At 38.0% G+C, this 57,671-nt stretch carries 59 protein-coding genes and 1 CRISPR repeat array (2 of these 60 running past the window's edge); of the genes, 51 read left to right on the top strand and 8 right to left on the bottom strand.

From position 1 onward, the window contains the following. The 24 genes from Q4534_RS06410 to Q4534_RS06525 all read left to right on the top strand — a co-directional run. On the top strand, positions 1–1,388 hold the 3' portion of the coding sequence (locus Q4534_RS06410) for a relaxase/mobilization nuclease domain-containing protein (protein ID WP_303612334.1). Its footprint begins 115 nt before the window's first position; 1,388 of the gene's 1,503 nt are visible here — the last part of the coding sequence; its start codon lies off the left edge, out of view; the stop codon is at positions 1,386–1,388. A gap of 12 nt (positions 1,389–1,400) precedes the next feature. After that, positions 1,401–2,045, top strand: coding sequence for a ParA family protein (locus Q4534_RS06415; protein WP_303612335.1), 645 nt, complete (start codon positions 1,401–1,403; stop codon positions 2,043–2,045). Between the two features lie 8 nt (positions 2,046–2,053). After that, positions 2,054–2,374 (top strand): hypothetical protein, encoded by a 321-nt coding sequence (locus Q4534_RS06420; protein WP_303612336.1) that lies wholly within the window; start codon positions 2,054–2,056, stop codon positions 2,372–2,374. Between the two features lies 1 nt (position 2,375). Next, entirely contained in the window at positions 2,376–2,723 is a 348-nt protein-coding gene (locus Q4534_RS06425; protein WP_303612337.1) for a hypothetical protein, read from the top strand. Position 2,724: 1 nt separating this feature from the next. Beyond that, positions 2,725–3,045, top strand: a complete 321-nt coding sequence (locus Q4534_RS06430) for a DUF4134 family protein (RefSeq protein WP_303612338.1) — start codon at positions 2,725–2,727, stop codon at positions 3,043–3,045. A gap of 54 nt (positions 3,046–3,099) precedes the next feature. After that, entirely contained in the window at positions 3,100–3,405 is a 306-nt protein-coding gene (locus Q4534_RS06435; protein ID WP_303612339.1) for a DUF4134 domain-containing protein, read from the top strand. Between the two features lie 44 nt (positions 3,406–3,449). Continuing rightward, positions 3,450–3,680, top strand: a complete 231-nt coding sequence (locus tag Q4534_RS06440; protein WP_303612340.1) for a DUF4133 domain-containing protein — start codon at positions 3,450–3,452, stop codon at positions 3,678–3,680. 7 nt (positions 3,681–3,687) lie between these two features. Next, positions 3,688–6,186 carry a TraG family conjugative transposon ATPase gene (locus tag Q4534_RS06445; RefSeq protein ID WP_303612341.1) on the top strand — a complete coding sequence of 833 codons (2,499 nt, stop codon included), beginning with the start codon at positions 3,688–3,690 and terminating at the stop codon, positions 6,184–6,186. 11 nt (positions 6,187–6,197) lie between these two features. After that, positions 6,198–6,857 carry a hypothetical protein gene (locus tag Q4534_RS06450; RefSeq protein WP_303612342.1) on the top strand — a complete coding sequence of 220 codons (660 nt, stop codon included), beginning with the start codon at positions 6,198–6,200 and terminating at the stop codon, positions 6,855–6,857. 3 nt (positions 6,858–6,860) lie between these two features. After that, positions 6,861–7,508, top strand: a complete 648-nt coding sequence (locus Q4534_RS06455) for a hypothetical protein (RefSeq protein ID WP_303612343.1) — start codon at positions 6,861–6,863, stop codon at positions 7,506–7,508. After that, positions 7,505–8,164 (top strand): hypothetical protein, encoded by a 660-nt coding sequence (locus tag Q4534_RS06460; RefSeq protein ID WP_303612344.1) that lies wholly within the window; start codon positions 7,505–7,507, stop codon positions 8,162–8,164. Before Q4534_RS06455 ends, Q4534_RS06460 begins: the two co-directional genes overlap by 4 nt. Beyond that, complete coding sequence (locus Q4534_RS06465; protein WP_303612345.1) at positions 8,161–8,961, top strand: hypothetical protein; 801 nt, start codon at positions 8,161–8,163, stop codon at positions 8,959–8,961. Before Q4534_RS06460 ends, Q4534_RS06465 begins: the two co-directional genes overlap by 4 nt. Continuing rightward, on the top strand, positions 8,958–10,130 hold the full coding sequence (locus Q4534_RS06470) for a plasmid transfer protein (RefSeq protein ID WP_303612346.1): 1,173 nt from the start codon (positions 8,958–8,960) through the stop codon (positions 10,128–10,130). The genes Q4534_RS06465 and Q4534_RS06470 overlap by 4 nt, the downstream gene beginning before the upstream one ends. An 11-nt stretch (positions 10,131–10,141) precedes the next feature. Beyond that, a complete protein-coding gene (gene traK / locus Q4534_RS06475; RefSeq protein WP_303612347.1) occupies positions 10,142–10,753 on the top strand; it encodes a conjugative transposon protein TraK in 612 nt (203 codons plus the stop codon). Then, positions 10,731–11,171, top strand: coding sequence for a hypothetical protein (locus tag Q4534_RS06480; protein ID WP_303612348.1), 441 nt, complete (start codon positions 10,731–10,733; stop codon positions 11,169–11,171). Before traK ends, Q4534_RS06480 begins: the two co-directional genes overlap by 23 nt. Beyond that, a complete protein-coding gene (locus tag Q4534_RS06485) occupies positions 11,161–12,357 on the top strand; it encodes a conjugative transposon protein TraM (protein WP_303612349.1) in 1,197 nt (398 codons plus the stop codon). The genes Q4534_RS06480 and Q4534_RS06485 overlap by 11 nt, the downstream gene beginning before the upstream one ends. Positions 12,358–12,370: 13 nt before the next feature. After that, a complete protein-coding gene (gene traN, locus Q4534_RS06490; protein ID WP_303612350.1) occupies positions 12,371–13,213 on the top strand; it encodes a conjugative transposon protein TraN in 843 nt (280 codons plus the stop codon). 266 nt (positions 13,214–13,479) lie between these two features. Further along, positions 13,480–15,462, top strand: coding sequence for a type IV secretion system DNA-binding domain-containing protein (locus Q4534_RS06495; RefSeq protein ID WP_303612351.1), 1,983 nt, complete (start codon positions 13,480–13,482; stop codon positions 15,460–15,462). Positions 15,463–15,492: 30 nt separating this feature from the next. Beyond that, complete coding sequence (locus Q4534_RS06500; protein ID WP_303612352.1) at positions 15,493–15,672, top strand: hypothetical protein; 180 nt, start codon at positions 15,493–15,495, stop codon at positions 15,670–15,672. Next, positions 15,662–16,711: an ArdC family protein gene (locus Q4534_RS06505; RefSeq protein WP_303612353.1), complete on the top strand. Its 1,050-nt coding sequence runs from the start codon at positions 15,662–15,664 to the stop codon at positions 16,709–16,711. Before Q4534_RS06500 ends, Q4534_RS06505 begins: the two co-directional genes overlap by 11 nt. Continuing rightward, positions 16,708–17,622, top strand: a complete 915-nt coding sequence (locus Q4534_RS06510; protein ID WP_157466773.1) for a DUF4099 domain-containing protein — start codon at positions 16,708–16,710, stop codon at positions 17,620–17,622. The genes Q4534_RS06505 and Q4534_RS06510 overlap by 4 nt, the downstream gene beginning before the upstream one ends. After that, positions 17,597–18,247: a hypothetical protein gene (locus Q4534_RS06515; protein ID WP_014021300.1), complete on the top strand. Its 651-nt coding sequence runs from the start codon at positions 17,597–17,599 to the stop codon at positions 18,245–18,247. The genes Q4534_RS06510 and Q4534_RS06515 overlap by 26 nt, the downstream gene beginning before the upstream one ends. 113 nt (positions 18,248–18,360) lie before the next feature. Beyond that, positions 18,361–18,852, top strand: coding sequence for a hypothetical protein (locus Q4534_RS06520; protein ID WP_303612354.1), 492 nt, complete (start codon positions 18,361–18,363; stop codon positions 18,850–18,852). Positions 18,853–19,003: 151 nt separating this feature from the next. Next, a complete protein-coding gene (locus tag Q4534_RS06525; protein ID WP_303612355.1) occupies positions 19,004–19,243 on the top strand; it encodes a DUF2513 domain-containing protein in 240 nt (79 codons plus the stop codon). A gap of 267 nt (positions 19,244–19,510) precedes the next feature. On the opposite strand, the gene Q4534_RS06530 is transcribed toward Q4534_RS06525, so the two are convergent. Continuing rightward, positions 19,511–19,642 carry a hypothetical protein gene (locus Q4534_RS06530; RefSeq protein WP_303612356.1) on the bottom strand — a complete coding sequence of 44 codons (132 nt, stop codon included), beginning with the start codon at positions 19,640–19,642 and terminating at the stop codon, positions 19,511–19,513. Positions 19,643–19,689: 47 nt separating this feature from the next. Here Q4534_RS06530 and Q4534_RS06535 point away from each other — a divergent pair, with 47 nt between their 5' ends. Further along, a complete protein-coding gene (locus Q4534_RS06535) occupies positions 19,690–20,343 on the top strand; it encodes a RadC family protein (RefSeq protein ID WP_303612357.1) in 654 nt (217 codons plus the stop codon). 79 nt (positions 20,344–20,422) lie between these two features. Here Q4534_RS06535 and Q4534_RS06540 read toward each other — a convergent pair whose 3' ends face one another. Next, the gene (locus tag Q4534_RS06540; RefSeq protein WP_303612358.1) at positions 20,423–20,749 is read right to left on the bottom strand and encodes a hypothetical protein; all 327 of its coding nucleotides are present in this window, start codon (positions 20,747–20,749) and stop codon (positions 20,423–20,425) included. A gap of 237 nt (positions 20,750–20,986) precedes the next feature. Between Q4534_RS06540 and Q4534_RS06545 the strand changes: the two genes are divergently transcribed. The 13 genes from Q4534_RS06545 to Q4534_RS06605 all read left to right on the top strand — a co-directional run bounded on the left by Q4534_RS06545 (position 20,987) and on the right by Q4534_RS06605 (position 42,278). Next, positions 20,987–21,214, top strand: coding sequence for a helix-turn-helix transcriptional regulator (locus Q4534_RS06545; protein ID WP_303612359.1), 228 nt, complete (start codon positions 20,987–20,989; stop codon positions 21,212–21,214). A gap of 222 nt (positions 21,215–21,436) precedes the next feature. Continuing rightward, positions 21,437–22,846, top strand: coding sequence for a TM1802 family CRISPR-associated protein (locus Q4534_RS06550; protein WP_303612360.1), 1,410 nt, complete (start codon positions 21,437–21,439; stop codon positions 22,844–22,846). Positions 22,847–22,857: 11 nt separating this feature from the next. Continuing rightward, complete coding sequence (locus Q4534_RS06555; protein ID WP_303612361.1) at positions 22,858–23,277, top strand: TM1802 family CRISPR-associated protein; 420 nt, start codon at positions 22,858–22,860, stop codon at positions 23,275–23,277. A gap of 22 nt (positions 23,278–23,299) precedes the next feature. Then, complete coding sequence (cas7b, locus tag Q4534_RS06560; RefSeq protein WP_303612362.1) at positions 23,300–24,217, top strand: type I-B CRISPR-associated protein Cas7/Csh2; 918 nt, start codon at positions 23,300–23,302, stop codon at positions 24,215–24,217. After that, on the top strand, positions 24,207–24,968 hold the full coding sequence (cas5b, locus tag Q4534_RS06565) for a type I-B CRISPR-associated protein Cas5b (RefSeq protein ID WP_303612363.1): 762 nt from the start codon (positions 24,207–24,209) through the stop codon (positions 24,966–24,968). Before cas7b ends, cas5b begins: the two co-directional genes overlap by 11 nt. Further along, positions 24,965–27,370 (top strand): CRISPR-associated helicase Cas3', encoded by a 2,406-nt coding sequence (gene cas3 / locus Q4534_RS06570; RefSeq protein WP_303612364.1) that lies wholly within the window; start codon positions 24,965–24,967, stop codon positions 27,368–27,370. The genes cas5b and cas3 overlap by 4 nt, the downstream gene beginning before the upstream one ends. A 27-nt stretch (positions 27,371–27,397) precedes the next feature. Then, complete coding sequence (locus Q4534_RS06575) at positions 27,398–28,084, top strand: CRISPR-associated endonuclease Cas6 (protein WP_303612365.1); 687 nt, start codon at positions 27,398–27,400, stop codon at positions 28,082–28,084. A 3-nt stretch (positions 28,085–28,087) separates the two neighbouring features. After that, positions 28,088–29,095, top strand: coding sequence for a CRISPR-associated endonuclease Cas1 (gene cas1 / locus Q4534_RS06580; RefSeq protein WP_303612366.1), 1,008 nt, complete (start codon positions 28,088–28,090; stop codon positions 29,093–29,095). 6 nt (positions 29,096–29,101) lie between these two features. Then, the gene (gene cas2 / locus Q4534_RS06585; protein WP_303612367.1) at positions 29,102–29,392 is read left to right on the top strand and encodes a CRISPR-associated endonuclease Cas2; all 291 of its coding nucleotides are present in this window, start codon (positions 29,102–29,104) and stop codon (positions 29,390–29,392) included. Beyond that, complete coding sequence (cas4, locus tag Q4534_RS06590) at positions 29,392–29,967, top strand: CRISPR-associated protein Cas4 (RefSeq protein ID WP_303612368.1); 576 nt, start codon at positions 29,392–29,394, stop codon at positions 29,965–29,967. Before cas2 ends, cas4 begins: the two co-directional genes overlap by 1 nt. 189 nt (positions 29,968–30,156) lie before the next feature. Then, positions 30,157–39,738: a CRISPR direct-repeat array (repeat unit 37 nt; unit sequence CTTCAAATACCATATCCACCTCAAATAGGATTGAAAC). A gap of 723 nt (positions 39,739–40,461) precedes the next feature. After that, the gene (locus tag Q4534_RS06595) at positions 40,462–41,130 is read left to right on the top strand and encodes an SOS response-associated peptidase (RefSeq protein ID WP_303612369.1); all 669 of its coding nucleotides are present in this window, start codon (positions 40,462–40,464) and stop codon (positions 41,128–41,130) included. Positions 41,131–41,544: 414 nt separating this feature from the next. Continuing rightward, complete coding sequence (locus tag Q4534_RS06600; protein WP_303612370.1) at positions 41,545–41,802, top strand: hypothetical protein; 258 nt, start codon at positions 41,545–41,547, stop codon at positions 41,800–41,802. 236 nt (positions 41,803–42,038) lie between these two features. Then, positions 42,039–42,278: a hypothetical protein gene (locus Q4534_RS06605; RefSeq protein WP_303612371.1), complete on the top strand. Its 240-nt coding sequence runs from the start codon at positions 42,039–42,041 to the stop codon at positions 42,276–42,278. An 88-nt stretch (positions 42,279–42,366) separates the two neighbouring features. Here Q4534_RS06605 and Q4534_RS06610 read toward each other — a convergent pair whose 3' ends face one another. From Q4534_RS06610 to Q4534_RS06620, 3 genes are all read right to left on the bottom strand, one after another. Further along, positions 42,367–42,594 carry a hypothetical protein gene (locus Q4534_RS06610; protein WP_303612372.1) on the bottom strand — a complete coding sequence of 76 codons (228 nt, stop codon included), beginning with the start codon at positions 42,592–42,594 and terminating at the stop codon, positions 42,367–42,369. A gap of 195 nt (positions 42,595–42,789) precedes the next feature. Beyond that, complete coding sequence (locus Q4534_RS06615) at positions 42,790–43,665, bottom strand: hypothetical protein (protein WP_303612373.1); 876 nt, start codon at positions 43,663–43,665, stop codon at positions 42,790–42,792. 17 nt (positions 43,666–43,682) lie between these two features. Further along, entirely contained in the window at positions 43,683–45,005 is a 1,323-nt protein-coding gene (locus Q4534_RS06620; RefSeq protein WP_303612374.1) for a site-specific integrase, read from the bottom strand. A gap of 681 nt (positions 45,006–45,686) precedes the next feature. Here Q4534_RS06620 and Q4534_RS06625 point away from each other — a divergent pair. From Q4534_RS06625 to Q4534_RS06645, 5 genes are all read left to right on the top strand, one after another. Then, positions 45,687–46,007 carry a helix-turn-helix domain-containing protein gene (locus tag Q4534_RS06625; RefSeq protein ID WP_303612375.1) on the top strand — a complete coding sequence of 107 codons (321 nt, stop codon included), beginning with the start codon at positions 45,687–45,689 and terminating at the stop codon, positions 46,005–46,007. Between the two features lie 84 nt (positions 46,008–46,091). Then, positions 46,092–47,327, top strand: coding sequence for a VapE domain-containing protein (locus Q4534_RS06630; protein ID WP_303612376.1), 1,236 nt, complete (start codon positions 46,092–46,094; stop codon positions 47,325–47,327). A gap of 209 nt (positions 47,328–47,536) precedes the next feature. Next, positions 47,537–48,412 carry a toprim domain-containing protein gene (locus tag Q4534_RS06635; RefSeq protein ID WP_303612377.1) on the top strand — a complete coding sequence of 292 codons (876 nt, stop codon included), beginning with the start codon at positions 47,537–47,539 and terminating at the stop codon, positions 48,410–48,412. Between the two features lie 596 nt (positions 48,413–49,008). Beyond that, positions 49,009–49,572, top strand: a complete 564-nt coding sequence (locus Q4534_RS06640; protein ID WP_303612378.1) for a GNAT family N-acetyltransferase — start codon at positions 49,009–49,011, stop codon at positions 49,570–49,572. Between the two features lie 6 nt (positions 49,573–49,578). After that, positions 49,579–50,499: a helix-turn-helix transcriptional regulator gene (locus tag Q4534_RS06645; protein WP_303612379.1), complete on the top strand. Its 921-nt coding sequence runs from the start codon at positions 49,579–49,581 to the stop codon at positions 50,497–50,499. Positions 50,500–50,727: 228 nt separating this feature from the next. Here Q4534_RS06645 and Q4534_RS06650 read toward each other — a convergent pair whose 3' ends face one another. Together Q4534_RS06650 and Q4534_RS06655 are read right to left on the bottom strand one after the other, a co-directional pair. Next, a complete protein-coding gene (locus tag Q4534_RS06650; RefSeq protein WP_303612380.1) occupies positions 50,728–51,321 on the bottom strand; it encodes an Imm26 family immunity protein in 594 nt (197 codons plus the stop codon). After that, the gene (locus Q4534_RS06655) at positions 51,272–51,751 is read right to left on the bottom strand and encodes a hypothetical protein (protein WP_303612381.1); all 480 of its coding nucleotides are present in this window, start codon (positions 51,749–51,751) and stop codon (positions 51,272–51,274) included. Before Q4534_RS06655 ends, Q4534_RS06650 begins: the two co-directional genes overlap by 50 nt. Positions 51,752–52,419: 668 nt before the next feature. Between Q4534_RS06655 and Q4534_RS06660 the strand changes: the two genes are divergently transcribed. From Q4534_RS06660 to Q4534_RS06680, 5 genes are all read left to right on the top strand, one after another. Beyond that, positions 52,420–53,043: a hypothetical protein gene (locus Q4534_RS06660; RefSeq protein WP_303612382.1), complete on the top strand. Its 624-nt coding sequence runs from the start codon at positions 52,420–52,422 to the stop codon at positions 53,041–53,043. A gap of 95 nt (positions 53,044–53,138) precedes the next feature. Further along, positions 53,139–53,402, top strand: coding sequence for a hypothetical protein (locus Q4534_RS06665; protein WP_303612383.1), 264 nt, complete (start codon positions 53,139–53,141; stop codon positions 53,400–53,402). A 97-nt stretch (positions 53,403–53,499) separates the two neighbouring features. Further along, entirely contained in the window at positions 53,500–53,772 is a 273-nt protein-coding gene (locus Q4534_RS06670; RefSeq protein ID WP_303612384.1) for a hypothetical protein, read from the top strand. Beyond that, a complete protein-coding gene (locus Q4534_RS06675) occupies positions 53,772–54,971 on the top strand; it encodes an RHS repeat domain-containing protein (RefSeq protein WP_303612385.1) in 1,200 nt (399 codons plus the stop codon). Before Q4534_RS06670 ends, Q4534_RS06675 begins: the two co-directional genes overlap by 1 nt. Positions 54,972–55,019: 48 nt before the next feature. Then, complete coding sequence (locus Q4534_RS06680) at positions 55,020–55,343, top strand: hypothetical protein (RefSeq protein ID WP_303612386.1); 324 nt, start codon at positions 55,020–55,022, stop codon at positions 55,341–55,343. Positions 55,344–55,698: 355 nt separating this feature from the next. Here the strand turns inward: Q4534_RS06680 and Q4534_RS06685 are convergent, their stop codons facing one another. Continuing rightward, positions 55,699–55,887: an ATP-binding protein gene (locus Q4534_RS06685; RefSeq protein ID WP_303612387.1), complete on the bottom strand. Its 189-nt coding sequence runs from the start codon at positions 55,885–55,887 to the stop codon at positions 55,699–55,701. Between the two features lie 164 nt (positions 55,888–56,051). Here Q4534_RS06685 and Q4534_RS06690 point away from each other — a divergent pair, with 164 nt between their 5' ends. The 3 genes from Q4534_RS06690 to Q4534_RS06700 all read left to right on the top strand — a co-directional run. Further along, on the top strand, positions 56,052–56,432 hold the full coding sequence (locus tag Q4534_RS06690; protein WP_303612388.1) for a plasmid mobilization protein: 381 nt from the start codon (positions 56,052–56,054) through the stop codon (positions 56,430–56,432). After that, positions 56,432–56,800, top strand: coding sequence for a relaxase/mobilization nuclease domain-containing protein (locus Q4534_RS06695; protein WP_303612389.1), 369 nt, complete (start codon positions 56,432–56,434; stop codon positions 56,798–56,800). The genes Q4534_RS06690 and Q4534_RS06695 overlap by 1 nt, the downstream gene beginning before the upstream one ends. A gap of 826 nt (positions 56,801–57,626) precedes the next feature. Beyond that, positions 57,627–57,671, top strand: partial view of a hypothetical protein gene (locus Q4534_RS06700; RefSeq protein WP_303612390.1) — the 5' portion only. Its footprint extends 240 nt past the window's final position; 45 of the gene's 285 nt are visible here — the first part of the coding sequence; its start codon is at positions 57,627–57,629; its stop codon lies off the right edge, out of view.

Here is a 57,671-nt window from a genome sequence, read left to right on the forward strand (position 1 = left end):
AATCGGCCCAAAAAGTAAGCCCTGCTGAAATGAAAACCTTTCTAAAAGCCCATTCTAATCGAAATACCAGGGTACAAAACAAACAATTTCATGCCATGATTTCTTGCAAGGAACGGGAATACAACAAGAAGGAACTTACCAAAATGGCAGAGAAGTGGCTGGAAAAAATGGGCTACGGCAATAATCCTTACTTGGTCGTATTTCATGGAGATACTAAAAACAACCATGTCCATATGGTCTCTTCCAGAATCGGCAAGGACGGCAAAAAGATTAACGACAGTATGGAAAGGATCAGGGCACAAAAATGCATGCTGGAGATCATGGAAAGGAATCCTGGGCTGGAATGCAGGAAGATTATTGATCAGTTAAAATCATTTTCATTTTCCACCCTCAATCAGGCCAAGTTATACCTGGAAACTCGGGGATACAACCTTCAGGAAAGAGAAGATAAATTGTTCCTGTATAAATTTGGACTGCTACAAGTCGAACTTTCCCTAAAGGAAATAAAGCAAAAGACCAATGCCTATACCATTGACAAGGCAAGAAAAAAGCAGCTCCATGCCTTGTTTGAAAAGTACAGGAAGGTTTACTGCAGCAAACCTGTTCCAATATTTGAACCGCTGAAAGGCAATCGCCTTGGTAAACCAAAGGGTTACAGGTCAGAAATGGCCGACTTTCTCAAGGAAAAATTTGGGATAGAAATGTTGTTTCATGGCAGGGATGGCAAGAATCCTTATGGCTATACGGTTATCGACCATAGCAGGAGAATCATCTTTAAGGGAGGTGAAATCTATCCGCTTAAAAACCTGAATCAGGAAGAAACCAGGGATAAGGTTAAAGTAATCAATTTCCTTTTTCCATCAGATATTCCTGCGTATAAAAGCATTATAGGAGCTTCAGATACCCTTTTCCGAATCAAACGTTTTCCGGAAAATACGGCTTACCGGTTGAAATTACTATCTGTTTTAGAAGATTACCCCAACCTCCAAACGGGCCTTGAGGAATTCAAATTACACCTACTGGTAAACGAAAAGCGCTTGTTTTTACTGGACCCTCAGGAGCGGTTTTTTATTCGGCTGGAAGCCATTCTGAAAAATATTGAATACAACAGATTTGCCAGACTTTGGGAAGTCCCTCTCCGAAATGGGACAGTACAAGCAGCTTATATCGAATCAGGTTCTGAATCAAGATTGCAATTACGAATACAAGCAGACAACAAAAAAACTTTACCCTTCACTTCGGATAATGAATATGCTGAACCAGACAGGGAAACAGTGGCCCCACTTTCCACTTTTAACCTGGACATCCATCAGGATGTGGACGATGAGGCAATGCATGGAAGGAGAAGGAACAAAGATAAAGACAACAAAAAGAGAAGCATCAGATAAAAACCAATGCATATGATAATTCTATTCGCAAACCAAAAAGGAGGAGTCGGTAAAAGTACCCTTTCGGTGCTATTTTCCAACTACCTAACCTTGGCCAAAAACAAAGCGGTTAAGGTCTATGACATGGACTTCCAACGGTCGCTTTACAACAAGGCCCAGGCTGCAGAAGTGATTGAAAACACGCCATTGTATCCCGTAGAGGCTGCCGAATTGTCTCAATTTAATGCCATACAAAAAAAGGACAACAAAAAAGAAAATCAGGTCAGCATCATTGACCTGGCGGGTAAAATGGATGATGACGAACTTGTTCCGGTATTCCAAAAATCGGACCTCATCCTATGCCCCTTCAGTTATGACGAATACTCCGTGTCCTCTACCATCGAGTTTTCCTTTGTAATCAAAAAAATTAACCCGAATGCTAAAATCATATTTATTCCCAATAGGGTGCGTAGCAGTGTGAAATACGAAACCATGAAATCGGTTCAGGACGCACTGAAAAATTTCGGGGCAGTCACCAGCAGCATTACTGAAAGGATAGATTTCCAGCGCATCACTACCTATGACATTCCTTCGAATATCATAGAGGTAATCGAACCTGTTTTTGAATCCATTTATAACGAATACATAGACCCGGCATGGCACAAGATGATTACATAAAAACACTGATGAGCAATTTCCGCCCCAATGGTCATACATCAGTGAAAAAGAACGGAAAGGAAAGAACCCTTCCTGCAAATAAACAGAATAAACCTGCTTCACTGGATAGGGATATAGACCTTTTGTTGGAGCAGGTCAGGGACCTGAAAATTGATGGTGACAAAAAGCGGCTGATCAAAATCGATGAGAAAAGTGAGGAAATTCTGAAAGTGATGTACCCGGTATTTTCCGTGGATGTAACACGATTTATCAATTTTCTTTTGACCCGCTTCTTTCAGGACCATCCGGAACTGATAGACGAGATCAGAAAATCATTTAAAAAACTCTAACATGAACTGGACTGAATTTATAAAATTTTTGGCATCTGGATACCTGCTTTATTATGGGGTACTGGTGGTGCTTGACCTACTAAAACCCCAAAAGGGAATCTTTCACAGGGGAAATGAAGACTTGCTGGAATTTCCAGAGGAAACCCAAACTACCATTATTGATGAAGAAGCATTTCAAAGTGAGGATTCCCTTAAAGCAACTGAAAGGTCAGAAGATCAGGAAAACCAGCAATGGAAACTCTATGGGGAAAATGTCAATGTATCCACAGGAGGAGTAAGCAGCATGACAGAACTGTTTAGGCTGGCACAGGATGAAATGATAGAGGTGAAGAAAAATCTTGTCTACTGAAATGAAAAGCTTGTCCCTCATACTGATGGTCACCTTAATTTTTTCTGTCGGCGGTTTGGAAGTGACAGCCCAAACACCCCCGGGCCTCTCCGAGATCAACGAAGGAAAAAACCTAATGGCCCAAAACTTTCGGGCACTCTCTCGTGCGGTGCTGATCCTGGGGGCCCTCTTTGGCCTCCTGGGCGGATTGAGGATATATAACAACTGGCAAATGGGCAGGCGAAACATCGATATCGAGGTAGCAGGATGGTTTGGGGCCTGTATATTTCTTTCGGTATTGGGAGTCTTCTTAAGTGCCCTTTACCAGGTACCCATTGCCTAAAAAAGATCAATCAATTTTAAATCATAAAAAACAATCCATTTAAATCAACTAATCATGAATAAAAACAACAAAAAAGCTATCGGAACCCTTGCATTGGTACTCATTGGCCTGGCCCAGTCAAAAGCCCAGGGAGTACAGGGGATTACAGCAGCAGAATCCTCCCTTATTGGTTATGTAGATCCTGTGGCTTCTCTTTGCCTGGTTATTGGCGCCGTAGTAGGAATCATCGGCGGCGTAAGGGTCTATATCAAATGGAATAGCGGAGATCAGGACATCAACAAAGAGCTGATGGGCTGGGGAGGATCCTGCTTGTTTATGGTATTGGTGAGCGTAGTCATTAAGGCCTTTTTCGGAGTTTGATGAGCAAGCGGTTTCCCATATACAAAGGACTCCAAAAACCCCTGATGTACAAAGGATTTCAGGGCAAATTCATCGGCTGGGGCATTTCATCCCTGGTGATGGGCCTGGTCCTGGGAGGGGTGATCGGAAGCTTTACCAATATGGTTTTCGGCGGATTGCTCACCATCAGTACCATTATAGGTGGCCTTTATTTTACCAGCCTAAAACAGAAAAAAGGCCTGCACAATAAAACACGAAATCAAGGAGTGTTTCTACACCCTACCGACCTTAAGTGAATTAATTATGCCAAAGCGCAAAAAGACAGCCTTTAAGTTACCCTATATCGGGATAGATCATAGCAATGGATACGATGTGCTATACAATGAAAAAGGTGAATTTGGGGTAGTTCTGGGAGTGAAAAACCCGGTCCTGCAGTATGCTGCTGATCCGGGAAACTATGACAACTTTCACCAACTTTACGTCAATGCGATCAAAATTCTTGGGGAAGGATACATCGTACAAAAACAGGACATTCTGAGCAGAAAAAAATTCAACCCTAATTCCACTGGAGAATACCTGCAAAGGAAATACGATGAGCATTTTAGAGGTCGGGTTTACACCTCCCATCAGACGCTTTTGGTGATTACAAGAAGAGCAAAAACCGGTTTTTACACTTACAGCCAGAAACAGATAAATGATTTCACACAATCCATAGACAAAGTAGCAGACCTCTTTGTTCGAAGCCAGTTACCTGTAAATGCGCTGAATCAAAATCAGATCAATCGGTACATCAGGCAGATTCTTTCAATGAATTTTTATGATAAAGAGCTTTGCCTGAACAATCTGCTTGCAGGAGATGAACAGCTTGAAATGGGGGATACAGCAGTCCGCTCTATCAGTTTGGTCAACACAGACACCATCGACCTGCCCCAAGTGGTGGATACCCATATGGAAAGGTCAGACAAGGAAAGTTTGAAAGGTTTTCCGATCGATAATATGGGGTTTTTGTTTTCTGTTCCGCATTTTAAAACCATTATTTACAATCAGGTGATTGAAATTGTACCTCAGACCAGCACCCAAAGGAAATTGGAACTGAAACGAAAAAGGCATTCAGGAATTCCTGATTCGGCCAACAATATGTGTGTGGAAGACATTGACCAATTATTGGAAGACATCGCAAGAAACAATCAGTTGCTGGTCAATTCTCATTTTAACATTCTGGTGTCCGGAGAAAAAGAGTTGATTCAGGGAACCTCTAATTTTATTGAGTCTTCCCTTTTACAACAGGGGATTATTCCGTCAAAAAATGCTTACAATCAACTGGAATTGTTCAGAACCGTTTTGCCCTGCAACACTACAGAACTGAAACCATACGATTTTTTCCTGACCACCTCAGATGCAGCCTTGTGCTTCTTCTTTAAGGAATCCATGAGTGAGGATGAGATCAGTAATTTTCAAATCAGGCTAACGGACCGACAGGGCATTCCGGTAAAGATTGATCCCGCAGACTTGCCCATGCAGACCAACCGGATCAATAACAGAAATAAATTTGTCTTGGGACCCTCTGGATCAGGGAAATCATTTTTTATGAATGCGCTGGTAGAACAGTACTGCATGTACAATAAAAGTGAAACACCAAGGTGGCTGATGGACGTGGTTATCGTGGATACTGGTCATTCCTATTCCGGTCTTTGTGCCTATTATGGGGGCAAATACATTACCTATTCAGAAAAGAATCCCATTACCACCAATCCATTTGCCATTACCAGGGAAGAATACAACATCGAAAAAAAGGATGCCCTGCTTACCTTGATTAGTGTACTGTGGAAGTCCGCGGAAGGTAAGATCTCCCAGGTAGAATCCGATGTAATCTCCAATACCATTTCAGCTTACTTTCAGGTGTATTTTGATGAGGTATCAAAAATTGACCGCCCTTGTTTTAATAGCTTTTATGAATTTGCACTGACATTCATTCCTGAATTGATTCAAAAGGAAAATATTCCTTTCAATATAGATGAGTTCAGGTTTGTGCTCAAGAAATTTTACAAAGGAGGGGAGTATGGTAGCCTATTGAATGAAGAGGTAGATCAGTCCTTGTTTAGAGAAGCATTTATCGTTTTTGAAATAGATTCCATCAAGGAGCACAAGGTGCTGTTCCCTATTGTCACCTTGATTATCATGGATGTATTCATTCAAAAAATGCGGTTTCGGAGCAAGCAGCGGAAAGCACTCATCATTGAAGAAGCCTGGAAAGCCATCGCCTCACCACTTATGGCCAACTATATTCTTTACCTGTACAAGACGGTCCGGAAATTCTGGGGAGAAGCCATTGTAGTGACCCAGGAGTTGGGCGACATCATAGGAAACACCGTGGTAAAAGACAGCATTGTAAACAATTCAGATACCATCATTTTGCTGGACCAGGCAAAATTCAAAGATCATTATGATGAAATAGCCTCCCTGCTTTCAATCAATGAGCATGAAAGGAAAAAGATTTTTACCATCAACCAGTTTGACAACACGGAAGGTCGGGGCAGATTCAAGGAGGTTTACATCCGAAGAGGGGCAAGCGGAGAGGTATATGGCGTAGAAGTATCCCTGCAACAGTATTTGACCTATACCACTGAAAAGCCGGAAAAGGCAGCTGTGGAAATCTATACAGATCGCTTTGGTAGCTATCAGGAGGGCTTGGATCACTTTGTAAGGGATTATGAAAATTCAAAAATGGAATTGAACCGTTTTTTCTCTCTGGTCAACCAATTGGGAATTCCTTATGCAGAAAAAAAAGAATTTACTGACTAAACAATTACAGCATGAAAACTTTGACATTTCTTTTGTTCATTTTCACCAGCGGATGGTTGGAGGCGCAAGTTTATGTTGATCCGGCTGTTTCGGGAGCGCAGGCTACCCATGCAGCCGTGATTAACAACCAACTCAACAAGACCAATGAAAGACTGACTTTAATAGAAAAAGGTCAACTGGCTGTCACTGGAAAACTTTCCGTGGTGAATACCCTACAGGAAAAGCTTTATGCGGGATTGACCGAAGTGAGTGCTATCCTTACCAACCTAGCCAATGTGAGGGAGATTGCACGAATTGCGAGTGGCATTTCCGGAGATGTCAGGGACATCATGGAGCTGGCCAAAGAAAATCCCGAATTTATTGTTTTCGCAGAGCAGAACGCCACAATGTTTCAGCAAAGAGCTACTGCATTGGCTTTGGAAGTACAGCAATTTGCACTCAAAGGAGGCAAGGAAAATCTAATGGATGCAGGGGAACGAGCAAAAATCCTCAATACTATTTTAAATGAACTACTGATCCTGAGGTCTTACTCTTATGGAATGTACCGTTCCATGCATTTTGCAAGCATGAGGGGGCTTTTCAATTCACTAAATCCTTTTCAGGGCTATATAGAAATGGACCTTGCCATAATGGATGATATCCTTAGAAAAAGAGAAACCCTTAACCGATAAGCCATGAAAGTCCTCCTGATCGTATTGGCACTTTCCTTCTCTTTCCCTGTGGCAGCACAGGTCAATATTGCCCTGCTGCATCAGTTGGTAGAAGACTCCAAAAATGAACACGAAAAGCAATCCGAAGCGAAGGCCAATCAAGCAAGAAACACCATTAATGAAGAAGTGAATAGAAACCTGATGGGCCAGGTCAAGGAAAAATATCGGGCAGTTCAGGAGCGATTTGCTAAGCTTCAGCTATTGGTGGAAGCTGTTGGTCTTGCCGTGTCGGCAAATCCACTTTTAAGAGCTATCATTGACCATCAGGAGCAAATTGTTTTTTATTGCCAAAGTGATCCTTTGGTAATTCCCCTGGCATTAGAAACAGAAAAGCTATTCGTCAAGCATTCCTATTCCCTGATGAATTACCTGATAGGCTTAATGGCTTCTATTGGGGACCTCAATAAAATGAAGGTTTCCGATAGGCGCTTGTTATTGCAGCACGTTTTGCATGAGCTGAGGTCAATCAATAGACTCTCTCTGGCTACCTCTAAAAGTTTGGAGTCCTATATCCGTCAGAAATCAGGAGGGAATCCCTATCCCGAATTCCTTTTGGAAGGCTCAGAAACAGTAGATGAAATATTGAAAAACGCTCAACTGATAAAAAAATGAAACAACTTCTGATCTTCTTTCTTTTGGCTAATTCCTTTCCGCTGTCAGCTCAAACGGTGGTATTTGACCGTGAGCATTTTTTGATTGTAAACGAAAATGCTGCCATCAGAAATGTATCAGAAATTGGCTACCAGGAAAGCCTTACGAGAATTCAGGAAAATACCGATGACATTGGCTTGAATGTGTCCAGCCTTGCACTGGTAGAAACCATGATTTACCGGTCCTTGGGCCAGGTAAATGAAGGGCTGAAGGATGCCATTCAGGTAAAACAGATAGGGAAGACGTTGCAAAGAATCTATTCTTTAAGCGATGAAACCATGACCATTGCTTCTAAGAACCCTGTTCTACTCCTTTTTGCTGAAGCCTATATTCGCCAAGCAAAGGAAAGAAGTTTTTTACTGGTATCAGAGGTTTCGGCTTTTGTTCTGGCTGAAGGCAAAAATTTACTGATTAACCTCAATGTGAGGGATCAATTGTTGGTGAAAATCCAGAATGAAATTGACCTCATTGCCAGCTACCTTCTGGCAGTGAGAAATTCCATGTATTGGGCAAATATCAATGGTGTACTAAAAAGACTTAATCCTTACCAGGCAGATATCGATCAGAACCTAAATCTAGTCAACCAAATCCTTATCCATAAACAAAGCCTTCGATGAATAAGAAAAGAAAAATTAAAATATTAATCCTTGGACTATTCTTACTTAATATGACTATAGCTATAGCACAGACACCAATTCAGGACAAAGCGGTTGTTGCACAACAGGAAAGGATGGTATTCAAGCAATGGGATGAAGACCGTTTCCTTCCCGGTCCTAAGCGCTTTCTGGGTATTCCTACGAATTCCAATTGGTTTTTAACCTGGGCCTTGCATCCCGATTATCCCGATCTGGACAGAAGACCTCTTTCTACTTCCGGGGAGCAGACCCAAAGACTTGGATTGGCCGCTGCCATGAAAATCTCCTCAGATTATTACAAACAGCAAGCTGATACGGTTAAAAATATGGCACTTCGGGAGATAAAGCGCATATCCGGTGCCTTGTCAGGATCAGACCCATTGTACTTACTCTATTACAAAAATGAGCTCGCTCCGCTTGACAATATTGAAACCCATGCTTTCCAAAACAGTGCCACAGAGGTAAAGGAATATATGCTTCAAAATGGTGCATATGACTGGTACCTGGAAAGGATGAATAGTCTTGAAGAAAGGTACGGGTTTGCAAAAACGCAAGATATGGAAAGAGGGCAACGAATGCTTATGTACCACAGGATTTTATTGGATCTGAGGAAACTCCAAAGCAACTGGGAGTACAAATTGGCCCTATCACAGAAAATGCTGGCTTTCCGGAATAGCATGATAAAAAGGCAAAACAGCAAAGGACAATTATTGGAGCAAGCAGATCAAGAGGAAGAAATCCTTTCTGGAATTTTACAAAGAAGAATCATACTGCGATGAAAAAAACTGGAACCACACACATTTTTATCCTTTTGATGCTACCCATGGCACATGGCCAGGTACCCGTTCCCCCAGAAGAGTACAAGGAAGCCATTTCCTTTCTACAGGGAAATGGTGTATATGATCGAGGAGTCATGCGTTTTTTTGAAGGAATGCGCGATTATGCCTATTCTCATTTTGGACCATTTATACAGGATGCCCAGGCCCTGGCCTGCATTTTTATGCTGATTTTCTTTTCGATTAAATCTTATGAAATGATGGTGGGGGATAAGAAAATGGAAATCATGCCACTTTTGAGACCATTTGGCTTGTTGATGCTGACCATGTGGTGGGGCATGTTCTGTAGGATAATTGCTTTTCCCACCGACCTGATTTCCGCAAAAACAGAAGCCATGTTTTCTACCCAAAACGAACGGATCAATGCCTTAAGGCTGGACCGTGCGGTGTATATTATTCAGGTGGCTGACAAAATGGTTGAATACCAGGCAACCACTGAATTGGCATCCCAACAAGCCGAGGAAGCAGACAAAGGCCTGGGTACAGTGATGGTGGATGGGGTCAAAGGCTTTTTTACCGACAATGTATATGGCCCGCTGGTACAGATGAAAATTAGGATGCAGACCAATATGCAGCTATTGGTCACCCAGTTGCTGGAATTATTGGCCATCTGGATTTTAAGAATCTGTGTCTATTTTGTTTTTTTCATTCAAATCATCTATTCAACAATTCTGGTGATTTTGGGTCCCTTTTCATTGGCCGTAAGCGTGTTGCCGGCCTTTCGGGATGCCTTTACCACATGGATTGCCCGTTTTGTAGCAGTCAATCTGTATGTGGGCATTGCCTATCTGGTTTTATACGTGTGTGGGTTGATGCAGGAATATGCGTTTCTACAGGAAATTCAGAAATATGAAGCACTGCTGGATACCTCCGGTGGAGATGAAGTTTTGTCCAAATTGGCATGGATGGCAGGAAATGGCATTCTTTCCTTTGGCTTGGTCATCGTAAGTTTTTTGGTGGGAGCAATCGCTATCACCACAGTACCCTCCATCTCCACCTGGATCATCAGTACCTCGGGTGTTACCTCAGCTTCCGCCACTATGGGAAGGACGGGTTCCACTCTTAGCAGAACGGCTTCCCGGATGTCAGTTAGAGGGATTTTAGGAAAATAAATTTCAATACCATGATCATTAAAAACATAGAATCGAAAATTAAACTAGCTACTTATTTGTCCTTAGGGAGCTTTATTACTGCCGTTATAATCTGTATTGGAGTTTCATTTTTTGCTTACAAGCAAGTGTCCAATGCAAGGCAATCCATTTATATCCTGGACAACAATATCCCCATTCTGGCCAAACAGACAAATATGCAAATGAACAGGGCTGCCGAATACAGGGCAGCAGTGGACCTGTTTCACAGCCTGTTTTTCTCGCTGACTCCGGATGACAAACACATTGAATACCAAATGAAAAAGGCCATGTACCTGGCAGATGAATCAGGTGTGCTGCAATACAACAACCTGAAAGAAAGGGGCTATTTTAATTCCATTCTCAGTTCCAGTTCGGTACTGACCCTACAGACGGATTCCATTGCCCTGGAACCCAGCAATAAATTTACTTTCTATGGCAAGCAGAAAATCGAAAGGAGAAGTGCCACAATCACCAGGTCCCTGATTACAGAAGGGTATTTGATGGATATCCCAAGATCAGAAAACAACAGCCATGGAGTTTTGATCACCAATTGGAAAACACTGGAAAACAAAGACCTAAGCCATGTTTCGAAAAACACCTTCTAAGAATAAAACGCTCTTCACAGAAATAAGAAAGGAGTTCAGTACCCTGCATGATAGGGGAAGAAAACGCATCAGTAAAATATTGGATAAGTATCCCAAACAATGCTTTTCGGGGATGGTGTTCAGCCTTCTTGTTTCTGCTTTGCTCGCTTTTTTCATCCTGCCTTTTAATGGTTCTAAACAACCGGAACCACGCCAACTTATGGAGGAGGCTAAAGTACTGGGATCCGGAGTAGCTGATGAAGTTTCTGCGCTTTTTAAAATTGGTAATGAGGCAAAGAGAATAGGGCAGCTAAAGCATGAAGTAGAAAGAATAATTGCTCAGGAAAAAATTAATGTACAAGACAGCATTTTTCTTGAAAATGCCATTTCTGAACTTGAAAAGTATCAAAAATTAAACTCAAAAGACCATGAAGATTGACTTCAAACAACCAAAATATATCTTGCCGCTGATACTGTTGCCCTTTATGCTTTTGCTGAATTCTGGCATGCAGTCTTTTTATAGCGAAGAAGAAAAGGAAGATGACAGTGGAAAAGCAGACCTGCAGGAAAGTGTAGGAAAGGTTTCTGATCAGGTTCGAAACCGGGGTATCGATGGCAAACTCGATGCATTCAGGTCCAGATACAAAAGAGCGGATGGGTACACAGCCATCAAAAACATGAGGGTTGAAGTCGAACAGGAAGATGAAATCCTTTCCCAATACAATGAAGCAGAAAAAAGGATGCTGGATTCCATTGATTTGGCTTTAAAAAACACCCTTAACCAACCTGGTCCACAAATAGAAAGTAGACCAGCGTCTGATTTGGAAGTCAAAAAGAATCCTTCTGCCCAAACCGACGAAGATGAACTTATTCTTCAGGCAATTAATCAAATGGAAAGCCAACAGGATACCAAAGAGGAGCCAAGGTATGCCGATCCCATGGACCTTTTTCGGGCTCAAATGGCCCTTGTGGATTCCATCTCAAAAGCCAATGATCCAGCACTTCAAGTTGCTGAAACCGAAATTGAAAGGGAGACCCAAGTTCCCCAAAAACCCAGGCTAAAGGTTTCCAAGACCAGCCATACAGATAAACATTTCAATACCGTAAGGAAAGTTTCCCAAAGTTCTTTCATCCAGGCAATCGTTGATCAGGAAATCCGCAAAGGTACTTTGGGGGAAAGAATCAGGATCCGCTTACTGGAAGATATTCAGATCGGTGCAAGGGAACTTCCTAAAGGGACCTACCTCTATGCTTGGATCAGTGGCTATGAGGCACAACGAGTAAAATTGACTGTCAGCAGTGTGATGGTTGGAAATGAAATTTTACCCATTGCCTTAAATATCTATGATCAAGACGGCATGGAAGGGCTGTATGTACCTGCCAGTTCCTTTAGGGAATTTTCAAAAGACCTCGGAGGCAATGTTACAGGAGGGATGAACCTTCAGATGAATCAAGGAGCCTCTTCCATGAATCAAATGTACTTGTCCGCCCTTCAAAAAGTTTTTACCTCCAGTTCCCAGGCCATGTCCAAACGGATTCGGCAAAACAAGGCCAACTTAAAATATGGCACTGTCATCTATCTTATTGATCCGGAACAATTGAACCCGGACATTCTTTCAAACTAAAACCCATAATGATATGAAAAGATTAATCATAATAATGTGCCTTTGCAACCTATTGGGCTTTGCAACAATTGCCCAGGAAAATGGTGCTAACCATTCCCATTCCAATAGAGAAAAGTTATACATCCGAGAAAACATAACCCTCCATTTTAATTCTCCCGAACCGATACAGTATGTAGATATTTCCAGCGAAGGACTGGTGGGTGATTTGCCTTTGGACAATGTTTTCCGTATTAAAATGCAGGAAATCAGTGCAGCAGACAATATGGAATCTAAGCAGAATCTTGGAGTAGTGACCATTGTCGGCCAGAAGTTCATAGCCCAATATGAAGTGCAATATGCTTCAGGCAATCAGGATTTGCCCACATTGCTAGAAATCACCCCTGAAAACATGAGTCCTTTAGGTATTGGGCTGGTACCGCTTACTCAAAATGAATTGAGAGAGTTTTCTATGGATGCCTATAAGAGAAAAGAGGATGAAACTGGCCTTTACAATTCCCAATATGGCATCACTGGCAATGTCAACCATATCCATACCCTGGATGATTACATTTTTCTGGACATTACCTACACCAATGAAACCAATCTGAAATTTGATGTTGACCAGATCAGGTTTAGAGTAGAAGACAAAAAAATAGCTAAGGCTACCAATGTACAGTCCATAGAAATGGAGCCTGTATTTACCCTTTTTGAAAAGGAAAACTTCAAACGGAAGTATCGAAACATTTATGTGTTGGAAAAATTTTCCTTTCCCAATAACAAGGTGCTTTCCATAGAACTAACCGAAAAACAATTGTCCGGAAGAAATTTGATACTTGAAATCGATTATTTCGACCTACTGAGTGCAGACACTTTATAGGAATTCCTTTAACAGTGTGATTAGTATCTATTAGAGGTCTGATCAAAAGTAGATTGTAAATGAGGAATCGCCAGATAGGGTAGAACTGCATGCCCTTCAATTCCTTAATCTACTTCCTATAAACCAGGTGCATTTTAGCTCCCTTAATACGGTTTTGGGATTTATAAAAGTGAATGAAATTGGGGACTGAAATCAGACATTGCCTATCAACAAGGCGCAACGGGCCATTGTGATGTTAGTTTATGTTATCTAAAAACCTGAAATAAATGGAACAGAAAAGACAATTGGAAAAGCTCCATGGATTGATCCAGTTTATGGTCTACAGCATGGTTTTCCTTGAAATATTTCTCTTTATCTATAGCCATAAGTTGCTGTTGGAGGAAGGAGTGGGCAGCCAGCTTGTGCCCCTTGTAGATAAATTGATGAATTTACCTATTTATCAAAATCTTCTTTACAGTAAATTGGCCATTTTATTGGTCCTCTTTTTGGCAGCCATTGGTACCCTTTCAAAAAAGGAATTGAATCTAAATCCCAAGAAGCAAATTGTATTTCCTATGATTTTAGGGTTTGGTTTTTTCTTTGGCTCACTGTTTTTCTATTCCATTGAAACCAAAGCCATAATCTTACCTTATACCAGCTGGCCTGATCTAGCCTTTGGCATTTCATCCCTGCTGGGAGCGGTATTGATCCATACCTCTTTAGACAATGTTTCCAAACTGATCAAGAGTGGACTGGGAAAAGATGAATGGAACATTGAAGGTGAGTCTTTTATGCAGGAGAAGGAAAAAATTAATACGCCCTACTCGGTCAATATACCCATGCAGTTTTATTATAAAAAGCGGATTCGGAATGGTTGGATCAATATTGTCAATCCTTTCAGAGGTACCCTGCTGATTGGAACCCCTGGAAGTGGTAAGTCATACAGTGTGGTAAATCCTTTCATCCGACAAATGATAGCCAAAGGCTATACCATGTGTCTTTATGACTTTAAATTTCCGGATTTGGGGCAGATTGCTTATCATCATTATTTATTGGCCAAACAGAATGGAAAAATCCAAAACCATAGATTTTTGGTAGTGAATATGGATCAGGTAGAGTATTCTAAGCGGATCAATCCTCTGAAACCTGAATACCTCCAAACTCTGGCGGATGCTTCAGAGACTGCAGAAGCCATTGTAGAATCCCTACAGAAAACGGAATCTTCCGGTGGTTCAGATAAATTTTTCACCCAATCCGCTGTCAATTTCTTGGCCTCAGCCATTTATTTTGTTTCAAGGCATCAAGAAGGTAAATACTCAACTTTTGCACACCTCCTTGCTTTTTTAAATAGGACTTATGAAGAAATATTTACCTGTTTATCGACATTACCGGAACTGGAATCTTTGCTGAGTCCATTTCGAAGTGCCCTGGAGAAAAGAGCCTTTGAGCAATTGGAAGGTCAGGTGGGTACTTTGAAAATCTTTATCTCCAGATTGAATACTAAAGAAACAGCTTGGGTGTTTTCCGGAGATGATTTTGATCTGAAAATTTCAGATCCCAAATCTCCGGCCATATTGGTGCTGGCCAACAGTCCATCCACCCAAAACATCAATTCCACTTGTTATTCTGTGATTGTAAACCGACTGACACGCCTGATCAATACCAAAGGCAATTTGCCTGTAGCCATTGTGGCAGATGAAGCACCAACCCTTTATATCCATCGGGTGGAGAATTTGATTTCTACCGCCAGAAGCAATAAGGTAGCTGTGTTATTGGGTTTGCAAGAACTTCCTCAGCTGAAGCAACTTCAGGGCAAGGATACCGCCACCACCATGACAGCCGTAATCGGCAATGTGTTGAGCGGATCAGTGCGGAACAAGGAAACGCTGGAATGGCTTGAACGGATGTTTGGAAAACGAAAACAACTGGGAGAAAGTGTTTCTATTGACCGTACCAAAACATCCATTTCATTGAGTGAAAAATACGATCCCCTGATCCCAGCAGGAAAAATTGCCGGTATGCAGACAGGAGAGCTGGTGGGGCTATTGGCGGCTGATGCCGGTAAATTCAATGGCAGCTATAAAACCTCCAATATTCACTGCAGGGCTAATCTTGACCCTCAGGAAATAAAACACGAGGAAAGAAATTACCGACCCATTCCGAAATGCTATGACTTTAATGGAAAAAAAGAACAAGTGTTGACCCAGAATTTTATGCGGGTCAGGGAAGAAGTAGAGAACATTATCGATTACTATACCGCATCTGTTTAAGTAAATTAAACTATATAAAATATACCTATTATGAAATCAAAAGAAGGAAAAACAATGCAGTCTTTAATGAGAAAACTGGACCGCCTTGAGTCAGAAAAGCAAGTTGAATTGACTCATGAGGAGGCCCGATTGTATCAGGTTGATTCACAGGATGAACTTCCCTTGGAAGACCACCTTGAACCCGCTAATCCTCTCGATAATGGCAGCTGAAACCAAAAAAATGCACGAAGCTGTGGCAGAGAAAATCATTGCCCTACTGAAAGAAGGAACGGCTCCCTGGCAGCTACCTTGGGAAAAATCGACAGCAGCATTTGATAAGCCGCAAAATGCAGTCACCGATAAAGCCTATAGAGGTTTAAACGCTTTATACCTTCAACTTTTTTCTCCCTTTGAAGATCCCCGATGGGCTACCTTCAAACAAGCCCAGTCTCAGGGTTGGCAGGTACAAAAGGGAGCAAAAGGAATGGCCATCAACTTTGTCAAAACCCATCAGTATTATCCAAAAAAAGATGAGCAGGGCAAACAGGTATTGGATGAAAACGGGAAGCCTGTCAAGGTACGTAGGACATTGAATCCTCCCTTGGTTACCAAAGCCTGGGTTTTTAACGCCGAACAGATCAAGGGGGTCCCACCGATAGCAAAAAGCCAGAAGATTAGTCAATGGGAAAAACTGAACAGGGTAGAAGGTCTGGTAAAAAACACCGGTGCCAGCATTGCACATGTCCATGGAAATAGCGCCTATTATTCCCCTCTGGGGGATAATATTAGAATGCCCGAAAAGACACAGTTTAAATCTTCCGACAGGTATTATGCCACGCTTCTACATGAGCTGGGTCATTGGACAGGGCATAAGAACCGGTTGGATCGGAGTATTATGAACAGTTTTGGTACACAAGAATACGCTAGAGAGGAACTAAGAGCTGAAATCGCCAGTATGATGTTGGGATCCGAGCTGCAGATTGGTCATGATCCTGGACAACACTTGGCCTATGTGGACAGCTGGATTAAAATCCTTACCGAGAAACCCTTTGAAATCCATCAGGCAGCTTCAGATTCCCAAAAGATCATGGATTACCTGATGACCTTCGATAGAAAAAAAGAATTGAAGCAGGTTGCTTCGAAAAGCTCCACATCGGATGCTGAGCCTGTCGAAGTACCCGATGTGGAGCGGATACCAGAATTGTCCCACCAACCGGAAGTTAAATATCAAAAACAAGAAATGGAAACCACTTTAAAATTTGGAAGATGATGAAGGAAAAAACATTACCTATGAATGACCTGAAAATATTTGGGATTTATAAAGATGGAAAATTTACCATTCCTAAAGAACAGGTACAAGCGTTGCAGGAAGGTAAAATGACGGATGTAGTAGCGCTGAAAAACCTAAAAGGAAAAGATATACAAATAGACAACCTTCCAGCCAGGCTCTCCATAGTAAGAGGAGATGATGGAAATCCTTCTTTAAGAATAGATCCGGTGTACAAGTCCCCCAATTCTCATCCACAACTCTCTACAGAGGAAAAGGAGCGACTTATCAAGGCAGAGATTGCCAATATTCGTAAAAACTATGTAGACAAAAATGGGAATGTAAGGACGGAAATCATTGCTTATGATAAAGATACCAAGCAGTTTATGAGCTATGATCCCAGGGCGGTAAAGGCACCTGAAGCCATTAACGATCAGAAACTGACTTCAGAGCAAAAACGGAAATACAAGGAGGGGGAAATGGTGGAATTGCCTGATGGTACCCAATTCCAGTTTTCCACTACCGATCGAAAAGGCATACGCTCCAACCGGAATGGCTTGGTATTGTCTGTCCTATTGGATGGAGGCTTATCCTATTTATTGTTTACCGGAATAGGCAGGATGTTGGGTAAAAAAAGTGGTGAGGAACAATCCTATTCAAAGGGTTATCAGGATGCACTCCAAAAGGTACAAAAGCAAATGGAGCGAAGAATTGCGCTAAACCCCAATGACAAAGATGCTTTAAAAGACCTAAACAATGTCCGGGAAGAAGTATCAAAAGTTGGAACCCAACAGCCTAAATATCAAAATAGGAGTGTTGATGAAGTAAAACGCTTTAACTCCATAGATACAGAAGAAGGCCGGAATCCAAATAAGAAATCAGAAGACGATGAACACCGACAGAGAAAGATTTGAGCTTTTGGAAAGCCTTTGGGTGAGTAGGGAAGTACAGCAGCTATTTTCGGAAGTTTTGAGGGAAGATGAAAAAGGCAGGTTGATTGCAGATTACCTTAACGAACATGGAGATGTAGTGGATCATGAAGTTCTTGCTGTGCTTAAACACAAACTGTCCTCCAGAGGTATCCTTTATTTCTCACCAGCAGAGCCTGTAAACGTCAGGACACTGTATATTTCTAATGGGCTTATGCCTTTGATTTTTCTGGTACAAAGAAAAATGGGACGTGTGAATTTCGATTATGCTGCATTTCTGGCCATGGGAGCAAAGATGGAAAAAAGGCTACTTTTAAAAGGCGTTGAACAGTTTCCAAAAGGAGAAAAAATTTATACTGTATTTGGTCATTCCCTATTAGGTAGGGTTAGGGACTGTAAGGTTCAACATTGGTTGAAAGGGGAGGATTGCCTTTTTACGATTGCAGACAATAGAATAGTTGCATCCTTTAAAGGGAAGAATTATTGTATGCCAGTAGGGGAGTTTTCATTAAGAAATCATTGCAGGCAGGTAGGGCAGAGACAAACCGTAAGTACTTGTAAACCTTTTGATAAAAATATTGATAATTTTTATTTGTTTTGTTATTTTTAAGATTACAAATACGATATTATTCTAATTTAAATAGGGTTAAAATTTTAAATTAAAATACGCATTTAACATTGCCTTATCTTTTTGAATAAGAATAGCCAAACTAACCAACTATTATGAGAAGATTAAAGACACTCTTTTTTTATGCCTTCATTTTTTTAGCCATCTCTTGCAACAATGAGCCTGATGAGGCACCCTTAATTGAAAAAACAGCCCGGATTGAAATTGATTTTGAAGGAAGTGTGGAACAGTACCTTATTAATTTCGGAGTCCACTCCCTCTACCAGAGACAAAGCGATTTTGTCAAAGCAACCATCATTCAACCAGGTGACCTTGAATGGACCCAAGTCATCGATGAGGCCAATACCTTTAACCTTTCCACTTCCACCAACTTTAGCGAGCTTGTAATTGAATCAGAAGAGCCCGTTCACACCTTCGGGTTTAATTTTAATGTAGTCCACACCGGAGATATTCCCGCTGAAGACTTCGAGAATTTAAAAGCTACTATTAAGGTTTTTGGAGACAATGCCGAAGTTCAGACCTTTCAATATACCGCTAGACCGGTAGGGGAGGTCTCGGAGGTTTTGAGTGAGGTGGTGAGGTTTTGAGAAAAAAATTATTTTGGAGATTTAAAGGGAATGATATTAAAGGTATTATACTGAATTACTAGTCCAGAATACAGATTATTTTCAATGCAAAAAACTGCGCCAAAAATGGTGTAAGAAATTTACCCTTATTCAATTAAAATTATTACTGTTAATGAAAAGAGATTTGGAGTTAATAAAAAAGATTCTGCTCTGGCTGGAGGAGGACGACGACCCATTCAACCCCAAAAACACTGTTTTTTCGAAAAATGTTGAAAAGGAAGAATTCTACTACCACTTAAAATTATTGTGGCAAGGAGAGTTGGTAGAGGCAAAAGTGATTAACAATAATTCAGGAGAATACTATTTTCCAACGGCTTTAACCTGGGAAGGCCATGAATTTTTAGAGCAATAAAAAATGATTCCGCATGGGCAAAGTTGAAGAAGAACGTAATATCCAAAGGCAGGGATTTCCCATTTTCCGTGATGAAGGAGGTATTGTTTTCCTGGATAAAAGTAGAGTTAATGTGGATTTTTTTTAAAATGTGAAGAGCTACTCTATCTTAAATTCGACATCATCCGGTAAGAAGGAGAAAAATTTGTTCCCCTCTTATCCTAATTTTTACGTGCTAAAGACACAAAGGTGTCAATCAATGACTCACCAAAGTTATGGGCTATTTTTTCACATGCATCTGGTTTGACTGTCTGAAATGTTCCAAGGAACTACGGCATAATAGGAGGGGAGAGACAGAGATTTTTTATTCCGTTCCTCCTTGTGCTTAGTGAAAAACTCCCCATGAAATGGGCTTATCATTCATTTAGCCCTCCAGCGCCAGGAGATTTAAAGTCGGTAAGCACATTATGAAACGTTTTAATCTATTATCAGAACCCACAGAGATGCTTTATAACCAAGGTAAATCTGCCATGACAGACTACCATATCATCGCTGCTATAGCCAATATTCAAGTAGACAAAGCTCGGGAGATCCTTGCCCTGGCAAACAATAAACTATCGGAATTAGCCAAGTGGGATATGGAAAGATGGCTGAAAATAGAAGGGATAGGATATGCCAAGGCCACAGCTATGGTAACTTCATTTGAATTGGGAAGAAGAAGGATGTTTGAACAACCGGATAAAAAAATCAAAATCAATTGTTCCCAGGATGTTTACAAATGTATGAAACCTTTCCTTTATGACGAAGTAGTGGAACACTTTTACATCGTATTGCTAAACCGAAACAATCAGGTACTTAAACTCCATAAAATCAGCACAGGAAGTACCAGCGCTACCCTAGCAGATCCAAAGTTGATTTTCAAAAAAGCACTGGATCACTTGGCCGCAGGAATCATCCTTGTACACAATCACCCCTCCGGAAATCTTAGACCTTCCGAAGCAGATAAGAGGTTAACCAAAAGGTTGACCGAAGCTGGAAACAGTTTGGAAATGCCAGTCCTGGATCATTTGATTTTTACAGATGGAACCTATCTTAGTTTTGCGGATGAAGGCCTGTTATAGGCCTTTATTCATTAGGTTTTACTAATGGGGAATTATCAACCTATTGTTGATGGTTCCCCATTTACTTTTTCTTTGAACCTTACATAAAATCAATTGTGTGAATAAGCAGTCTTCCGAATACCACCAATAGGATAGGAGTAAAGCTTAATACAATGGCTTTCGAAAACTTTGTGTTGAAATAGAAGTAAAGAGATACCAATCCAATTGCGGTAACTGCATGTAAGATTCCGATCAAAAATGCCAAACCGTTATCCTGGTGAAGGTAAAAAACAATTTGTTGGGGTAGGGCAAATGACAAAAACCCGATAATATATCCCCAGGTAAAGGATTTGGTTTTGTGTGGTACAAGAGCTTCCCCACATAGTGGACATTTAAAAGTATGATCATTTTTTACTATTAGGAGCATCCGAAAAGGTAGTTTTTCTTTACAATGGGGGCAGGTAAACGATTCTTTTTTCTCCATAATGCTCAAATAGTATTGAATTAAAAGATTAGAACAATAGTGTGTATTGCAATTGAATACAATTGTTTCAATTTTCTAAACAAAAGTATAGAAATAGCACCTATTTTCAAAACGCTTATTTAAAGTTTAGCAACAAAAGTATCGACTGTCTAAATTAGTATATAAAAAAACGATACTTTCATGACAGATTTGGGCTTGTATTTAGCCAAACGGACAGTAAACAAAGCTGAGGTTTCCCGACGCACAGGCATTAGCAAATCCCGCTTAACTCAGCTAACTTCCAATGACTCCGCCAAACTTCGTGCAGATGAACTTTACCTGATAGCTCTGGCAATCAATGCAGATCCGGGTGAGATGTTTAAGGAGTTGTATGAGGGATTGGGGTTAAGAGGGAAGGTCGATATATAGAGTAGCATTTCTTTAAAAGTGTATGAAAGGTTTTTTGGAAAATTAACCGCTCAATTTGTCCCCTACATTTATCAGGAATTTCTCATTTTAAACCCTAGCCCTATTTTACCTAAAATTGTAAAAAAACCACTATTTCAATCCTATGTTGGAAATTACAAAGTTAAAAATATTTGCTTAAAGATTTAACTACTATATAAATTAAAAAATTATATTTGAATCAATATGCAAGACCGAACTATAACTGACATTGGAAAATTAGAATTCCTGAGAAATAAAGACTTAAAGCCTTATGAGCTTTTCACACAGGAACCATATCCTAATAAAGTGTGTAAGATGCTATTGATTGAATTTCAGCAGAAGGAAGAAAAAATATTTTTTAAAGGTATTGATGTACAAAATGTGAATGAGCAAAACTATTCCAAGTATGCTTACCGAAAAGGTTCAGCTCGTGGAGGTGATATTACCTTCACAACAAAATTTGGTGATTTAGATAAAAAATTAAACACACTTATAAATACTCAGTTTCCTAATTTAATTGAACTATCAGAAAAGGAAGAACCAGAGAAGGTGTACTTTTTCAAAGACTGGATGAATTCGTTTATTGAGAATTACGATCGACTCAAAGATGAATTACAAATAACATATGACAATCAAGAGAAAAAAGATAAGCTCAATAGCGCATTTACTTTAACCATGGATATTGATGGTGAAAGAAGACTGCTGTCCGATTTTAAATCTGTTCAGCAACTAATTTCCCAAAATGGAATAGAAGGAAATTACAAAAAATATGGAGTAACTTCTAAAGGTGAAAATTCCGAATGTAGCGTATGTCATAAACCTAAACCGGAAATTTATGGTTTTGGCTCCCCCTTTAAATATAGTACAGTAGATAAAACGGGAACAGTTAGTGGGTTCTTTAACCAGAAGAATAACTGGAAAAATTACCCAATTTGTGAAAATTGTGCTATTGGAATGGAATTAGGTAAAAATTACATTACAAAATACCTCACAAGGTATTTTTTTGGAAAAAGTTTTTATTTAATTCCAAAAGCTGTTTTTCCAAATGACACCGAAGCTCTGAGTGATGCTTTGAGCCTATTTAGTGAAGTTGATTATCAAATAAAAAATAGTGAATTTATTTCCTCCTCTGAGGATTTTTTAATGGAAAGAATTGGTGAAATCAACAACAATGTATTTACATTAAATCTTCTTTTTTTTGAAGAAAATCCTACCACAAAAGCGATTAAAATAAAGATGATGCTCGAAGAAATTCCTCCCTCGCGGTTTAGAAAATTATTTATAGAAGTTCCTAAAATAATAAATAGGAATCCACTTTTTAAGGATATCGATTACCACTACAAGAAAAAACAGAAACAAGATTTGCGATTTAGTTTTAGATTAATCAAACAATTTTTTGAGGATAACTTTTATGAAATGACCTATAAGATATTTATGGGTAGAAAAATAAATGAAAAGGAGCTAAATAAACGATTTATGAAAGTTATCCGTGCAAATTATATTAAAAAGGTAAATAATGAGGGTTTTGTGGAAAATGGGGATTTATTGATTGCTAAGTGCTTTCTACTTCAAAGCTATTTTGCTGAACTCAATTTAATCAATTATGAAAACTAAATATTAGAACTATGGTAACCGAAGAAGAAAAAGAAGAAATCAGTAAAAAAGTTTCCTTTGAGTTTGAAAAACTAAAAAGTTTTATTTCAGAAAACGAGGACTTTGTAAAACGAGATGCATCTTCCGGTATTTTTAGCCTTGGTGTTCTTGTGCATTTGGTGTTCAGTATGCAACAGGCGAATCTAGGAAGTACACCATTTGAAAAAAAGCTTAAGGGATTGCATATTACATCGAGAGATGTTGAGCGGATTTATACAGAAGCAATAGAAAAGGTAAATCAATATTCCTATCAAAATACTTACAAGGATCTTCGCGAGTTTATTGCGGAAAAGCTAAGGACTAATAAAAAAGAAATCACAAAAATGTCTAATCAGGAAATCTCATTCAATTTTGTATGCGGACTTGAATTAGGAAGAAAATTTAAATCATAATAACCAACCAAAAATAATTGTAATGGAAGAAATTAAAAATCGTTCAGAAATCTTATTCTTATATGAAATAGAAAATGCAAATCCCAATGGAGATCCTTTAAATGAAAATCGTCCTCGATTTGATAATGAAGAAAACAAAGTTCTTGTTTCAGATGTACGTTTAAAGAGAACAATTAGGGATTATTGGTTTGAATATAAAGGATTCAATGGTTTTAGTGGCAAAGATATTTTTGTTAGAGAAACAAAGTATTCTGATGGTAAAGAGGAATTTATCTCGTCTGGTTCAAGAAGGGCAGAATTGTTTAAAGAAAGTAGTGATAAAGTGTTAGAAACTTGTATAGACGTACGTGTTTTTGGAGGTGTTTTGCCAATTAAAAAAGATACTTTTACTTATACTGGCCCAGTTCAGTTTCAAATGGGTAAATCTTTGCATCAAACAGAAATTATTACGGAACAGGGAACAGGCGCTTTTGCTTCTGGGGATAAAAAGAAACAAACTACTTTCAGGACAGAATATAAAATTCCCTATGCACTTATTGGTTTTAATGGAATTGTGAATGAAAAATCTGCACAATACACTAAAATGACAGAGGAAGATCGGAAATTATTACTGGAAGGTATTTGGAACGGAACAAAGAATCTAATATCTCGCTCAAAATTTGGCCAAAATCCTTTACTGCTTTTTACTGTGAATTATAAGGAACCGTACTACATAGGTGGATTAAGGCAACGTTTGAAAATCAATTCAGAAAAAAGTGATTTACAAATAAGGAATACAGAAGATTATAAAATAGATCTTACAGGTTTGCTTAAAGAAATTAAAGTGCAATCAGATAAAATTACTTCAGTAGAAGTTCAGGTTGATAGTCGATTAGAATTTTTAAATGAAGGCGAATCTTATACTTTAGAAAATAAAACATACACTGTAAATGATTTCTAAAACGGCACTCATATTCGATATTTCCGGGGAATATGGACATTTTAGAAAATTCAATACCACAACTTCTCCTTTAACCTATAGTATTCCAACAACTTCCGCCATTTATGGACTTTTAGGAGCAGTTTTGGGTATAGAACGAGAAGATTCTCACAATAAAATTAGAGAAAAAAAAGAGCATTTGAGAGAAGTTTTCTCCAGTAAAAATGCTTCAGTCGCAGTTAGACCACTTTCAGAAATAAAGAAAGTCAATATTGGTTTTAATCTTTTAGACACAGGCTCCTACCAATCGTTCTTTAATGTGACGAACAGAACTCAAATCGAGTATGAACTTTTAAAAGATCCAAAGTTTAGAATTTATTTGCGCTGGGAACATCAATTAAAAGATGAACTGATTGAACGCTTAAAAATTAAGCGCTATCACTTTAACCCATATTTGGGAATTAGTCAAATGACTGCCAATATAGATTTTGTAGCAGAAAGGGAATTAAGTAAAATTTCTGAAGGGGATTATGTTGAATTTAATTCCGCTATTAATTTATCAGAGATGCAAACCGAAAAAGCTCCAATTGATATTAATCTTATTAAAGAAAGGACTTTTCAGGTGGAAACTTTCCCGCTGGATATGCAAATTGACAGAACAATTAAGCGCTATGGAGAAATTCTAATAGAGATGAATGGAAATAACCTTAGGGCAATACCTACTAAAAATTCCTTTACCATCGAAAATGAAGGAAATATTCAATTCCTATGAAAACTATTGAGTCGCATCCGGGAATTCCATTGATTAATCATCTAAAAGAAGTTGCAAAAAACTGCTTAGGAATTGCCAATGCAAATACCACAAACTTTGGTTTTGATAAAAAGGTCAAAGCCGATTTGCTTTTCATTTGCGGCTTCTATCACGATTTAGGGAAGGCTACTTCTTATTTTCAATATTATCTACATAATCCGGATAAGCCTCATAATAGTTTAAAAAACCATGCTCTTCCTTCAGCGGTATTTGTGCTTTATGTTGCCAAGCAATACTTAAAAGAAAGCGGTCTTACTAAAGACCAACAGTTTTTGCTAAGTGTAATTTGTTTTATTGTGGTAAGAAGACATCACGGTAATTTGGGAGACTTCAAAAATGAAATGGATATTAATCATTTTAAAGAAGATTTAGAGAAACAATATAACTCTATAGACAAAGACGTTATTCAAAAAATCATCCAGGTAGGGAATGAAATACTTGAAACTCCTATTAACTGGGATAATTTCGTCAATTGGTTTGAAAATAATGGATTCAGTAAAGAAACACGTTTTGAATTCATCGAATTTTATACACTCAATTTTCAGAAAAAATGGGAAATTCCTAAAAAATCCGAGGCCTATTATCTTTTCTTATGGATGTTTGGAGCCTTATTGTTCTCAGATAAGTCCGATGTTATTTTGGCTGGAAAATTTCCAGAAATTCAAAAACTCGATTTAAACTATTTAACTGCATTCCGCAAAGATAAGGGCTTTAATAAGCCTTCGACGACTATTAATAACCTTAAAAATGATGCTTATTTTTCAGTCATAGCATCTTTAGAAAATAAATTTGAAGCTTCCAATCATTTTTATTCCATTACGCTACCTACGGGTTTGGGGAAAACACTCACCTCTCTTGGAGCTGCTTTAAAATTAAAAGAATTAGCAAAACTAAAAGAAGGAAAAATTATTATAGCCATTCCATTTACTAGCATAATCGACCAAAATTATGAAGTTTATCGGGAGGTTTTCAATGACCCTGATAACTCATTACTTTTAAAGCATCATCATTTAGCCGAACCCAAATATAAAGAAACCGAAGATGCTGTCCGTGATTCTGAAGAAAGTCAGTTTTTAATAGAAACATGGCAAAGTTCTGTTGTGGTGACAACATTTGTACAACTATTGGAATGCCTAATAACCAATAACAAAACCAAGCTACTTAAATTTTCCGCATTATCCAATTCCGTGATAATTCTTGATGAAGTTCAACAAATCCCACATCCCCTTTGGGAAGTTATACGTCAGGCTTTTTTCTCAATTGCAGAACATCTGAATTGTTACATTATACTCATGTCTGCAACACAGCCACTAATTTTTAAACCAGGAGAAGAAATCACTGAATTGGTAGATGATCATCAAAAATATTTTTCATTTTTCAATCGAACAAGGCTAGTTAATAAAACTAAAGAATCTATTTCATTAGATGAGTTTATTGAAATTGTAATTGGATATTGTCTGGATAATCCTAAAAAGGATGTATTAATTATTTTGAATACAAAAAAAACCACACTGGAAACCTATCGGAATATTTATAGCAGTTTTAATAGTGAAAAAAATGAGGTTTTTTACTTAACTACTTTAATTACTCCTTTTGAGAGGAAGAAGATTATTGATAAAATAAAGTCACAGAGTAATGGTAAACGGCAAATCATTGTAAGCACACAGCTCGTTGAAGCAGGTGTAGATATTTCCGTTAACATAGTTTTTAGGGTACTTGCTCCGTTGGATTCTATTATTCAAGCAGCTGGAAGGGCTAATAGATATGATGAAAAGGGAGAAGTAAGCGAGGTATACCTTTATAAAATTGAGGAATTGGAAAAAGTAACCGGATTTATTTATGGTTCTGATTTAATAAAAAAGACTGAAAATGTTTTAATAGGATTTGAAACAATTGAAGAGAAGGAATACTTACAATTAATTCAGAACTATTTTGAACAAGTAAAAGATCTTTCTGTCTATTCAGAAAACAATTATCTCAAAAGCTTACTAGCTTTAAATTTTGAAGAAACTGGTGGTTTTCAACTGATTGAAGACACAAAAACAGAATCAATTTTTATTAGTTTAAATGAAAACGCAAGAAGAGTATGGAGAAAGTTTTTGGAAATTAAAGAAAATGATCTGTTAAATATATATGAGAAGAAAAAAGAATTTACTACAATAAAATCTGAATTTTATGACTACGTGATTAACATAAGCGTACCTTTCCAAGAAAATAATATTGGTCTTCCATTAGAACCAAATTACGGATTTTATTATATAGATTTAGAAGATCAACCTAAACCCATATATAATAGTAATCCTGATTTCAGCCCAAACAAAGAAGGATATGTTTTTGAAAATATTAATGTTCTAATATTTTAATACCACTTTGAATTAAGAAAAGTAATTATGGCAATGATCTCAACCTTTCAAAATGTATCGATATGTCGCATCCAATTCCCTGAAATCAAACTACTTAACAGGGATGCGCATAAGCTACGTGGTTATTTTGGAAATTTATTTAAAGAACATTCACCACTACTTCATAACCATTTTGCGGACGGAAGCTTGAGGTATAGGTATCCATCCGTTCAATACAAAGTCCTTGCTGGTATTCCTACGCTCATTGGTATTGGTGAAGGGGCTTCTCTATTGCCAACCCTATTCTTAGAAATCAAAGAGTTAAAATTGGATGGCATCCAATATGCTATTAATAGTAAAAATATAAAGCATAATCAAGAGCAAATTGGATTCTCTGAAGAACTCCAAACCTATCGCTTCGAAACCTTATGGATGGCTTTAAATCAAGATAATTATAAAATATTTATTCAGCTGGAAAATGATTTGGAGAAGAAAAAAATGCTGAACAGTATCCTTGTTGGGCATGTCCTAAGTCTGTTTAGCAACGCAGGGATAATTTTAAACGCGAACCAACGGTTAATGGCTATGACAACCTTACAAGAAAAATCAACTCAGTTTAAAGGACAAACCATGTTAGCATTTATAGGTGAATTTGTGATTAATGCCGATATTCCAGATGGGTTGGGATTGGGAAAATCAGTTTCCAGGGGTTTCGGAACTGTGAAAAAATTATAAGGCATGCAAGTTTTCATTAATACTTTCGGTACATATCTCCATGTCAAAGACGATATGTTTGAGATTAAAGTAAAGGAAGATAAAACCAAGCCAGCCAAAATCAGTCATATTGCAGCACATAAAATCACCTCTTTTATAATTTCCAAAGGGTCTGCGATTACTACGGATGCTATTGCCTTGGCACTGCGCCATAATATTGATATTGTTGTGGTAGAAAGAGATGGCCATCCAATGGGGAGGTTTTGGCATAGTAAATTGGGAAGTACTACAAAAATCCGAAAACGCCAATTACAAGTGTCCATGGATGAAGAGGGGCTAAAATTTGTTAAGGGCTGGCTCATAACCAAACTTGAGAATCAAACTGATTTTTTAAACGATCTAAAAAAGAACCGGCCAGCTCTTCAAGAAAAACTAGAACAACGGGTTTGCTCAATCCTAGAACTACGAACCAAAATAGGTAAAGTAGAGGGTGGTTCTGTAAATGCTGTTGCAGATAGTATTAGAGGATGGGAAGGTTCGGCAGGGAGGCATTATTTTGAAGCGCTTTCGCTTTGTATACCGGCTACATTTTCTTTTAAAGGCAGGAGTTTTCGGCCTGCCAAAGATCCATTTAATGCCATGCTCAACTATGCCTACGGTATACTCTATAGCCGTGTAGAGCGAGGGTTGATGTTAGCAGGGCTTGATCCCTATGTAGGTTTTATGCATAGGGATGATTACAATACCAAAAGTCTCGTATTTGATTGCATTGAACCCTATCGCATCTATGCTGAACGCTTTGTTTTTCGATTATTTTCAGGAAAAAAGATTAAAAAGTCATTTTTTGATGAATTTAAGGGGGCTGTTTCATTGAATACAGAAGGTAAAGCGTTTTTTGTCAGTCCATATCTTGAATATTTAGACAGCGAAAGGATCAGATATGCCGGAAAAAACCAGACTCGAATGAATGCCTTGCAAATGGAAGCGCATAAATTTGCAAATTTGTTAATTGAAAAAAGTAATGAAAATTAATCTGATATGATTGTTTGGGTACTTTATGACATAAAGAATGACAAGGTAAGAACCAAGGTCTCTAAAATCTGCAAGCATACTGGACTCTATAGGGTGCAGTATTCCTGCTTTTTAGGAACTTTAAATAAAAATGAAAAAGACAGCCTTCAGCTGGAAATTGAATCTATGCTGGATCTGGATATTGATAAAGTATATATTTTCAATATGAGCAAAGATGAATTGAAAAGTTGTGCTATGCTAGGACAGGCATTTGATGAAAAATTGATCAGTGATGAAGTAAAATCCTTATTTTTCTAATGTATAGTTTCTATCCTTCTCAAGTAATAGAGTATTTGTATTGTGCACGATTCACCTATTTTGAATATGTTTTGAGGATTCCCCAATTTGAGGATAAATTTCATAAAGTACAGCGAGGTCGAAATGTTCATCAAGAGAAACTAGAACAAAACAAATCCTACCTAAGAAAAAAAATAGGAGCTGTTGAAAAATGGCCGGATCAATACTTAAGTATAGAAGGATTGAGAGGGAAAGTTGATGAGGTATTGTTGTTGGAGGATGGAAGTTATGCACCACTTGATTATAAGTTTGCAGAATGGAAAGAGCGTCTTTATGATACATATCGCCAACAATTAATTTGCTATGCAGTCTTGATCGAGGACAATTTTGGAGGGGAAGTAAAAAAGGGATTTCTTGTTTATATCAGATCGTCGAATAAGCTTATAAAAGTTGATATAAATGAAAAAGCAAAAGAAGAAATTAAAGAGAGTATGGCGGCAATGGCAGAAATTATTAGTAAAAATTTTTTTCCAAAAGCGACGAAATTCAAGCAGCGATGCTTAAATTGTACCTATAGAAACATCTGTATTCAATGATCTGGTAACGAATTTATTTTCAAGATGTAGAAATAGTTGTGTAGTATATTGATAAACAAATGGTTACAGATGCGGAAAATAAGGTAAAATGATGGTTATAATGTTCTTTGACATCATAAAAAATATAATGTATAGAGATATTAAAGCAATGTATATAATTGGTAATAAGAGGTTTAAGATGAAAATCGCCTTCAAATACCATATCCACCTCAAATAGGATTGAAACTGGATTATGCCAAGTTCAGGTCTATTGCCTATCAGCTTCAAATACCATATCCACCTCAAATAGGATTGAAACTACCCTCGTATTGGATCCATATTAGAACCCGCAATCTTCAAATACCATATCCACCTCAAATAGGATTGAAACATCTCGAAGTTTGGGGACCATTGGCGAACGTATTTCTTCAAATACCATATCCACCTCAAATAGGATTGAAACTATTCAAATATGCGATGAGAATTACCAAGAAGCCAACTTCAAATACCATATCCACCTCAAATAGGATTGAAACTCACATGGAACACTTATAATCTTAAGGTCAGATTTATACTTCAAATACCATATCCACCTCAAATAGGATTGAAACTTGAGCGCAGGATTTTCCGTTATAACCATAGGATCCTTCAAATACCATATCCACCTCAAATAGGATTGAAACACCACATCCGATTTTAAATTGACTTCAGTAGGTCACTTCAAATACCATATCCACCTCAAATAGGATTGAAACACATTGTAAAGCGTGACGAGAAAGATAGGCGTATAATTCTTCAAATACCATATCCACCTCAAATAGGATTGAAACATGTGGTGGTGTTTGTTGTCTTGGAAAGTCCCTTCTTCAAATACCATATCCACCTCAAATAGGATTGAAACAAAAGAACATTTGCAATCTCGATATGAGCGAAATTCTTCAAATACCATATCCACCTCAAATAGGATTGAAACCGATTGGTACGAGGGTTATATTAGCGGTTTTTATTCTTCAAATACCATATCCACCTCAAATAGGATTGAAACACGTTGTTGACGGTCTTTCTATCGAATTGGGTTACACTTCAAATACCATATCCACCTCAAATAGGATTGAAACAGTTGATATGGCAAGCAAACCAAATATACCTATAAAACTTCAAATACCATATCCACCTCAAATAGGATTGAAACTTGAAACGGGTTTGTACTATGAAATGACTGACCGTGCTTCAAATACCATATCCACCTCAAATAGGATTGAAACTTTGGTGTCGGGGCATTGGTAAAATCTATTAAAATTCTTCAAATACCATATCCACCTCAAATAGGATTGAAACACGGGAAATGTAACCGTACCTGTATATTCCGAGGGGCTTCAAATACCATATCCACCTCAAATAGGATTGAAACTCGTAGATGAACTTTTATGTTTAGCCGGTTCAATTCTTCAAATACCATATCCACCTCAAATAGGATTGAAACATTACACTGGTTGGTATATGAATATGAAAAACCGTTTCCTTCAAATACCATATCCACCTCAAATAGGATTGAAACATGTTAGCCCCAGGCGATACAAACGCAAGTGCTGAAACTTCAAATACCATATCCACCTCAAATAGGATTGAAACCCATTATCCATTAGGGTTACTTAGCGAAAATGGAGAGCTTCAAATACCATATCCACCTCAAATAGGATTGAAACATGAGCAGAACAAGAAAAACCCAATTGACACCACACTTCAAATACCATATCCACCTCAAATAGGATTGAAACCTAATAATAATGGATGTAAAGATGGACGGTCTCCAGACTTCAAATACCATATCCACCTCAAATAGGATTGAAACATTAACCTACCTACTTTATGAGTGGATGACTTGAAACTTCAAATACCATATCCACCTCAAATAGGATTGAAACTAGAATCACCATTGATACCAGTTTTAGGAGGTGTTCTTCAAATACCATATCCACCTCAAATAGGATTGAAACGTGATAATGTGGACAAGAAGTATTTTGCACAGCTTCCTTCAAATACCATATCCACCTCAAATAGGATTGAAACCCCTTATATCGGGAACGGGTTATTCTGTTGATGAACTTCAAATACCATATCCACCTCAAATAGGATTGAAACCATCATAAACAGATTTCCAAAGTTTAGGGGATCAACTTCAAATACCATATCCACCTCAAATAGGATTGAAACGCAATTTGGTTGGTTGTACCGCTTAAAGTTCCCGAACTTCAAATACCATATCCACCTCAAATAGGATTGAAACACATCATAAAGACCGCCTTTTCCATCCAATGCAGCGCTTCAAATACCATATCCACCTCAAATAGGATTGAAACATGGATCGCTTTCCTTGCAAATTAAATCATGTTCTACTTCAAATACCATATCCACCTCAAATAGGATTGAAACATTCGTTAAGATAGTAAGCTATTCTATCCATATCCTCTTCAAATACCATATCCACCTCAAATAGGATTGAAACCCCATATCCTCATTCAATTCAGCGTAATATTGCAAACTTCAAATACCATATCCACCTCAAATAGGATTGAAACTATTCAAATATGCGATGAGAATTACCAAGAAGCCAACTTCAAATACCATATCCACCTCAAATAGGATTGAAACTTTTTGCCCTTTAAATACGTTTAAAGGGCTTTTTTTACTTCAAATACCATATCCACCTCAAATAGGATTGAAACTGAAGATGAATTGCAAACCCTGTGCGGTGGCTAACTTCAAATACCATATCCACCTCAAATAGGATTGAAACACGGGTAATTGTGGCCTGTAACGGATCATTACCTCACTTCAAATACCATATCCACCTCAAATAGGATTGAAACATAATGGAATCCTAGAAATAACTAAGGATAAAATTCTTCAAATACCATATCCACCTCAAATAGGATTGAAACTTTGCACCACCGTCTACATTGTCATGGCCATCTATTCTTCAAATACCATATCCACCTCAAATAGGATTGAAACAGATTGAACTTAGAAGTGGTAAGCAAACCGACCGGACTTCAAATACCATATCCACCTCAAATAGGATTGAAACACTTTCATATACACAAACAGCCGTTGGAGGCGGTCTTCAAATACCATATCCACCTCAAATAGGATTGAAACTTAGCAGCCGTTACGCTTTCAGTCCTTGCGATACGCTTCAAATACCATATCCACCTCAAATAGGATTGAAACCTGCGTCACCTTCCATTTCATCCCATCCAAGCATTACTTCAAATACCATATCCACCTCAAATAGGATTGAAACCTCTTGTTTCGTCTGTAATTTTCATAATCTTATTTTCTTCAAATACCATATCCACCTCAAATAGGATTGAAACATGTGCAAAACATCCTCTTTAGGAATCGTTATCCATCTTCAAATACCATATCCACCTCAAATAGGATTGAAACTTTTTGGCAGAACGTTATAAAGCGTTCTTTCTTTAACTTCAAATACCATATCCACCTCAAATAGGATTGAAACGGTATTGATTTGGAAACACACATCAAAGCCAAATTGACTTCAAATACCATATCCACCTCAAATAGGATTGAAACGCATCACCTTGTTTCTTAAAGAATCTCATTAAAGACTTCAAATACCATATCCACCTCAAATAGGATTGAAACCCCAATGCAAGGCCAATCGTTAGACCATAACCAAGCTTCAAATACCATATCCACCTCAAATAGGATTGAAACTGCTTGTTCCAACAGCCCTAAATGTGTCCCCAAAGGCTTCAAATACCATATCCACCTCAAATAGGATTGAAACTGAAGGGCATTAGAAACTAAAACAAGCTTATTACTAGCTTCAAATACCATATCCACCTCAAATAGGATTGAAACTTTAATGGGTACTCTAAGTTTTCCCCTTCCCTTTCTTCAAATACCATATCCACCTCAAATAGGATTGAAACAATGAACATTCAATTTGCTCTCCTTTTTGATTTAGGCTTCAAATACCATATCCACCTCAAATAGGATTGAAACCGGCAACCAAGTCCCCGTAACACCATCAATAGGAGCCTTCAAATACCATATCCACCTCAAATAGGATTGAAACCCTTCGTGTTCAAACGGAAACTCTTCGAACTCTTTTCTTCAAATACCATATCCACCTCAAATAGGATTGAAACTTGTGAATTAAACATATATCATAATTGTATACAATCTTCAAATACCATATCCACCTCAAATAGGATTGAAACACGCCTTACGAAGCAATAGAACATCTATGTAAGAGCACTTCAAATACCATATCCACCTCAAATAGGATTGAAACTTCATCCGCGACTTTCAGCCCTGAAACCTGAGCAGCTTCAAATACCATATCCACCTCAAATAGGATTGAAACTTAAATGGAGCTAAGTTATCAGAAATAGATACTTCTGGTCTTCAAATACCATATCCACCTCAAATAGGATTGAAACATCCGATGTTCAAAAAAATGCAAGCCATCGTACTCGCTTCAAATACCATATCCACCTCAAATAGGATTGAAACGATTTTAGGGTTATGAAACCATACTACAGAATGACGCTTCAAATACCATATCCACCTCAAATAGGATTGAAACGGGTGCAGAATGCGGGCATAGACCTCGAGCGGTTTACTTCAAATACCATATCCACCTCAAATAGGATTGAAACGATAGAGGGATACAAAGCATTCTCTAAAGGCCGCTACTTCAAATACCATATCCACCTCAAATAGGATTGAAACCCTACCCTGCTATTGGTTTCTTTCTTTTCCATAGGCTTCAAATACCATATCCACCTCAAATAGGATTGAAACTTGGCTTTGGTTTCGGTCTGTCCGACCAAAAGCATATCTTCAAATACCATATCCACCTCAAATAGGATTGAAACTGGAGGTGGTGATTCGGACGGTACTAGGGCGAAGCCTTCAAATACCATATCCACCTCAAATAGGATTGAAACTGAAAGGTAATGAGGTTGAAAAGATGCAGGCAAAAAAAGCTTCAAATACCATATCCACCTCAAATAGGATTGAAACGGAAATCAGAAGTATTGGAGGTTGATGATGAGAATCTTCAAATACCATATCCACCTCAAATAGGATTGAAACATAACCACATATTCGAATCCTGCTTTTTGGATGGTTCTTCAAATACCATATCCACCTCAAATAGGATTGAAACCCATACCGAAACTTAAACGACCTAAAAAACTGTTCACTTCAAATACCATATCCACCTCAAATAGGATTGAAACTTGATTTCTCCACCTCCAAAGACCCCTATTCACTCGCTTCAAATACCATATCCACCTCAAATAGGATTGAAACGGGCCTGTACCTCTGCGAGTGTCTTCCCGGCAGAAAACTTCAAATACCATATCCACCTCAAATAGGATTGAAACTAACAATTATGACCATAGAGGCGGTTCAATCGACTATGCTTCAAATACCATATCCACCTCAAATAGGATTGAAACATGCTGAGGGGAGCTACAACACAACCGATGGAAAACTTCAAATACCATATCCACCTCAAATAGGATTGAAACTGATCACGTAGGATTTGAAGAGGATTGGGTAGTATACTTCAAATACCATATCCACCTCAAATAGGATTGAAACTACACGAACTGAAAATGCAGGTGATTACAAATCTGACTTCAAATACCATATCCACCTCAAATAGGATTGAAACCATGGCCTTTTGCTGGATCCTTAAAAACCAGCTTGCTTCAAATACCATATCCACCTCAAATAGGATTGAAACTTATTCTGCCTCGGGATCTCTTGACGGGGGTACATGCTTCAAATACCATATCCACCTCAAATAGGATTGAAACTGCCATAATTCCCGCAAACTATGGCCAGTAACACAGCTTCAAATACCATATCCACCTCAAATAGGATTGAAACATATTGGAGCCTCTGACATGGATTGGAGAATACAACCTTCAAATACCATATCCACCTCAAATAGGATTGAAACGGACTACAGGTTAGGGCTGGGTACCATACTTATCACTTCAAATACCATATCCACCTCAAATAGGATTGAAACTATTGAGCCTTTTTTTGGTGCAGGCGGTATGTTTTTCTTCAAATACCATATCCACCTCAAATAGGATTGAAACATCAAGTCTATTAATGAAAACATGCCTAAAGCGAAACTTCAAATACCATATCCACCTCAAATAGGATTGAAACTAATTATGTTTGAGCAATCAACAAACCTTAATTCTCTTCAAATACCATATCCACCTCAAATAGGATTGAAACGTGCTTTGGCAAATAGGGAGGCATCACGATAATTGTCTTCAAATACCATATCCACCTCAAATAGGATTGAAACCAGACTTGTGGGTATTCCCACCTGCAGGGCTGTGCGCTTCAAATACCATATCCACCTCAAATAGGATTGAAACATTCTATTCTCAACATACCTAAATTGATTCAAATTCTTCAAATACCATATCCACCTCAAATAGGATTGAAACATAGTTCGATCCCTCCACGGTTTGTAGAACTCCTTATCTTCAAATACCATATCCACCTCAAATAGGATTGAAACTTACAGGTGCAGACATCAAAAGGAAGCTTTCGTCAACTTCAAATACCATATCCACCTCAAATAGGATTGAAACTCTTGAGAATCTTGGCCGTGGCCATAGCCTGAAATCTTCAAATACCATATCCACCTCAAATAGGATTGAAACTGTAATCAGGGTATTCCCCTGCTACTTTAGGGTTTTCTTCAAATACCATATCCACCTCAAATAGGATTGAAACAAGTTAAAACTTCGCTAACTACATCGAAATACCTTTCTTCAAATACCATATCCACCTCAAATAGGATTGAAACCGTGCATGCGGCGAATGATGGCTTGGGAGGTGATTCTTCAAATACCATATCCACCTCAAATAGGATTGAAACGGCCTAACCACAGAAATTTGCGAAGGTATCATTCATCTTCAAATACCATATCCACCTCAAATAGGATTGAAACCCTATCTCAGAAATAATGTACTGTAGCCTTTCCTGCTTCAAATACCATATCCACCTCAAATAGGATTGAAACTCCACAAGGCCATCCTTAGCCCCTTCAATAGCTTGCTTCAAATACCATATCCACCTCAAATAGGATTGAAACATATTGACTACAAAGACAGCCAAATGATGAAGGATACTTCAAATACCATATCCACCTCAAATAGGATTGAAACGCGTAGAATCAGAAACATCGCAGAAACGTTCACTGTCTTCAAATACCATATCCACCTCAAATAGGATTGAAACCAAGATCTTCCGTCGCTATTACTTCTACTCCCTGATCTTCAAATACCATATCCACCTCAAATAGGATTGAAACATTTTTCATTTCTTTCTAGGTTTTTTTGGATGAAACTTCAAATACCATATCCACCTCAAATAGGATTGAAACCCTGCTGCTATGTGTTTTACGGATGTGAGTGTATAACTTCAAATACCATATCCACCTCAAATAGGATTGAAACTGAAGTCCGTGACCCTTAGAGGCCGTGACCCTAAGCTTCAAATACCATATCCACCTCAAATAGGATTGAAACATGGATCAGGCACAAAAGTACATAATTGTACTGCACTTCAAATACCATATCCACCTCAAATAGGATTGAAACATGATTCTATCTAATTCTTTCTCATGGTCCGGATGGTCTTCAAATACCATATCCACCTCAAATAGGATTGAAACAATACTTATCCCTATTCTTATCAAAAGTTTCATATCTTCAAATACCATATCCACCTCAAATAGGATTGAAACCTTAGCATCATAAACCAAACAAAAAGTTATGAATAACTTCAAATACCATATCCACCTCAAATAGGATTGAAACCCTCTACACCTGCATTTCTGGCACCTTGAGAACTTCTTCAAATACCATATCCACCTCAAATAGGATTGAAACACATTTTCAATTCCCTCAGCAATGGCATCCTCCTCACCTTCAAATACCATATCCACCTCAAATAGGATTGAAACCCGTGAAATGTGCATGTTTGGCGGTGGGGTAAATATCCTTCAAATACCATATCCACCTCAAATAGGATTGAAACTTTGGTTGAGTAACTGACTTAACAGAATCAGCACTACTTCAAATACCATATCCACCTCAAATAGGATTGAAACATTCTGTGAAATTCTATATTATCACCAGCAGGTTTTACTTCAAATACCATATCCACCTCAAATAGGATTGAAACCGAATACCACACCGCAATTAAATGGCAGTTTTCTCATGCTTCAAATACCATATCCACCTCAAATAGGATTGAAACACCCCAACAAAAGTCTCTTTTATACTTGTTCCAACTTCAAATACCATATCCACCTCAAATAGGATTGAAACTTACGGAAATTGGGAATACGACGATGATCCAGCCAACTTCAAATACCATATCCACCTCAAATAGGATTGAAACTTGATGATGTGTTTTGATCCCATGGCAACGGCCATACTTCAAATACCATATCCACCTCAAATAGGATTGAAACACAAGGATAAGGCACATTTTGTACAGGTGGCCTTGGCTTCAAATACCATATCCACCTCAAATAGGATTGAAACAGGAGATGCAGGAACTGCAGCAGCTCCGGAAGCTTGCTTCAAATACCATATCCACCTCAAATAGGATTGAAACCAATCTTAGATTGAGCGAAAAGTAATTGGTCTGAGCCTTCAAATACCATATCCACCTCAAATAGGATTGAAACCCACCAACATTTTCATTGTGATCTGGAGACCTATAGCTTCAAATACCATATCCACCTCAAATAGGATTGAAACAGGTAATATTGATCAAAGGTATCGGAATTCATTATCTTCAAATACCATATCCACCTCAAATAGGATTGAAACAACCTATCTCCTTTCTTAATTTCGCCGTATCTATCCTCTTCAAATACCATATCCACCTCAAATAGGATTGAAACCTTTTTCTTTTGACATTAGGTAAAGTTTCCCATCATCTTCAAATACCATATCCACCTCAAATAGGATTGAAACATAAAGGTCGGAAAATGCCAAAAGAAGTCTACGAACTTCAAATACCATATCCACCTCAAATAGGATTGAAACAGGAAAACAACCCGGACGGTTATCAGGCATTGTTCTCTTCAAATACCATATCCACCTCAAATAGGATTGAAACTTGTGGGAGATCTTAGATGGAACGATCCGGACGACACTTCAAATACCATATCCACCTCAAATAGGATTGAAACACCAACTGAGGGGCTGAGCACCTCAGTTCCCCTTTTCCTTCAAATACCATATCCACCTCAAATAGGATTGAAACTTTTCCCCTGACCTCCTATCCGAGGGGCTCTGTTACTTCAAATACCATATCCACCTCAAATAGGATTGAAACGCACCGGGTTTTCTCTTAAGAAACCAAATGGAGAACTTCAAATACCATATCCACCTCAAATAGGATTGAAACTAATTTCACCTTCATTTGAGGTTCCGCAAAGAACAGCTTCAAATACCATATCCACCTCAAATAGGATTGAAACCATTCCTTTGCTGTGCTGCGAGTTGGAATGTTTTCCTTCAAATACCATATCCACCTCAAATAGGATTGAAACACCGCCAAAGGGGCTTCTTTTTGTAGGTGTTTAAGCTTCAAATACCATATCCACCTCAAATAGGATTGAAACTTTCTGACCCTCAATACCAAAAGGAGTATCAAGGCTCTTCAAATACCATATCCACCTCAAATAGGATTGAAACTACAAGGATATACATAGTAAGGGAGGTGTTTTAGGCTTCAAATGCCAAATCCCATCAAATAGGATTGAAGTTTTAAGGATTTGCGCTATATTAGTATTGGTTGTCTGAGGATGACCCCCTAAGGAAAGGAAGGCTCTGGCCACTTGTTGGCTATCCTCCTTTATTTTTTTAGTTCAATATTCTTTTAAATTCACCCGTTTCTCTTAAAATACCAAACCCACCTCAGATTGGAGTGATATCTAATCATCAGCGATAATCCCAACACTTGTTACTTCCCAATTCTTGTTTTGGTTTGACCATGCTAATGAGACTAGTGTTTCAATTTTTTTAAGCAATTAACTAAAACCGAAATCAACCTCTGGATACTTTTTTAAAAGTTCGGGAAGGGTAATCACGGGAATACTTAGAATACCACAAATTTCAGGAATTTTTTTGAAAAGCTTCAGGTCATTTCCAATTGAAGTTTCCTCTGTAACCAGATAAATTTCTTCACCCTCATTGCCTTTATTTAATATGCAGAATCATCGGAACGTATAGCAGTCTTTATGCTTGGGGCTTACCCTTCAGGTCGGGCTACCACTTTGTTTCCATTCCAATCTTTTTCTCAACGCTTCCTTCACAAAAAAGGATTTCCATTGCTATCCCTAAGCCAAATACTGGAAGGTAAGTAAGAACCGAGCCATTTTATTTGTATATTTAATCTTAACCATACAAAAGAAAACCATGTGCGGCAGGTATTCCGTAAAACAAGACCTTAAAAAAGTTGAAGATCAATTGAAGTTGAGATTATCCGAAAAGGCCAAGAACTGGAAGCCTTCCTATAACATTGCTCCTTCCCAATTGGCTCCGGTGGTAACTTCGGATAAGCCTGATGTAATAGATGTCTTTCATTTCGGTTTGGTGCCGCATTGGGCAAAGGATAAAAAGGTGGGATATAAAATGATCAATGCCCGTTCCGAAACGCTGCTGGAAAAACCCTCCTTTAAGCCCCTTTTGGTAAACAACAAAAGATGCTTGGTCCTGGCTGACAGTTTTTTTGAATGGAAAAAGCAAGGCAAAGAAAAGCAGCCATTCAGAATTTACCTTCCCGAAAGAGAGGTCTTTTTTTTCGCCGGACTCTGGTCAAGTTGGAAGGATCCTGAAGGTGAAATGTATAATTCCTACTCCATTATCACCACTGCCCCGAATAAACTAATGGCCAAGATCCATGACAGAATGCCAGTGATTTTGACTAGGGAAGAAGAAAAAATGTGGTTGGAACCCGATCAAAACCCCAAGGATTTGCTAAAATTATTGAACGCTTATCCGGCCGATGCTATGAAGGCTTACGAAATATCCAGCAAAGTCAACAAACCTACAAACAATTACCCTGAAATCCTGGATCCGGTTTAGGGATAGTCAATTTTTTGGACAGCTCATATGGATAAGTCCGATAGGGTATTCCTATTTTACCTCCCTAGGTGACTTCAAATGTAAGGATCTTTAGAGCCGTTCGTCCAGGTCCCTTAAATTCTCCTTATTCTATGGCTGGATATACTCTTTAATTGCTTAGAACTCCTCCTTGTTTCATTTTAATGGAAGCCTTTCCAATTCCATGTTCGATACTGTTCTCGGTTGTGAATTATGATAAATGCAAAGATGGGAGCAGCGGTCTACCCGCCAAGGGTGCGCTTCGCCCGATCAAAAAAATAGGGTTTTCCAGAGGAAGCCTTCCACAATTTTTTTGCTCAGCCCTTGGCTTGGGGGTCCCTGGCAACCCCCGTACTCTTAGGCATAATCAAATTTAAAACCTTAAACAGTAAAAACATGTCACAATTTGAAAAAACCTACATCGGCAAAGGAACCCAAGTAAAAGATCTAGACATCATCCGAGTATCCATCTCCAAGGAAACATTAGAGGAAATCCTGAAAGACCATATGGTCGACTACGATGGCAATGAATACCTGGTATTTGAAGTCGCCTCACTGAAAGAACCGGATCAATATGGTAAAACCCACACGGCCTATATCAGCAAAAAAGTAGCTGCTCCGAAAACAGGGAAGTCCAGAAAGGTCAAATCTTAAAAAAAGAGCCCTGCGGGGCTCTTTTTTGTTTTATTTTTAAGATGGAGATTAAGAATTGGGCTTTGAGGAAAGGCTTATTTAAGCTTTTTAGGTCATAATTTAACACAACACACTAAAAACTACTTCTCTGGAGAAATTTTGCTATTGAAAAAGAGATTAGAAAAATTTTAAAATCTAGCAAGGTGCATCAAGTATTTGTTTAAATTATTAACTTAATTATGTTAATTAAATAGACAATGAAAGATATATCGGTAATTGTATTACAATTGAAAAACAGGCAAACTCAAATAGACCGGAAGATCAATCAATTGATAGATCAAAATTTGCATCCCTTTCCTTTTGAAAGATTGGATAAAGGAAAAAAACTCATCGAACTGATTCAAAAAGCCCTGCAGTCCATAGAATCAGAGAAATTGATTGAAGCTGGGATGCATATAAAGGAGTTGGAATTGGAGGGATTGAAAATTGAGCTTTAATTTTCTGAAAGGATTTTAAGTCCTCGGAAAAATTTCTTGAAATGATAAGCTTTTGAAAAGATCAATTGGTCCAATCAAGGGGAGCTCACTAACCTCTTTGTTCCAGTTTCCGTAGCAATTCCTCAATCTTTCGCTCCTGTGCCCTGATTTTTCTATCAGTAGCCGTTTCTTTTGGTTTGGAGAGAGAATAAATAAACCAACCCCACACAGCAAAGGCTACAATCAGTCCAGGCCATTGGTTGTCGCTCCCTAAGGCACCAATCATGGCGATCATGCAAATAAAGGAAACTAAGAAAAGTTTGATCAGGAATTTCATAGCTGATTAAATAAAATTTGATACTTTAAGTTAGTCAAATTTTGGTTGAACTAAAAATAATTTGGTTGAAAAGTAAGGTATAATTCATACATTACCAATGACTTGAATTAATATAGCCTATTGTAGTTTACAAATTAGAATGGTACAGTTATACTTTTGAATGGTACCTGCTACATTAAGTCCTTTAACCGCAAATTAATATATATCTAAACGTGATTTATCCAGTGTTGCTGTTTGGGCGGTGTCAAGTAGTTTATCGATTTCATTGGCCTTTATTGCCAATTTTGATTGATTAAAGATGGCCTTGACGTTTGTTAGCTGGTCTATTCTTTTTTGACCCAAGCTTTTTCCGGATCTAATTTCTTTTACTCCTTTAGTAATGTCCTTTTTTATATTGTCTGGAGAGGCTGCTAGAATTTCCCCTAATACACGATAAACACCTTCCTTAGTCAATTTACATGTTGAGTGATGACAAAGTTTGTTAATTAGTTCGTTCAGATTTCCAGGACCGCCTAATAGAAAATCAAGTGCCAGTAATTTCTCCGTTTTATCTAGCTCGTTTTCATCAGCAGCTATAATTGAATAATCGCGCTTCGCCCTCATATTATCATAAAATTGGATTGCTCCTTGCTTGTCCAAATAATCAAGATTTTCAAACTCACGGAAATTGGCTAGCTTTTCGGCAGGATCAACATATTTTAAAAAAATCCCCGTCTCCCGAATATTTTTAAACGTATTGCCAATCAAATTGTAAATTATTCCAGCTGTTATCCCTGAGAAAATAATAGCAATGGGTACTTTTAAAGTAACGTCCATTGTCAGGACTGAAACGGCTAGTAAAAGACTTACAAAGGTAAGGAGGATTGGGTAAATCAATGAAAGGTATATAAACCATTTCCTGCGCTGAATAAAATGGGAAAAATTCTCAAAATGATTTCGATTGCTGGAAAAAATATGCCAACCATAACGATATGCAAGAATTCTTTCCTCTTCAGAATAACTGTCAAAAAGCAGTAAGTATTCTCTGAGTTTGTATTGCCATAAAGGTCTATTGGGATCAAACTTTTTCATGGGTTATATTTTAAATATCAAATAGGAGCACCCCAGGCTTTCTGCATCTCGTTTCTTTTTCTTTCTTCCGTTACTTTCACATAGCGTTGAAAGCTTTTGTAATCTGAATGTCCGGTTATCTTCATCACGGTTTCTGCTGGAATTCCTTTTTCCAGAGAAAGAGTTGCAAAGGTTTTCCTACCAGTGTGTGCACTGATAATTTCGTGTTTCTTGTAAATAGTTGATTGCTTAATGGCTCCTTTATACCGGATAATTTCAATTGGATCATCGATACCCACCAATTTGCAAAGTTCCTTTACATATTTATTGAATTTTTGATTGGAAATTACGGGTAGGGGAGAGACAAGTTCTTTGTATTTATGCAAAATAGCTTTGGAGTAACTGTTTAGTGGGACAATTAAAGGTTCTTTGGTTTTTTTAACGGTCAGCCTGATTTCTATTTCTTTGATATGTTCTCTTTTTAATTGTTGAAGATCTGAAAACCTAAGGCCTGTAACACAGCTAAAGCAGAAAACATCACGTACTTGTCTTAACCGTTTGTTTGAGCTCAAATTGAAAGTAAAAAGTTGGTCCAATTCATCTTGGGTTAAAGCGATTACTTCAAGTTTATCTCTTTTTATTGCGAAATCCTTATACCCATCATTAACTTTTATACCCAGTCTTTTGGCATATCCCAGAAACGTTTTAAGCGTACTTAATTGCTTAGCAATTGTAATGTTGTTTAAAGTATTGACAGTTCCAGTGGTCTCATGGACCTTTTCCCATTTAATCAAAAAGTTTTGGAAGGATTGCATAAATGTATAGTCGATATTTTCAAACCGAATTTTGTTTCTTGTCTTTACTTCATAGTTTTTCAAATGATTTTTGAGCGATTTATAAACAACTAGACTACCCTTCACTCGTGTGAGTTCATGCTCTTGAATGTACCGGTCGATAAAATCGTAAACCAAGTTAGTAGGATCTTCTTTTTTGATTTTTATCTCTTTAGTTTCCTTGATTTTCTCAATCAGCATTTCAACACTATAGGTTATCCCCTTAGATCTAAATCCTTCCTCAATCTTCCTGACTTTGTTCTTTAGATCAATTAGATCATCTTGATATTGGATTAAGGTTTGCTTTTTAGGAAGGTTGTCTCCGTATTTTTTCTGTAGAAGGGTTTTTAGTTTGGTGGTAAGGTTTAAAATTTGCTGCTTTTCAAGGGACCAAAGCTCTGGTATAAGACGTATCCCGGTGGCAACTTTTTTCCGCTGACTTGACAGATGAATCAATAACGTAAGTGGTTGCTCCCCTTTTTTGTTTTCTAAATCCCTTCTTAGCTCATATCTTAAAGATGCTTCCATGCTCTAGTTTATTAATAATTTTTAAACTTAATGAAAATAAAATTCAGGGGCGAATTCAGGGGCGAAAAAGTTGATTAAATGTGTTCAAAACTTATCCTTACCTAGGATAAAATAGTGCTATATATATGTATATATGGTATTTATGATAATATTATGGTACTTCTAGTGTATAGGTTCGAATCCCCCACTCTCTACTGAACAAAACCCTGGCTTATTGACTTTCAATAGGTTAGGGTTTTTTCTTTTTGATCAGGGGCGAATTATCCGAATTTTTACTCTAACCGCTTAATTCAAAATAAGTATTCCTGTTTTTTCATTTTCTAAAATTTGCCGAATTTTTTTAACGAGACCTAATAGTTTCCAACTTCAAATATTTTTTCATTACAACAATTGGGTGGAGTGACCTAGAAATTGAATGGACGTTATTTTAGAATAAACCTTTTAGCTTTTCCTCCATATCATCCAACGGCCAGTTTCAAACTTACATTTTCAAAATCTTTAATATGCTTCCGAACAAGAATGAAGTCATCTCTTTCAATGGCTTGAAGGATCATTCTTATCAGTTCAATAAGCATTTTGCCTTTATGCAATTTTTTTCTTTTAAAAATCCTCCATTCCAGCCAACAATGAAGGTTTCCGAAAACTTGGGGTACTACCCCAGCTAACTACCCCTGCCAACTTGTGACCATATTCGGCCAACAAACCAAACGAAAACCGAATATGAATGACATGATCTTTTCACCAATTGACAAAAGACAACTTATCCAGGAGATTGCTGAAGAAGTAGCTTCAAGGATAATCCCAGAGTTGCAACCAGTTACTCCTGACGATGAATTGATACAGATCCCTGAAGCAATGAAACTGCTAGGGCGCTCCCGCACGACAATCAACAACTGGCGCAGGGAAGGCTTCCTGAAGGAACAGGTGATAAACACCAGGGTATATTTCAAAAAGTCGGATATCCTCAATGCCGGTCACCAAAAAAACGGTCGAAAAAAATAAAAGCGGATCATGCCCGATCCGCCTTAAATAATTTCATTAGGAAATGGTGTTCCACTTTCACTGAGATAAATATACCATTTCTGTATGGAAAAATCAACCCAAATCTACAGAAATATGGACGATGAAACCCCTATCAAAAAGATTGATGAGAAATCTTCGAGTGCGACCATTCGGATGATCAGATTCCTGATGTCAAAATATAAGTTTAAAAATAACATGGTACTCAACGAGGTCTTTGCAAAAGAAAAAGAAGGAAAAAAGTACCACCCAGTCAATCCCCATACGCTCTACATAGAATGCCGACAGGAGGGATACCGTACCTCGGTAGCAGAGATCAATACCTTTCTGTCTTCAGATTTTATCCCAAAAACAAATCCTTTCGTGAATTACTTTAAACAGGTACGAGACTCCTGGAGTGAAGTCAGCCATGGCGACTATATCCAGGAATTCACTCGCTATATTCAGGTACAAGGACAAGAACGTTTTGAGATTCAGTTTAAAAAATGGTTGGTGTGCTGTGTGGCCTGTTGTCTACGGGATGACTTTTTCAATAAGCAAGCCTTGATCTTTGTACAGGAGCAACAGAATAGCGGCAAGACCACACTTACTCGTTTCCTGATTCCAGATCAGCTGAAGACTTACCAAGCTGAAAATATTTCTGTGGACAAGGACAGTCTAATCGCCTTGAGTCAGAATTTCGGAATCATACAGGATGAGCTTTCCACACTTTCCAAAACCGAGATCAATGCGCAGAAAACGCTGATGAGTAAATCACAAGTCAAAGTCAGGCATCCTTATGACAAGAAGCCTAAAATGGAACCGAGAAGGGCTTCCATATGGGGATCTACCAATAAGGCCGAGTTTCTCACGGATGTGACAGGTAGCGTACGCTGGCTATGTTTTACTGTAATGGAAATTAATTGGAATTACATAAAAGACATTGATATCGATAGGGTTTGGGCACAAGCTTATCAGCTATACCTTTCGAATTTTCATTATGAAATGACAGCGAAGGAAATCCGGGAAAATGAAATCATGAACAACCAGTACAAAACCATTTCTCCTGAAGTAGAACTGGTGCAAAAATTCTTTTCCCCAGGCACTAAAGAGGATCATGATAAATTCATGACAGCTACCGATATCTGCCATCAGTTGGTTTTAAATATCTCCGGTAACCTCAGGATTAGCCCTGTGGAGATTGGTAAAGCTTTGAAATTGCTTGGTCACGTTCAGTCTCAAGTTCGGAGAAACGAAGCTCAAAACTTCCCTGAAAAAGGATATTACATAAAACAAAACCAACCTACTACTTACTACAAATAAGCTGTAAACAAATGAAATACAGCTTTTAAATAGGTAGTAAGATAGGATAAATCAGACTACTACAACCCACTACAATAAAAGTTTTTGTAGTAAGACGGATTCAAATTGCTTTCAGTCATAAAGCGTTAATAATCAATGAACTAAAATAAATATGTAGTAAGGTAGTAGCTGTAGTAAGTGGTTTTTCAAAAAAATTAAACTTAAGAACAATGAATGCAAAAGAGGCAAATAAAATATCCATAATAACCTATCTGGACCAGATGGGAATCAGACCAAGTAAAGTTAAAGCAGGTTATTGCTTTTATTATTCTCCTTACCGGGAGGAATCAACCCCTTCTTTTAAGGTAAGCCCGAGCAAAAATCTATGGGTAGATTTCGGAGATGGAAATGCTGGGGGTACGTTGATTGATCTGGTTCTTAAAATGAATCCTGCTTATACTGTTCCTGATGCTATTAGGGAAATCGAAACGGTAAGTGGATCTTCTTTTTTTCTTCATCAGCCTGCTATTCCCCGACCCGACCCACCTGAGGAGACAGCTGCAGGAATCAAGATTATAAAAACCAGACCACTAGGAAACAATAGTGCCATAACGGATTACCTTCAATCCAGGCGAATCCTTCTGGATACAGCTAAAGAATTTTGCCGTGAAGTCTATTACCGCATTGGTGACAACAGATATTTTGGTCTAGGCAATCCTCATGAAAATGGTTGGGCAATTCGTAACAAATATTGGAAAGGCTGCACTGCCCAGGGAGTATCTACTTACTGTAACAATTCAGCAGATCTTTGCCTTTTTGAAGGAATATTTGACCTGTTGAGTTATAGGGAGATGCGAAAAGCGGAACATTACCGAGCGGACTTTATGGTGCTCAATTCTTTGGCCAATTTACCGGGATTCTATTCGAAAATAAATAAGTACAGCCGTGTGAAATTATTTCTGGATAGGGATAAGGCTGGAAAAGAGGCGGCCAGAAAACTAATGGATAGCCTAACCCATTGCCGAGACAAGTCAGAATTATTTCATCCCCATAAAGATTTAAACGAGTATTGGATGAGTAGGGAAAATTTAAGCGTAAAAAGATGATTGAACAATTCTGGATTTTAGGAATCCTACAGAAAAATAATGGCAGTAACATTGTTGGTTGGGGAAGATTCAAGGCCTTGCCTTTAAAAGCGTTGAATATACGGGTATGCCGATATACCCATATCTGTATACATTCCTATTCAAATAATGCTATACATAATTATATTCCGAAAGGGAGGGGGGAATGACGAAAAATGGAATGCTGAGTTCCAATAATAAATGCCTATTTAGGTATTCAAATACACATATTACCATATATTTAAAGATCCCTATAACCCAATAAAAATATAATATTAATTTGCATATACTTAGATAAAAACATATGTTTAACAATATTATTAGTAATATTTAGTTATTAATTTATATTAAAACAGTTCTTTACTTAACCGACTAGAGGCTATCTAACACGTTGGTGCCACTAGAAATCCGCTGTGCGCGGTCCTTGCAAGTTGTGTCTTTGTCCGACAAAAAACCGCTGGTTTTTTTTCTACCAAAAACGAACTTGCCCCTCCCATTTCCCTTCCTGTTTGACAGTTGTGTAATTTGGAGTGGAGAAGAAAAATCCTCGCAACTCGGATTTTAACAAAAAAAATCAAATGAGAAAAGCAACCCAAAATGACAGGGAAAAGGTCGTAACCATCCTGTTGAAAGCATTCAAAAAAAACAAAAGTGTCAACTACATTGCTGGTAAAGAAGAAGAGAAAATTCGCTATTTGATGGAGTATTCTTTTGAAAACTGCATGGATATGGGTGAAGTTTTTATTTCGGAGGATGGCAATGCTTGCGCCATGATCCAATTTCAGGATAAGAAAAAGTTCTCTTGGAAAAGTACGTATCTGGATATACAGTTAATTTTCAAAACCATTGGGGTGGGAAATATTCCCAAAGCTTTGTCCAGGGAGTCCTTTATAAAAAAACATTATCCCAAAGAGCCTTTCACCTATTTATGGTTTGTTGGGGTAAGCCCGGAAAAGCAAAAAAATGGCTTTGGCACTAAGATCCTGAAGCATGTATTGGATTATTCCAAAACACTTGACCGTCCTGTTTACCTGGAAACATCTACAGAGAGCAATCTCCCCTGGTATCAGAAAAACGGTTTGGAGATTTATACCGTTTCCGAAAAGTTTGGATTTCCTTTTTACTTCTTGAAAACTGCCTAAAACATTATGACTGTTCTGAATACTGAAATTCACATTGTAACCTTAGTATTTGTTTTGCTGGAGGTGATGATGTTTTCCCACCAACTGGTATTTTATCTCCAAAAGCCGAATGAGAAGAAGAGGAAATATTACCTGATTTTGCTTTTCCTCCTGATCCTTTACAATTTGGCCGGAGGACTTTTTCCAGACGAAGATTTACCTCTGTCAGTAACATTGCAATACATTCTTGCCTATGGTGCCGGTTTCGGTATGGGAGCTTATTTTCCCTACTATTTTTACAGGGCATTCAATATTACGCATTTAGAATTTCATGCCAAATACGGGGTGTTAATATTTTTGATCTTACCGTTTGTACTTTTCTTCTGTATATTATATCCTTTAGGAATAGACCTCAAGACGGTGATCTATGTGGGAATGATCATTCCGTTTTCCTATGCTTTTTACATGGTGTACAATATCCTTTGGGGCATTCGCCAACGCTACAAAACGCGCAAAGCTTCCTTCGATGCTATTCTATCTTACGTTGCGGTAGCTCCCTGGACATTGATGCCTTTGTTGGCTTATTTGGAAGTAACACAGCTGACAGAAGTTTTATTGACAAATGGGGGCTTTCTGGTAATCACTGTCCTGTATATCCGGAACATGGTCGAGGAAAATAGAAAAGATTTGGAAACCCTGAACCTTCTGCAAACCAAAAATGAAGATGAAATTTTCACCATCCGCTGTACCAAGCTTGGCCTGACAAAAAGAGAAATTGAAGTCTGCGAATTGGTCCGGGAAGGTCATATTTACAAGGACATTGCAGATACTTTGTTTATCTCCGAAAGAACCGTGAATAAGCATATGCAGAATATTTTCAAAAAAGCAGAAAGTAATAACAAGTTTGATTTATTGAATAAGATTACCAAGGATGTGAAGACGGCGTGAATTAAATGAATTTTCAGTTATTGGCTAGAGGTAGAAGTGTAAAGTGGTATAGCTTAAATTAATCTTTCAAAAAAATCTTTGGTTAATAAATCCCTTAGAGGTTATTTGTAAAGATTTGATTGAAGTTTAAATTTCGAATTTTAAAATGTCCTAGAATTGGGAAAGATGCAGGTCAGGTTTAGTCGTTTAGGGTGGGTTCTCCTTTAAATAATTAACTGTAGCTCGTTTTTATTGTAATTTCGAAATCACATCAAGAGTTGAAGGTGTATTCGTCCGCTTACAGTTTTCGATATAGTCTTTGCTTGGATCGAGATCGAATCTTTTAAATATTTCATTTCTGATCATTTCATTCTTAGGATTCCTTAAATCAAACTGTGCTTTAAAATGCTTATTTAGGTCAAATTCAAATGTTCCTGTTTCCTCCGTTCTCTTGATGTCCTTTGTATCATATCTTGTGGAAAAACCAATTGAGTAATAACCAAAAGGGTTAGTGATATTTTTAGTTGTTTTCTCAGAAAGTTTGGGATTCGGTGTCTCGATATACTTATTATATTCCGAAAGTGGAATCTCTTTATGAATCAAGCCCCATTGCAGAAACACAGTTTTTTTGGCATAATCTATACTTTTTCCATATGACACAGGAAACTCAAAATCAGTTTCTACTAAATTATGATGTCCTATAATTTCATAATCTCCATAAAAAAGGTTATTATCCATTATATAATCTGATGGCAAGGTTGGACTATTTATTAATTTTCTGAAATCAATTTCCTTAATTTCCGAAGTTAATGCGTAGAGCTTTATTAACACTGAAGGTCCCATAAGTAGGTGTAATCCATGATTTTTTTATGAGGCCTTTTTTTCGAATCTTTTTTACGTCAAGGAGAACCATTCCAAAACTATACTCATTTCTATTTATTTTAAAAGTGAAAATATCCCCAGCCATGTATTTCACATTTTTTCTCTTATCTTTTTTAAACTGCTCAATTTCTGCTAAATGACTTGGTCTTGATGAGTTAATGAAACTCTCTACCCAAATTTGAAGAGTAACATGACTGAGGTCTATGTTCTCTTTTAATGTGGAATAAAAGGTTCTTTGTGTATAATAATTACCAATGGTAATATTCCCGTTCTCAGCCCTTGAAAAATACACCCCTTCAGGTTGGTGTTTTTCTAGTGTTGCAGCAGTCAATTTTTTCTCTTTTCCTTTGTTGGTTTTTGGCAATAAGTATTTTCGATCCCTCGTATTCAAGTTATAACTATGTTCGCAATAAATATTATTATTTGAGATGACCTGTTTTCTAATTACGTTTCCGTCAAAATATTAAATGCTCTCTGGTTGATATGGGCCAGCTTTAAGAACTGATTTTTGCCAATTGGGCTCTACTAAATCAAGTCCTAAATATTTCCGCTGATCATTAGATAGTTCGTAGGTTATTTCTGTGAAAGTCTTAAATTTTGTTAGCAATTAATTGAATTTTCAGCTATAAGTTAAGTGAGATTTTTGATTACTTCTAATTAAAAAAATACCACCTTTTGAGGAAATAATCCCCTTTATTTTTTAACAACGACTATTTCTTTATAAAAGAATTCATGATCTTTCCAGGTAAGTCTAAATGGAATGAATCATAAATATTTCCTTTGTCATAAGTTATTGGTTATGTGTTAAATACCCCTGCTTCATGAGTTAAGTATTCGTGGTATAAAACAAGCTTTTTTACAACCTTCAATTTCCATATTCTTCTCATACTTCCTATCCTTTTTTACCTCAAAGCCTCTCATTATTTTAAATTTATTAATTGTGACTCACCACCATTCATTTATTGGATATTTGTACGCCAGCATTGGTATCTGAAGTTACCAAATTATTCCAGAGGGTGAAACCTATACTCATGCATTTACCTATTTACATCTAATTCCTTGGAAGAATTAACCTTTCCCGATTGTGGAACCTTTGGCTGTGGAGATGTGACGCTCACGGTATATGACCGGGCAGGTTTACCCAGGGACCCAACTTTTTCCCAAGAATACCTGCGCAGCCGTGTATCCTGGACAGCAATGGTGGAGAAAAACTCAACCGATACAATATTTACCTATTATAGCTATATTCCTCATGGCAATGTCAAAGCCCTGCTTCAGGATCTTCCCGGAGTAGGCCCAAAACGGACGGAGTATGTATATGATCTGGTCAGTGGCAACGTAAACCAGGTGCACTACCAAAAAGGTTATCCTGATCAATTGATTCACCGGTACCGTTACGATGCTGACAACCGACTGGAAGAAGTGCAGACAAGCACAGATGGATTGGTTTGGAATAGGGATGCAGCCTATTATTACTACCCACATGGTCCACTGGCCAGGGTAGAGTTGGGTGAGTACAATGTTCAGGGGATGGATTATTACTATACGCTCCAGGGCTGGCTGAAAGGTATCAATATGCCAATGGAAGGGATGGTGTCGGTGGATTCCGTACAGGAACTGATGCCTTTTCCTTTGCGCTTGGGTATTACGAAGGGGATTACAAACCCATCAATCCCAGTGTAACCATTTCCGATTCACGAGACGAACTATGGGATCATTATAAAGACACAAGGGATACAATCTCAGCAACTGGTCTGTACAACGGCAATATTTCCTGGATGAGTACTGACCTTCCCAGCTTGGGAGATCCGGATCGTATGCAGGCGATGGTTTATGGGTACGATCAGCTCCACCGAATCGTTCAAGCCAGAAGCCTGACCAGCTCAGAAACTACCGGCTTTGACCAAAGGAGTTACAATCCAGAGAACCCGAATAAATACGATGCGGATTATAGTTATGATCCAAATGAGGACCGACCGTTAAGAAACAGTCCTGTGGACTGTTTTAGGGAGGGGCCAGATTGCAGGGCAGGCTTAACGTGAATTTGGTTGAAAAAAGGTTTTTAAAGACTTCGAACTATCATTAAATAGAAAATCCATATCTTTACAGAGGCGGGATGAAACGACAATCCGTGATGATTTGACATATAAATACTACGACTTTAGCAACAAGCTGAAAAACGTGGATGGTACGGATACTGAAAATTACACCTATGATGAGATCGGCAACCTGATTAGTGACAGTGCCGAAGGTATAGATAGTATCGCCTGGACGCCTTATGGTAAGGTTAGGGCAGTTTATAAGGACGATAACTCCGAAGTCCATTTCAGGTACGATGCCGCAGGAAACAGGATTTCCAAGATCACTGAAAGTGATACGACCATTTATGTTGTGATGCAAGCGGTAACGTAATGGGTGTCTATAAGAATGACACTTTAGCGGAGCAATCCATTTATGGTAGTTCACGCCTAGGATTGGTTAATTACGCATCTAAGACGGGTTACAGATCGTTAGGTGGCAAGAAGTACGAGCTAAGTAATCACCTAGGTAATGTCCTGGCAGTAGTAACCGATAATATCCACCTGGATCAGGATTCCACCTGGGCCAATGTGGTCAATGTTTCAGACTATTATCCTTTTGGATTGGCGATGGATAGTCGTAGTGTGCAGGATAGTAGTTATAGGTATGGCTTCAATGGCAAGGAAGAGGACAGTAACGGAGAATGGGGTTCTAAGAGCCATTATGACTATGGATTTAGAATCTATAGCCCGAGTATTGGGAAGTTTTTGAGTGTGGATCCGTTGGCTCCCGATTACCCATGGTATACGCCATATCAGTATGCTGGAAATAAGCCAGTCTGGGCCACCGATTTAGACGGATTGGAAGAAAGAATATCTACTGTAGGTGATTTTGTAGAAGGCAGACATACTTTTGGTTCTGATCATGTACCAGCCATTACCGTCCCCCTATTGATCAAGCCAACTCAGGAAAAAATCGTACCTATTCCCAATAACCAAACATTTGTTGGGCCAAGCAACTCAACGATGTCATATATTGAAGTACAGTCCAGAAACAAAAAAATAGAAGCTTATAATAATTTACAAAACCTAAGTAATTCTATTCCTCGCCATGAAAAATTGATAGGACAAGGGGTTGCAATCGGTTTAAGCTTCACCTCTCCATATACAACAATAGGAAAAATTGGAAATGCTAGTAAACTAATAACAACTTCCAAACAGTTTTTGACCGGATTTGGTATGAATTCTGCCGTACAAATAAGTATAAATCAAGGATTTAGTAGAGTGGATTGGATAGACGCAGTATCGTCAGGAATCACTTCAACAGTGACCAAAAATTATAACATAAACATATTTTCTGATGCACTTTTAAGCTCAACTATGGATTATACATATGAAGGTGGCTTTCAATCCACTTTTGACGGATCAAAAAATCTTTGGAATACAGGAGTTGATTTAACTCTTGGGGTAGGGGTAGGATTTGCATCAAAGGGTACGGATTATTTATTTGATGCGAATAATACAAGGTCAATGTTTAAACCATTGAGTCCTGCGGTAAAAAAATCAATAGCTAATTTCTTGAAGATTAGTTAAAATGCCGCAGGAAGTGCAGCTGGATCGGAAGTCAAGAAGGAGGACTAGATGGAAATAAAAAAGTTAGGCAATATTTTTTTAGAAAATCTGTTTGCCGTTTTAGGGTTAGCATTGTTTCTTTACTTTATAATTAATTTCACTTACACCCAATATCATTTATCAAATTATAAAGAATATTCATCTGGAACTATTATTGATTTTGAAGAAGACTATAGAGGGAACAAGATTGCAATATTTGAGTTTGAAGTGGATAATAGGATATTTAGGGGTGAAGCATATTTCGATGATTTTGTAAATCCCGTAATAGGGGAGAGCTACCCCGTAAAATATTCTATGAAGAATCCAAATATTAGCAGAATGGAGTTCAGATAACGTCACCGGCTGTGTGTAGAATTCTCTTGGGTGTAGAATTCTCTACATCCTTTTATTCTTAAGCTCTTTTAAAGTCGTAATCTGTTATATGCCATTTGCAATGGCTTCTGAAAGCCCCCTTATCTTAGTAAACAAATGGACAAAATTTTGAATACTGTTTGACCGATATTTGAGACCCCATCCAAATCAACGGTACTTTATTCAGTTACTCGGGCAGCATTTATTTGTAATTCATTCAAGGATAGACTAGAAATACCGGTAATATTGTCCCCCCGTTGGGGTTTTGCAAACTAAAAAGTTTAGTATGACAAAATTACATTAATTTTCTAAGACACTCACCTTTGCTTTCAATTCTTCAAGAGGTTTGCACCAATCTATCCAAAATCACATCAACATTAGTGGCTTCCCCTATAATATCAAACCAACTTCCAACTGGTAATTGAATGACTATTAAGGTAGCTGTTCTGGTATGTCTGTCCTCTTTTATTTCCATTAGATTCAGTTTTTCTAGATGATTCAGACCAAAATCGTCAAGGACAGGCAAATTGGTTTTTATTGAACAATATATACCTGAATAACCTTAAATTTCTATATACGCATACCTACGTATTCACCTAAAATAGCCCTTTTTACGTATTTCCTTCCTTATTTTTTTTCCTTCTCTTTGGGTCAGGCAATAATTAGCAAGAACCAGCCAACCTAAAAAATATGAAGGATCCCCAGGAAAATAAAACACACAAAATCACCTTCAGGCTCAAAGCGCAAGAGGCAAAATTCCTGGATGATTTTGCTTGGAGTGCAGGTATCTCCAGAAGCGATACGCTCAGGAACCTGATCCGAAAAATCCAGGGAGATGCATCCATTATCAAGACAGACAAATTGCTTGATACCCTGTCTGACCTAGCAGCGGAGCAGGGCCGGGTAAACAACAATATCAATCAATTGGCCAGGCATGCCAATCAATATTCCAAGGTAAGTGACCTAAACCCTAAGGTATTTGTAAGATTTAATACGCTGCTAACCCGATACCTTGACTTTCAGGAGGACATGAACAGGACTTTCCGAAAAATCTATAAATCCATCAGCTGATGACCGTCAAAATTCTATCATCTACCACTACTTTCAAAGGGGTGTCCTACAACACCAATAAAATGCAGTCCGGTAAAGGTGAGCTGATGAAATTCAAAAATTTCGGTTACCTGCAATCGGCGCAAAAAGTAACCCCGGCTGAAATGAAAATTTTTCTAAAAGCCCATTCTAACCGGAATACAAGGGTACAAAACAAACAATTCCATGCCATGAATTCTTGCAAGGAACGAGAATACAACAAGAAGGAACTCACCAAAATGGCGGAGAAGTGGCTGGAAAAAATGGGCTATGGCGATAATCCTTACCTGATCGTATTCCATGGAGATACAAAAAACAACCATGTCCATATGGTCCCCGGCTGGGTGTAGGTGTGTCGTGAAGACGTTGATGAGAATCAAAGACATGTTGTATAAAAGATGGTAGTAGGTCTACCCCGGCTGGGTGTAGAATCCTCTACACCCTGTTATTCTTAACCTCCTTTAAAGTCGTATTCTGTTATATGCCATTTGCAATGGCTTCTGAAAGACCCCCTTATCCAAGTAAACAAATGGACAAAATTTTGAGACCCCATCCAAATCAACGACACTTTATTCAGTTACTCGGGCAGCATTTATTTGTAATTCAATCAAGGATAGACTATTTTTAGTTATGGGAGAGGCTTATAAAATAAGAGATCAGGAAATCGAGCCTGCCCGAGGCAGACAGGCATGACAAAATCGTCAGTCCAAAAAATGATTAATGTAGCGAGATTCCACCCCGATAAATCGGGACAAGTTCTGACCTTTGAAAAATAAATAGAAACAGATGAAATGCCCTATTTTTTCACATTCAAAATGTATTCATGAGAATCCGGTAAGAGCAGGAATCGTGGAAAAACGGGAGGATTACATGTGTTCGAGTATGAGGAATTATGCTGGATTGGAAGGTTGGATAACCGTGGATCATTGGTGACTCAGTTCATTTTCCGAATGCAAATTGGAAAGGATAAAAGTGTGTTTTGTAGACTGCACCCAGTCTGGGATGAACTTTAATTTAAAAAGCCTTATCTAGCTTTACAGAGACAAATCTAAGTAGAATATTATTATGATGACAGCCGAAGACATCACTAAATACATCGGGTGGAACTTTTTTGTTTACAGCCTAAGAAAAGCCAAATACTGAAATATCATCCATTGGAACAAATCAAATTGTAATATGGAATCGTTAACTTTAGGGAACGAAAAGAAAAAACCGATGGAC

It is taken from the genome of Cyclobacterium sp. 1_MG-2023 (assembly GCF_030546805.1).
Taxonomy (GTDB): Bacteria; Bacteroidota; Bacteroidia; order Cytophagales; family Cyclobacteriaceae; genus Cyclobacterium.

What these genes read in the sequence shown, in the direction of transcription:
- Q4534_RS06575 (WP_303612365.1), top strand. Translation starts at nt 27,398, where the DNA reads ATGGCAATGATCTCAACCTTTCAAAATGTATCGATATGTCGCATCCAA.
- Q4534_RS06505 (WP_303612353.1), top strand. Translation starts at nt 15,662, where the DNA reads ATGGCAGCTGAAACCAAAAAAATGCACGAAGCTGTGGCAGAGAAAATC.
- Q4534_RS06550 (WP_303612360.1), top strand. Translation starts at nt 21,437, where the DNA reads ATGCAAGACCGAACTATAACTGACATTGGAAAATTAGAATTCCTGAGA.
- Q4534_RS06420 (WP_303612336.1), top strand. Translation starts at nt 2,054, where the DNA reads ATGAGCAATTTCCGCCCCAATGGTCATACATCAGTGAAAAAGAACGGA.
- Q4534_RS06675 (WP_303612385.1), top strand. Translation starts at nt 53,772, where the DNA reads ATGGGTGTCTATAAGAATGACACTTTAGCGGAGCAATCCATTTATGGT.
- Q4534_RS06630 (WP_303612376.1), top strand. Translation starts at nt 46,092, where the DNA reads ATGGAAAAATCAACCCAAATCTACAGAAATATGGACGATGAAACCCCT.
- cas1 (WP_303612366.1), top strand. Translation starts at nt 28,088, where the DNA reads ATGCAAGTTTTCATTAATACTTTCGGTACATATCTCCATGTCAAAGAC.
- Q4534_RS06665 (WP_303612383.1), top strand. Translation starts at nt 53,139, where the DNA reads ATGAGTACTGACCTTCCCAGCTTGGGAGATCCGGATCGTATGCAGGCG.
- Q4534_RS06445 (WP_303612341.1), top strand. Translation starts at nt 3,688, where the DNA reads ATGCCAAAGCGCAAAAAGACAGCCTTTAAGTTACCCTATATCGGGATA.
- Q4534_RS06450 (WP_303612342.1), top strand. Translation starts at nt 6,198, where the DNA reads ATGAAAACTTTGACATTTCTTTTGTTCATTTTCACCAGCGGATGGTTG.
- Q4534_RS06465 (WP_303612345.1), top strand. Translation starts at nt 8,161, where the DNA reads ATGAATAAGAAAAGAAAAATTAAAATATTAATCCTTGGACTATTCTTA.
- Q4534_RS06495 (WP_303612351.1), top strand. Translation starts at nt 13,480, where the DNA reads ATGGAACAGAAAAGACAATTGGAAAAGCTCCATGGATTGATCCAGTTT.
- Q4534_RS06620 (WP_303612374.1), bottom strand. Translation starts at nt 45,005, where the DNA reads ATGGAAGCATCTTTAAGATATGAGCTAAGAAGGGATTTAGAAAACAAA.
- cas3 (WP_303612364.1), top strand. Translation starts at nt 24,965, where the DNA reads ATGAAAACTATTGAGTCGCATCCGGGAATTCCATTGATTAATCATCTA.
- Q4534_RS06515 (WP_014021300.1), top strand. Translation starts at nt 17,597, where the DNA reads ATGAACACCGACAGAGAAAGATTTGAGCTTTTGGAAAGCCTTTGGGTG.
- Q4534_RS06510 (WP_157466773.1), top strand. Translation starts at nt 16,708, where the DNA reads ATGATGAAGGAAAAAACATTACCTATGAATGACCTGAAAATATTTGGG.
- Q4534_RS06605 (WP_303612371.1), top strand. Translation starts at nt 42,039, where the DNA reads ATGAAAGATATATCGGTAATTGTATTACAATTGAAAAACAGGCAAACT.
- Q4534_RS06415 (WP_303612335.1), top strand. Translation starts at nt 1,401, where the DNA reads ATGATAATTCTATTCGCAAACCAAAAAGGAGGAGTCGGTAAAAGTACC.
- Q4534_RS06615 (WP_303612373.1), bottom strand. Translation starts at nt 43,665, where the DNA reads ATGAAAAAGTTTGATCCCAATAGACCTTTATGGCAATACAAACTCAGA.
- Q4534_RS06545 (WP_303612359.1), top strand. Translation starts at nt 20,987, where the DNA reads ATGACAGATTTGGGCTTGTATTTAGCCAAACGGACAGTAAACAAAGCT.
- Q4534_RS06610 (WP_303612372.1), bottom strand. Translation starts at nt 42,594, where the DNA reads ATGAAATTCCTGATCAAACTTTTCTTAGTTTCCTTTATTTGCATGATC.
- Q4534_RS06645 (WP_303612379.1), top strand. Translation starts at nt 49,579, where the DNA reads ATGACTGTTCTGAATACTGAAATTCACATTGTAACCTTAGTATTTGTT.
- cas2 (WP_303612367.1), top strand. Translation starts at nt 29,102, where the DNA reads ATGATTGTTTGGGTACTTTATGACATAAAGAATGACAAGGTAAGAACC.
- Q4534_RS06535 (WP_303612357.1), top strand. Translation starts at nt 19,690, where the DNA reads ATGAAACGTTTTAATCTATTATCAGAACCCACAGAGATGCTTTATAAC.
- Q4534_RS06440 (WP_303612340.1), top strand. Translation starts at nt 3,450, where the DNA reads ATGTACAAAGGATTTCAGGGCAAATTCATCGGCTGGGGCATTTCATCC.
- cas7b (WP_303612362.1), top strand. Translation starts at nt 23,300, where the DNA reads ATGGAAGAAATTAAAAATCGTTCAGAAATCTTATTCTTATATGAAATA.
- Q4534_RS06635 (WP_303612377.1), top strand. Translation starts at nt 47,537, where the DNA reads ATGAATGCAAAAGAGGCAAATAAAATATCCATAATAACCTATCTGGAC.
- Q4534_RS06595 (WP_303612369.1), top strand. Translation starts at nt 40,462, where the DNA reads ATGTGCGGCAGGTATTCCGTAAAACAAGACCTTAAAAAAGTTGAAGAT.
- Q4534_RS06435 (WP_303612339.1), top strand. Translation starts at nt 3,100, where the DNA reads ATGAATAAAAACAACAAAAAAGCTATCGGAACCCTTGCATTGGTACTC.
- cas5b (WP_303612363.1), top strand. Translation starts at nt 24,207, where the DNA reads ATGATTTCTAAAACGGCACTCATATTCGATATTTCCGGGGAATATGGA.
- Q4534_RS06600 (WP_303612370.1), top strand. Translation starts at nt 41,545, where the DNA reads ATGTCACAATTTGAAAAAACCTACATCGGCAAAGGAACCCAAGTAAAA.
- Q4534_RS06480 (WP_303612348.1), top strand. Translation starts at nt 10,731, where the DNA reads ATGTTTCGAAAAACACCTTCTAAGAATAAAACGCTCTTCACAGAAATA.
- Q4534_RS06540 (WP_303612358.1), bottom strand. Translation starts at nt 20,749, where the DNA reads ATGCTCCTAATAGTAAAAAATGATCATACTTTTAAATGTCCACTATGT.
- Q4534_RS06695 (WP_303612389.1), top strand. Translation starts at nt 56,432, where the DNA reads ATGACCGTCAAAATTCTATCATCTACCACTACTTTCAAAGGGGTGTCC.
- traN (WP_303612350.1), top strand. Translation starts at nt 12,371, where the DNA reads ATGAAAAGATTAATCATAATAATGTGCCTTTGCAACCTATTGGGCTTT.
- Q4534_RS06650 (WP_303612380.1), bottom strand. Translation starts at nt 51,321, where the DNA reads ATGGGACCTTCAGTGTTAATAAAGCTCTACGCATTAACTTCGGAAATT.
- Q4534_RS06500 (WP_303612352.1), top strand. Translation starts at nt 15,493, where the DNA reads ATGAAATCAAAAGAAGGAAAAACAATGCAGTCTTTAATGAGAAAACTG.
- Q4534_RS06425 (WP_303612337.1), top strand. Translation starts at nt 2,376, where the DNA reads ATGAACTGGACTGAATTTATAAAATTTTTGGCATCTGGATACCTGCTT.
- Q4534_RS06640 (WP_303612378.1), top strand. Translation starts at nt 49,009, where the DNA reads ATGAGAAAAGCAACCCAAAATGACAGGGAAAAGGTCGTAACCATCCTG.
- Q4534_RS06690 (WP_303612388.1), top strand. Translation starts at nt 56,052, where the DNA reads ATGAAGGATCCCCAGGAAAATAAAACACACAAAATCACCTTCAGGCTC.
- Q4534_RS06460 (WP_303612344.1), top strand. Translation starts at nt 7,505, where the DNA reads ATGAAACAACTTCTGATCTTCTTTCTTTTGGCTAATTCCTTTCCGCTG.
- Q4534_RS06525 (WP_303612355.1), top strand. Translation starts at nt 19,004, where the DNA reads ATGAAAAGAGATTTGGAGTTAATAAAAAAGATTCTGCTCTGGCTGGAG.
- Q4534_RS06470 (WP_303612346.1), top strand. Translation starts at nt 8,958, where the DNA reads ATGAAAAAAACTGGAACCACACACATTTTTATCCTTTTGATGCTACCC.
- Q4534_RS06555 (WP_303612361.1), top strand. Translation starts at nt 22,858, where the DNA reads ATGGTAACCGAAGAAGAAAAAGAAGAAATCAGTAAAAAAGTTTCCTTT.
- traK (WP_303612347.1), top strand. Translation starts at nt 10,142, where the DNA reads ATGATCATTAAAAACATAGAATCGAAAATTAAACTAGCTACTTATTTG.
- Q4534_RS06680 (WP_303612386.1), top strand. Translation starts at nt 55,020, where the DNA reads ATGGAAATAAAAAAGTTAGGCAATATTTTTTTAGAAAATCTGTTTGCC.
- Q4534_RS06520 (WP_303612354.1), top strand. Translation starts at nt 18,361, where the DNA reads ATGAGAAGATTAAAGACACTCTTTTTTTATGCCTTCATTTTTTTAGCC.
- Q4534_RS06530 (WP_303612356.1), bottom strand. Translation starts at nt 19,642, where the DNA reads ATGATAAGCCCATTTCATGGGGAGTTTTTCACTAAGCACAAGGAGGAA.
- Q4534_RS06430 (WP_303612338.1), top strand. Translation starts at nt 2,725, where the DNA reads ATGAAAAGCTTGTCCCTCATACTGATGGTCACCTTAATTTTTTCTGTC.
- Q4534_RS06455 (WP_303612343.1), top strand. Translation starts at nt 6,861, where the DNA reads ATGAAAGTCCTCCTGATCGTATTGGCACTTTCCTTCTCTTTCCCTGTG.
- cas4 (WP_303612368.1), top strand. Translation starts at nt 29,392, where the DNA reads ATGTATAGTTTCTATCCTTCTCAAGTAATAGAGTATTTGTATTGTGCA.
- Q4534_RS06485 (WP_303612349.1), top strand. Translation starts at nt 11,161, where the DNA reads ATGAAGATTGACTTCAAACAACCAAAATATATCTTGCCGCTGATACTG.